At 60.2% G+C, this 55,699-nt stretch carries 55 protein-coding genes (1 of these 55 cut by a window edge); 24 read left to right on the top strand and 31 right to left on the bottom strand.

Annotated elements, in window-relative coordinates:
- Positions 1–85 precede the first annotated feature (85 nt).
- From xylB to HGP17_RS22160, 4 genes are all read right to left on the bottom strand, one after another.
- Complete coding sequence (xylB, locus tag HGP17_RS22175) at positions 86–1,543, bottom strand: xylulokinase (protein WP_168812624.1); 1,458 nt, start codon at positions 1,541–1,543, stop codon at positions 86–88.
- Positions 1,544–1,580: 37 nt separating this feature from the next.
- Positions 1,581–2,606, bottom strand: a complete 1,026-nt coding sequence (locus HGP17_RS22170; protein ID WP_168812623.1) for a LacI family DNA-binding transcriptional regulator — start codon at positions 2,604–2,606, stop codon at positions 1,581–1,583.
- Positions 2,607–2,755: 149 nt separating this feature from the next.
- On the bottom strand, positions 2,756–4,366 hold the full coding sequence (locus HGP17_RS22165) for a DHA2 family efflux MFS transporter permease subunit (RefSeq protein ID WP_168812622.1): 1,611 nt from the start codon (positions 4,364–4,366) through the stop codon (positions 2,756–2,758).
- Between the two features lie 24 nt (positions 4,367–4,390).
- Complete coding sequence (locus tag HGP17_RS22160) at positions 4,391–5,611, bottom strand: HlyD family secretion protein (RefSeq protein WP_168812621.1); 1,221 nt, start codon at positions 5,609–5,611, stop codon at positions 4,391–4,393.
- Positions 5,612–5,775: 164 nt separating this feature from the next.
- Between HGP17_RS22160 and HGP17_RS22155 the strand changes: the two genes are divergently transcribed.
- From HGP17_RS22155 to HGP17_RS22145, 3 genes are all read left to right on the top strand, one after another.
- Positions 5,776–6,456 (top strand): TetR/AcrR family transcriptional regulator, encoded by a 681-nt coding sequence (locus HGP17_RS22155; RefSeq protein WP_168812620.1) that lies wholly within the window; start codon positions 5,776–5,778, stop codon positions 6,454–6,456.
- Between the two features lie 116 nt (positions 6,457–6,572).
- Entirely contained in the window at positions 6,573–7,412 is an 840-nt protein-coding gene (locus HGP17_RS22150) for a GyrI-like domain-containing protein (protein WP_168812619.1), read from the top strand.
- Between the two features lie 228 nt (positions 7,413–7,640).
- The gene (locus HGP17_RS22145) at positions 7,641–8,384 is read left to right on the top strand and encodes a TerC family protein (RefSeq protein ID WP_168812618.1); all 744 of its coding nucleotides are present in this window, start codon (positions 7,641–7,643) and stop codon (positions 8,382–8,384) included.
- Between the two features lie 46 nt (positions 8,385–8,430).
- Here the strand turns inward: HGP17_RS22145 and HGP17_RS22140 are convergent, their stop codons facing one another.
- Positions 8,431–8,841 carry a hypothetical protein gene (locus HGP17_RS22140; RefSeq protein WP_168812617.1) on the bottom strand — a complete coding sequence of 137 codons (411 nt, stop codon included), beginning with the start codon at positions 8,839–8,841 and terminating at the stop codon, positions 8,431–8,433.
- A 362-nt stretch (positions 8,842–9,203) separates the two neighbouring features.
- Here HGP17_RS22140 and gltX point away from each other — a divergent pair, with 362 nt between their 5' ends.
- Genes gltX through HGP17_RS22125 form a run of 3 tightly spaced genes read left to right on the top strand, consistent with a single transcriptional unit; the run spans position 9,204 to position 12,495 of the window.
- The gene (gltX, locus tag HGP17_RS22135) at positions 9,204–10,661 is read left to right on the top strand and encodes a glutamate--tRNA ligase (protein WP_168812616.1); all 1,458 of its coding nucleotides are present in this window, start codon (positions 9,204–9,206) and stop codon (positions 10,659–10,661) included.
- Between the two features lie 15 nt (positions 10,662–10,676).
- A complete protein-coding gene (gene lysS / locus HGP17_RS22130; protein WP_168812615.1) occupies positions 10,677–12,173 on the top strand; it encodes a lysine--tRNA ligase in 1,497 nt (498 codons plus the stop codon).
- Positions 12,174–12,210: 37 nt separating this feature from the next.
- The gene (locus tag HGP17_RS22125) at positions 12,211–12,495 is read left to right on the top strand and encodes a hypothetical protein (protein ID WP_168812614.1); all 285 of its coding nucleotides are present in this window, start codon (positions 12,211–12,213) and stop codon (positions 12,493–12,495) included.
- Between the two features lie 39 nt (positions 12,496–12,534).
- Here the strand turns inward: HGP17_RS22125 and HGP17_RS22120 are convergent, their stop codons facing one another.
- Positions 12,535–13,371, bottom strand: coding sequence for a hypothetical protein (locus HGP17_RS22120; protein ID WP_168812613.1), 837 nt, complete (start codon positions 13,369–13,371; stop codon positions 12,535–12,537).
- A 194-nt stretch (positions 13,372–13,565) separates the two neighbouring features.
- Between HGP17_RS22120 and HGP17_RS22115 the strand changes: the two genes are divergently transcribed.
- Positions 13,566–14,474: a LysR family transcriptional regulator gene (locus tag HGP17_RS22115; protein ID WP_168812612.1), complete on the top strand. Its 909-nt coding sequence runs from the start codon at positions 13,566–13,568 to the stop codon at positions 14,472–14,474.
- A 41-nt stretch (positions 14,475–14,515) separates the two neighbouring features.
- Entirely contained in the window at positions 14,516–15,130 is a 615-nt protein-coding gene (locus tag HGP17_RS22110; RefSeq protein ID WP_168812611.1) for a 3'-5' exonuclease, read from the top strand.
- A 153-nt stretch (positions 15,131–15,283) separates the two neighbouring features.
- Here HGP17_RS22110 and HGP17_RS22105 read toward each other — a convergent pair whose 3' ends face one another.
- On the bottom strand, positions 15,284–15,925 hold the full coding sequence (locus HGP17_RS22105) for a dihydrofolate reductase family protein (RefSeq protein ID WP_168812610.1): 642 nt from the start codon (positions 15,923–15,925) through the stop codon (positions 15,284–15,286).
- A 405-nt stretch (positions 15,926–16,330) separates the two neighbouring features.
- Here HGP17_RS22105 and HGP17_RS22100 point away from each other — a divergent pair, with 405 nt between their 5' ends.
- The 6 genes from HGP17_RS22100 to HGP17_RS22075 all read left to right on the top strand — a co-directional run bounded on the left by HGP17_RS22100 (position 16,331) and on the right by HGP17_RS22075 (position 22,139).
- The gene (locus tag HGP17_RS22100; protein ID WP_168812609.1) at positions 16,331–17,491 is read left to right on the top strand and encodes an ABC transporter substrate-binding protein; all 1,161 of its coding nucleotides are present in this window, start codon (positions 16,331–16,333) and stop codon (positions 17,489–17,491) included.
- 142 nt (positions 17,492–17,633) lie between these two features.
- Positions 17,634–18,620, top strand: a complete 987-nt coding sequence (locus HGP17_RS22095; protein WP_168812608.1) for an ABC transporter ATP-binding protein — start codon at positions 17,634–17,636, stop codon at positions 18,618–18,620.
- The gene (locus HGP17_RS22090; protein ID WP_168812607.1) at positions 18,617–19,591 is read left to right on the top strand and encodes an ABC transporter permease; all 975 of its coding nucleotides are present in this window, start codon (positions 18,617–18,619) and stop codon (positions 19,589–19,591) included. Before HGP17_RS22095 ends, HGP17_RS22090 begins: the two co-directional genes overlap by 4 nt.
- Positions 19,581–20,396, top strand: a complete 816-nt coding sequence (locus HGP17_RS22085) for an ABC transporter permease (protein ID WP_168812606.1) — start codon at positions 19,581–19,583, stop codon at positions 20,394–20,396. Before HGP17_RS22090 ends, HGP17_RS22085 begins: the two co-directional genes overlap by 11 nt.
- A gap of 13 nt (positions 20,397–20,409) precedes the next feature.
- A complete protein-coding gene (locus HGP17_RS22080) occupies positions 20,410–21,837 on the top strand; it encodes a gamma-aminobutyraldehyde dehydrogenase (RefSeq protein WP_168812605.1) in 1,428 nt (475 codons plus the stop codon).
- A 128-nt stretch (positions 21,838–21,965) separates the two neighbouring features.
- Positions 21,966–22,139: a DUF1328 domain-containing protein gene (locus tag HGP17_RS22075; protein ID WP_168812604.1), complete on the top strand. Its 174-nt coding sequence runs from the start codon at positions 21,966–21,968 to the stop codon at positions 22,137–22,139.
- A 33-nt stretch (positions 22,140–22,172) separates the two neighbouring features.
- On the opposite strand, the gene HGP17_RS22070 is transcribed toward HGP17_RS22075, so the two are convergent.
- The 11 genes from HGP17_RS22070 to HGP17_RS22020 form a co-directional block, all read right to left on the bottom strand.
- Positions 22,173–22,847 (bottom strand): DUF1345 domain-containing protein, encoded by a 675-nt coding sequence (locus tag HGP17_RS22070; protein WP_168812603.1) that lies wholly within the window; start codon positions 22,845–22,847, stop codon positions 22,173–22,175.
- 108 nt (positions 22,848–22,955) lie between these two features.
- Entirely contained in the window at positions 22,956–23,687 is a 732-nt protein-coding gene (locus tag HGP17_RS22065; RefSeq protein ID WP_168812602.1) for an SDR family oxidoreductase, read from the bottom strand.
- Positions 23,688–23,790: 103 nt separating this feature from the next.
- A complete protein-coding gene (locus tag HGP17_RS22060; protein ID WP_348648982.1) occupies positions 23,791–24,924 on the bottom strand; it encodes an extracellular solute-binding protein in 1,134 nt (377 codons plus the stop codon).
- Complete coding sequence (locus HGP17_RS22055) at positions 24,921–25,382, bottom strand: MaoC/PaaZ C-terminal domain-containing protein (protein WP_168812600.1); 462 nt, start codon at positions 25,380–25,382, stop codon at positions 24,921–24,923. Before HGP17_RS22055 ends, HGP17_RS22060 begins: the two co-directional genes overlap by 4 nt.
- Positions 25,383–25,385: 3 nt before the next feature.
- Positions 25,386–26,465, bottom strand: coding sequence for a Gfo/Idh/MocA family oxidoreductase (locus HGP17_RS22050; protein ID WP_168812599.1), 1,080 nt, complete (start codon positions 26,463–26,465; stop codon positions 25,386–25,388).
- A complete protein-coding gene (locus HGP17_RS22045; protein WP_168812598.1) occupies positions 26,458–26,787 on the bottom strand; it encodes an L-rhamnose mutarotase in 330 nt (109 codons plus the stop codon). Before HGP17_RS22045 ends, HGP17_RS22050 begins: the two co-directional genes overlap by 8 nt.
- A 13-nt stretch (positions 26,788–26,800) precedes the next feature.
- Complete coding sequence (locus HGP17_RS22040) at positions 26,801–27,913, bottom strand: mandelate racemase/muconate lactonizing enzyme family protein (protein WP_168812597.1); 1,113 nt, start codon at positions 27,911–27,913, stop codon at positions 26,801–26,803.
- A gap of 12 nt (positions 27,914–27,925) precedes the next feature.
- Positions 27,926–29,023, bottom strand: a complete 1,098-nt coding sequence (gene ugpC, locus HGP17_RS22035; protein ID WP_168812596.1) for a sn-glycerol-3-phosphate ABC transporter ATP-binding protein UgpC — start codon at positions 29,021–29,023, stop codon at positions 27,926–27,928.
- 5 nt (positions 29,024–29,028) lie between these two features.
- Positions 29,029–29,895, bottom strand: a complete 867-nt coding sequence (locus HGP17_RS22030) for a carbohydrate ABC transporter permease (protein ID WP_168812595.1) — start codon at positions 29,893–29,895, stop codon at positions 29,029–29,031.
- 2 nt (positions 29,896–29,897) lie between these two features.
- Complete coding sequence (locus HGP17_RS22025; protein WP_168812594.1) at positions 29,898–30,791, bottom strand: sugar ABC transporter permease; 894 nt, start codon at positions 30,789–30,791, stop codon at positions 29,898–29,900.
- 187 nt (positions 30,792–30,978) lie between these two features.
- Positions 30,979–32,295 (bottom strand): extracellular solute-binding protein, encoded by a 1,317-nt coding sequence (locus tag HGP17_RS22020; protein WP_168812593.1) that lies wholly within the window; start codon positions 32,293–32,295, stop codon positions 30,979–30,981.
- A gap of 178 nt (positions 32,296–32,473) precedes the next feature.
- Between HGP17_RS22020 and HGP17_RS22015 the strand changes: the two genes are divergently transcribed.
- The 4 genes from HGP17_RS22015 (at position 32,474) to HGP17_RS22000 (ending at position 35,903) form a co-directional block, all read left to right on the top strand.
- Positions 32,474–33,265: an IclR family transcriptional regulator gene (locus HGP17_RS22015; RefSeq protein ID WP_168812592.1), complete on the top strand. Its 792-nt coding sequence runs from the start codon at positions 32,474–32,476 to the stop codon at positions 33,263–33,265.
- A 65-nt stretch (positions 33,266–33,330) separates the two neighbouring features.
- Positions 33,331–34,167: an amidohydrolase gene (locus HGP17_RS22010; RefSeq protein ID WP_168812591.1), complete on the top strand. Its 837-nt coding sequence runs from the start codon at positions 33,331–33,333 to the stop codon at positions 34,165–34,167.
- A 31-nt stretch (positions 34,168–34,198) separates the two neighbouring features.
- Positions 34,199–34,744, top strand: a complete 546-nt coding sequence (locus HGP17_RS22005) for a MaoC family dehydratase (RefSeq protein ID WP_168812590.1) — start codon at positions 34,199–34,201, stop codon at positions 34,742–34,744.
- Between the two features lies 1 nt (position 34,745).
- Positions 34,746–35,903, top strand: a complete 1,158-nt coding sequence (locus tag HGP17_RS22000) for a CaiB/BaiF CoA-transferase family protein (protein WP_168812589.1) — start codon at positions 34,746–34,748, stop codon at positions 35,901–35,903.
- Positions 35,904–36,039: 136 nt separating this feature from the next.
- Here HGP17_RS22000 and tal read toward each other — a convergent pair whose 3' ends face one another.
- Positions 36,040–37,005 (bottom strand): transaldolase, encoded by a 966-nt coding sequence (gene tal / locus HGP17_RS21995; protein WP_168812588.1) that lies wholly within the window; start codon positions 37,003–37,005, stop codon positions 36,040–36,042.
- A gap of 504 nt (positions 37,006–37,509) precedes the next feature.
- On the opposite strand from tal, the gene HGP17_RS21990 reads away from it, so the two are divergent.
- Positions 37,510–38,499, top strand: a complete 990-nt coding sequence (locus HGP17_RS21990) for a sugar-binding transcriptional regulator (protein WP_168812587.1) — start codon at positions 37,510–37,512, stop codon at positions 38,497–38,499.
- Positions 38,500–38,567: 68 nt separating this feature from the next.
- Here the strand turns inward: HGP17_RS21990 and HGP17_RS21985 are convergent, their stop codons facing one another.
- A complete protein-coding gene (locus tag HGP17_RS21985) occupies positions 38,568–39,440 on the bottom strand; it encodes a bifunctional helix-turn-helix domain-containing protein/methylated-DNA--[protein]-cysteine S-methyltransferase (protein ID WP_168812586.1) in 873 nt (290 codons plus the stop codon).
- Between the two features lie 110 nt (positions 39,441–39,550).
- Positions 39,551–40,054: a DUF2244 domain-containing protein gene (locus HGP17_RS21980; protein ID WP_168812585.1), complete on the bottom strand. Its 504-nt coding sequence runs from the start codon at positions 40,052–40,054 to the stop codon at positions 39,551–39,553.
- Between the two features lie 22 nt (positions 40,055–40,076).
- On the opposite strand from HGP17_RS21980, the gene nth reads away from it, so the two are divergent.
- The gene (gene nth / locus HGP17_RS21975) at positions 40,077–40,856 is read left to right on the top strand and encodes an endonuclease III (protein ID WP_205926082.1); all 780 of its coding nucleotides are present in this window, start codon (positions 40,077–40,079) and stop codon (positions 40,854–40,856) included.
- Here the strand turns inward: nth and HGP17_RS21970 are convergent.
- Entirely contained in the window at positions 40,853–41,575 is a 723-nt protein-coding gene (locus HGP17_RS21970) for a sulfate transporter family protein (RefSeq protein ID WP_168812584.1), read from the bottom strand. The genes nth and HGP17_RS21970 overlap by 4 nt on opposite strands.
- Before the next feature lie 253 nt (positions 41,576–41,828).
- On the opposite strand from HGP17_RS21970, the gene HGP17_RS21965 reads away from it, so the two are divergent.
- On the top strand, positions 41,829–42,680 hold the full coding sequence (locus HGP17_RS21965) for a MurR/RpiR family transcriptional regulator (RefSeq protein ID WP_246704172.1): 852 nt from the start codon (positions 41,829–41,831) through the stop codon (positions 42,678–42,680).
- Between the two features lie 9 nt (positions 42,681–42,689).
- Here the strand turns inward: HGP17_RS21965 and HGP17_RS21960 are convergent, their stop codons facing one another.
- The 9 genes from HGP17_RS21960 to HGP17_RS21920 all read right to left on the bottom strand — a co-directional run bounded on the left by HGP17_RS21960 (position 42,690) and on the right by HGP17_RS21920 (position 52,486).
- Complete coding sequence (locus tag HGP17_RS21960) at positions 42,690–44,273, bottom strand: FGGY-family carbohydrate kinase (protein ID WP_168812582.1); 1,584 nt, start codon at positions 44,271–44,273, stop codon at positions 42,690–42,692.
- Between the two features lie 20 nt (positions 44,274–44,293).
- Positions 44,294–44,968, bottom strand: a complete 675-nt coding sequence (locus HGP17_RS21955; protein ID WP_168812581.1) for an HAD family hydrolase — start codon at positions 44,966–44,968, stop codon at positions 44,294–44,296.
- A 97-nt stretch (positions 44,969–45,065) separates the two neighbouring features.
- Complete coding sequence (locus tag HGP17_RS21950) at positions 45,066–46,547, bottom strand: mannitol dehydrogenase family protein (protein ID WP_168812580.1); 1,482 nt, start codon at positions 46,545–46,547, stop codon at positions 45,066–45,068.
- A gap of 149 nt (positions 46,548–46,696) precedes the next feature.
- Positions 46,697–47,695, bottom strand: coding sequence for an ABC transporter ATP-binding protein (locus HGP17_RS21945; RefSeq protein WP_168812579.1), 999 nt, complete (start codon positions 47,693–47,695; stop codon positions 46,697–46,699).
- Positions 47,696–47,706: 11 nt separating this feature from the next.
- Positions 47,707–48,549 carry a carbohydrate ABC transporter permease gene (locus HGP17_RS21940; protein ID WP_168812578.1) on the bottom strand — a complete coding sequence of 281 codons (843 nt, stop codon included), beginning with the start codon at positions 48,547–48,549 and terminating at the stop codon, positions 47,707–47,709.
- 1 nt (position 48,550) lies between these two features.
- Positions 48,551–49,423, bottom strand: coding sequence for a sugar ABC transporter permease (locus tag HGP17_RS21935; RefSeq protein ID WP_168812577.1), 873 nt, complete (start codon positions 49,421–49,423; stop codon positions 48,551–48,553).
- A gap of 145 nt (positions 49,424–49,568) precedes the next feature.
- Positions 49,569–50,885, bottom strand: a complete 1,317-nt coding sequence (locus HGP17_RS21930; RefSeq protein WP_168812576.1) for a sugar ABC transporter substrate-binding protein — start codon at positions 50,883–50,885, stop codon at positions 49,569–49,571.
- Between the two features lie 147 nt (positions 50,886–51,032).
- Complete coding sequence (locus tag HGP17_RS21925; RefSeq protein ID WP_168812575.1) at positions 51,033–51,986, bottom strand: sugar-binding transcriptional regulator; 954 nt, start codon at positions 51,984–51,986, stop codon at positions 51,033–51,035.
- Positions 51,987–52,030: 44 nt separating this feature from the next.
- The gene (locus HGP17_RS21920; RefSeq protein ID WP_168812574.1) at positions 52,031–52,486 is read right to left on the bottom strand and encodes an RbsD/FucU family protein; all 456 of its coding nucleotides are present in this window, start codon (positions 52,484–52,486) and stop codon (positions 52,031–52,033) included.
- A gap of 223 nt (positions 52,487–52,709) precedes the next feature.
- On the opposite strand from HGP17_RS21920, the gene HGP17_RS21915 reads away from it, so the two are divergent.
- The 3 genes from HGP17_RS21915 to HGP17_RS21905 all read left to right on the top strand — a co-directional run.
- A complete protein-coding gene (locus HGP17_RS21915) occupies positions 52,710–53,369 on the top strand; it encodes a response regulator transcription factor (RefSeq protein WP_168812573.1) in 660 nt (219 codons plus the stop codon).
- Positions 53,366–54,718 carry an ATP-binding protein gene (locus tag HGP17_RS21910; protein ID WP_168812572.1) on the top strand — a complete coding sequence of 451 codons (1,353 nt, stop codon included), beginning with the start codon at positions 53,366–53,368 and terminating at the stop codon, positions 54,716–54,718. The genes HGP17_RS21915 and HGP17_RS21910 overlap by 4 nt, the downstream gene beginning before the upstream one ends.
- Positions 54,719–54,805: 87 nt before the next feature.
- Positions 54,806–55,699, top strand: the 5' portion of a protein-coding gene (locus HGP17_RS21905) for an ROK family protein (RefSeq protein ID WP_168812571.1). 33 nt of this gene lie beyond the right edge of the window; 894 of the gene's 927 nt are visible here — the first part of the coding sequence; its start codon is at positions 54,806–54,808; its stop codon lies beyond the right edge, outside the window.

Raw genomic sequence — 55,699 nt, 5'->3', positions numbered from 1 at the left:
CGGAGGTGCCTCTATCCCCTTCTCCCCGTCAAAACGGGGAGAAGGTGCCCGGCAGGGCGGATGAGGGGCCTGCACTCCTCCCGGTTTAATGTGCCGACAGCGGCTTGATTGCCGGGTAGACCGCCCGATAGCGCTTGTAGGCATCCGCATAGGCATCCGTCAGCGACGCCACGGGATCGATGGTGCCGGCCGTCTGCGGCGGGGTGCAGACTGCGACCGGGTCGGCGCCGGTGGCGGCAATCAGCCCGAGGCGAGCAGCCCCGAAGGCCGCGCCGAAATCGCCGTCCGCCGGCAGATCGACAGGCACGCCGAGCGCCGTCGCGATCGAGGCGAGCCAGTAGCGCGAGCGCGAGCCGCCGCCGATCGCCGTCACGCGCGCAATGTCGGTGCCGGCCGAGCGCAGCGCTTCCAGATTATCGCGAATGGCGAAGGAGACGCCTTCGAGCACCGCTTGCGTCAGCACAGCACGGCCGCTTTCATGGCCAAGACCGATAAAGGCGCCGCGGATCGTCGCGTCATTGTGCGGCGTGCGCTCGCCCGAAAGATAGGGAAGGAAGGTGACGCTCGTCGGCGCCTTCAGCGTATCGCCAAGCTCCGTGGTGAGTTCGGCGGCAGACTTGCCCGTCACATGCGAGTGCCAGTTGAGCGCGTCGGTCGCCGAGAGGATGACGCCCATCTGGTGCCAGGTGTTCGGCAGGGCGTGGCAGAAGGCATGCACAGCACTTTCCGGCTTTGGCAGATAGGAACCGTTGGCGGCAAAGAGCACGCCCGATGTGCCGAGCGAAACGAAGGCGGCGCCGTGGCTGACCGTGCCCATGCCGCAGGCCGAGGCCGCATTGTCCCCTGCCCCGCCGGCAACAACGACATCGCCGGCAATGCCCCATTTCGACGCCAGTTCGCCACGCAGCTTGCCGGCGGCTTCGGTGCCTTCGACCAGTGTCGGCATCTGCTTTTCATCGAGATTGGTCGCCGCCAGCAACTCGGAAGACCACTTGCGCTTGCCGGTATCGAGCCAGGACGTGCCGGCGGAGTCAGACATTTCCGACATGTGTTCGCCGGTCAGCCAGAGACGCAGATAGTCCTTCGGCAACAGCACCCAGCGCACTTTGGCGAAGACATCCGGCTCGTTCTTGGCGACCCATGCAAGCTTCGGCGCGGTAAAGCCCGGGAAGACGATGTTGCCGGTCAGAGCACGAAAGCGCGGGTCGGCGTCAAGCGCGGCAGCCTCATGATAGCTGCGCGTGTCGTTCCAGAGGATGCAGGGGCGCAGCACCTTGTCGTCGGCGTCGAGCAGCGTCGCGCCGTGCATCTGGCCGGACAGGCCGATGCCGCGCACGGCAGCCAGCTCCTTGGGATGCGCGGCCTTCAGCCCGGCCACGGCTTCTTCCGTCGCACGAACCCAATGCGCCGGATCCTGCTCCGACCAGCCGGGATGCGGGCGCGACACATCGAGATCGCCATGTGCCGAACCGATGATCTTCTGATTGCCGTCGATCAGCATCGCTTTGACGCCGGACGTTCCGAGATCGAGACCCAAATACATCAGATGTTACTCCCTATGCTCTGCCAAGTTTGAATGCTCAGGGCAGATTGTCCTTCAAAAATATGTCGAGACGTATGCGCTCCTGATCGGCGATAACGGCCTGACCATCGGCGGTTGCCTTCATCACCCGGACGGCGCTGCGCACCTCATGGCCTGCATCCTGGTTGAGGACGGCATCAATCGTGCCGTCCTGCAGCGCTGCGCGCGTATGCTGCGTCAACTCGTGCACGACGACAGTCAGTTCGCGCGTCGACCGGACCGCCTTCACGGCGGCGATCAATCCCCTGTTGCCGGCGCCGAGGCTATAGACACCGATAATATCCTGGCTTTCCGCAAGCGCCTCGGACACGAGCGATTGCGCAAGTTCCGGATCGTCGCGTCCCTCAAGGACGGGCAGCAATCGCAGCTTGGGAAACTCTTCCGCCATGACGGCCGAAAAGCCCTGCAGACGCTCGCGATGGTCACGCACCAGCATGGAGCCTGCGAGAATGGTGAGATCTCCCTGACGGCCGCCCAGGAAGCGCCCGAGCAAACGGGCGGCGGTGCGGCCGGCGGCGATATTGTCGATGCCGGCATAGTGATGCCGCGTGGAATCAGTGAGATCGGATACCAGCGTAACGACAGGGATGCGCTCGGAGACAAGGCGATCGACGGCAGCGCTCACCTCCGGCGCATCGGTCGCCACCAGAGCGACACCGGCGATGTCATGCCCCTGCAAAGTGTCCAGCGCCGCAGCCAGAGCCGGCACATCGAACGGCGGCACTTCGATAATGCGGATATCGGTGCGCTCTATGCCGGCGCGCAAGGTTGCCTGATGCACTTCAAAACGTAGCCCGTGCATGAAGGAGTTATCGCCGGTCGGCACGATGAAAACGAGAGGATAGACCCGGCCCTTGGCCAGATTGGCGGCGGCGACATCGCGGATATAGCCGATCTGCCGGATCGCGGCTTCCACCTTCTCGCGCGTCACCAGCCGAACGCCCGGCCGCTGGTTCAACACGCGGTCCACGGTGGCGAGACTGACGCCCGCAGCAGCGGCGATGTCATGCACGGTCGGTCTCATCAGCTCCTCCTGCCGACACCCTTTACCGCCATTTTTGATGTACGTAAATCAAAAATTTCCCGTGACCGGATTTTCCGGCCGCGACCACCAATAAAAAAGGCCCCTCACGAGGAGGGGCCATGCCTTGGGAGCATTTTTTGGAGAGGGCTTCAGTGGCCTCCGCCACCGCCGCCGCCCGCAGTCTTCGGCTTGCTCAGCATGAGAACGCCGAGAATCATCGCCAGGAAAAGGACGGTCAGCATCAGGAAAATATCCCCGAAGGACATGACGATAGCCTGCTGCGTCGCCATGTTGACCATCTGCCTCAGCGCGGCCTGCTGTCCATCGAGACCGGCGGCATTCATGCTCGCAGCCATGTTGTTCAACTGGTCGACGGCAATCTGGTTGCCCCAATGGATATTGTCGCGCAGATTGAAATAGTGCTGGTCCTGCCGGTTGGTCAGCAGCGTATTGATGATCGCAAGACCAACGGCGCCACCGAGATTACGCGTCAGATTGAACAGACCGGAGGCCCCGCGCATACGAGCGGGCGGCATGGTTCCAAGCGCGATATTGTTGATCGGCACCATGCAGAGCATTAATCCGAAACCGCGCAGGATCTGCGGGATCAGCAGTTCCCAGAAGTCCCAATCCACGGTCAGATGCATCATGATGTACGTGCCGGCCGAGAAGCTCGTAAAGCCGATGATCATCAGCAGCCGCAGGTCGATCTTGCTCGACAGAAAGCCGGCAAGCGGCGCCGTGAAGAACATAGTGAGGCCGGAAACGAACATCGTTTCGCCGATTTGCAGCGAATCGTAGCCACGAATACGCGCAAGATAGAGCGGATAGATGTAGGTCAGACCGTAAAGACCGATGCCCATGACGAATGAGAACATCGAGCCGAACGAGAAGTTCTTGTTGGTGAACGCCTTCAGATCGACCACCGGGAAATCCACCGTGAAGGCTCGATAGAAGAAGATCACCGCACCGATGGCCGAGGCAATGGCGCCGACAACGATGTAATTGTCGTTGAACCAGTCATTGGTATTGCCCTCTTCGAGCACATATTCCAGTGCGCCGAGGAAAACGCCCATCGAGATCAGGCCCCACCAGTCGAACTTCTTGAAAAGCGACAGTTCGGGCTTGTCGAAATCGATGAAATTCCACGTAACGATGGCGACGACGATACCAGGCGGAATGTTGACCAGGAACAGCCAGTGCCAGGAAAAGGCATTGGAGAGATAGCCGCCGACGGTCGGACCGATGGTCGGCGCAAGTGTGGCGATCAGGCCGATGATCGGCGAGACGACGTTGCGCTTGGACGGCGGAAAGATCGTGAATGCCGCCGCGAACACCGAGGGGATCATGCCGCCGCCGATAAAGCCCTGCAGGGCGCGGTAGATGATCATCTGGTCAATGTTGGTGGCGGTGGCGGCAAGCGCGCTCGCTGCGGTGAAGCCGGCGGCCGAGATCGCGAACAGGTAGCGCGTCGAGATGATGCGCGCCAAGGTTCCCGACAGCGGGATCATGATGACTTCGGCAATCAGATAGGCCGTCTGCACCCAGCCGATTTCATCCGAGCCGGCGCTGAGGCCCGCCTGGATTTCGCTGAGCGACGCCGAAACGATCTGAATGTCGAGGATCGACATGAACATGCCGAGCACCATCGCCAGAAAGGCGATGAGCTTCCTCGTGTCGATATGGTCTTCTACTGCCGGTGGCGCAGCAGGAGCGGCCCCGCGCGGAGGCGACCCTGCGGTAGTGCTGGCGGACGACATGGCGTCTCTCCCGAGCTTGATCGCTTACTTGGTCGGTGCCGTGCGGGTATCGACGTCGACAACGACGCTGAGGCCTGCCCGCAGACGACCGGTGTCAAGCGCATCCTGCGGCAATGCGATGCGCACTGGCACGCGCTGGATGATCTTGGTGAAGTTGCCGGTCGCGTTTTCCGGCGGCAGAAGCGAGAAGACCGAGCCGGAAGCCGGCGAGATCGACTCGACGGTGCCGACGATCGGGTGATCGCTATAGGCATCGACGTGAACATTGACCTTGGAACCGGGAACCAGATGCTGGATCTGCGTTTCCTTGAAATTGGCGTCGATATAGAGCTGGCGCGTCGGAACGATGGCCATCAGCTTCTGTCCAGGCGAAACGAGGTCGCCTTCCTGAACGGAGCGGTTGCCGACGATACCATCATAAGGTGCCTTGAGCACGGTGAAGGACAGGTCGCGCGCAGCCTTGTCTCGGGCAGCTTCCAAACCCTTGATCGTGCTTTCGGCCTGACGGCGCTGCGCCTGCAGGAGGTTGATATTGGCTTGCGCCGACGCGATTGCGGCATCACCGCCGACCAGGTTCGCCTTGGCTTGGTCGAGCGCGATGTTGGCGCTATCCAAGGCGGCCGTGGTGCCGACCGACTTGGCTTGCAGTTCAGCAGCGCGCGTCTGGGTGATCTGGGCGCCACGAACCGTGGCTTCCAAGGCAACCTTCTGGGCCTGCGACTGGGCAAGAGCGGCCTGGCCGGCAGCGATCTGAGCATCGATTGTATGGAGCGAAAGCTGTTCGGTATCGTACGAAGCCTGAGCCTGCTCCAACGCAAGCTTATAGTCGCCATCGTCGAGCGTGGCGAGGACGTCGCCGGCCTTGACCTGCTGGTTGGCAACCACATTCACCTTGGCAACATAGCCGGTGACCTTCGGCTGGATGGTGGCGATATCACCGCCGATATAGGCGTCGTCGGTCGAAACCATGAAGCGGCCGTTGGTCCACCAGTCATAGCCATACCAGCCGCCGGCGGCGAGAGCGATGACGACGATGATCGGGAGGGCCAGGCTGCGCCGCTTCTTCTCCGGCGACGGTGGGGCCGCGGGGGCCGGAGATGCGGGCGCAGCCTGGGCAGGAGCCGGAGTGCCGCGCGTTTCGGCAACAGGCGCATCGGCGGATGCCCCTGCTTCCGGAGCTTTCGCTTCGGCATCAGCGGGCTCATTCACGATGCGCGCTACATTGTTTCCATGACTTGACGACATTGCCCTACCACCGAAATTCTAGGTAAAATTAATCGAACCGAACGGTTCGGTTTAATTGACATAGAACCTTTTTCATTCCATATCAAGATACATCGAACTGAGCGGTTCGATTTATTTGGCGAATCTGTTTAAGATTCAGAAAAAATGATCGAGTGCAGGAGACGATGAAACACGAATCGCAGAATGCCGCAGTGCTGAACGCACCCGCGCCGAGTTCCGGTGGACGTTGGGCTGCAGGCGAGGATCCGGTCAAGCGCCAGCAGATTCTGGAAGGCGCCAAGCGCGTCTTCATGAAGATGGGCTTCGATGCGGCGAGCATGAACGACGTTACCCGCGAGGCGGGCGTCTCCAAGGGCACGCTGTATGTCTATTTCGCCAACAAGGAAGACTTGTTTGCGGCGATGATGGAGAGCGAGCGCACCCAATTGGTCGGATCGGCGCGCGCCGTACTGGAGGATGATGTCGATATCGCCTCCGCGCTTTGCGAATTCGGCAAGGTGTTTGCGAGCTACGTGACGTCGGACAAGGCGATCAATGCGGTACGCACCATCATCGGCGTCCGCGAGCGCATGCCCTCTCTCTGTCAGCGATTTTTCACGGGTCCCGACAATCTGAGAAGCGTGTTGCGCAGCTTCCTGGAGCGCAAGGCCGAGGCCGGCAGCATCGATATTCAGGATTTCGATTTGGCGGCGCGTCAGTTTCTCGAGATGGCCAGCGGCGGTTATTTCAAGGTGCGGCTCTTCGGCGATATGACCGAGCCACCGTCAAAGGAAGATATAGACTATGTGGTGCGTGGCGCCGTTCGTGTCTTCCTGGCCGCTTATAGCGCAAATCGCAAGGACTAGGTCGAACACGCCTTTCCTCTTGTCGATCTGCATGAAGTGTTCCAACTCCGCAATGGCGATCAAGCATCGCCGCCGCCGGACGCCTAAGACTGGTCCGGCAACCAGAGGAGCGGAACATGAGCGCGATCGGCAGGGCGATATGGTTCATCGAAAGCCATTTTGAATCCGACATCTCGCTGGACGAGATTGCCGAAACGGCCGGGCTGTCGCGCTATCACCTGTCGCGGGTCTTCGGATTGACGACGGGCCATTCGATCAGCGGCTATATCAGAAGCCGACGCCTCAGCGGCGCAGCTCTCGCACTGATCGGCGGAACCACTTCCATTCTCCAGGTTGCCCTCGATGCCGGCTACGGCTCGCACGAGGCTTTCACCCGTGCCTTCCGCGAACAATTCGGCCTGACGCCGGAAAGTCTGCGCAAACAAGGTCACGTTCGCAACCTTGCTCTACAGGAGCCGATCAGAATGGACGATACTCGCCTTCCCCAGCTCGAAGCTCCGCGCTTCGAGACTCGCCCCGCAATGCTGCTTGCAGGTCTTGCGGAAACCTACGCCTACGAGGCCACACAGGCGATCCCAGCCCTATGGCAGAAATTCAACCAGCATTTCGGCCATATCCCCGGTCAGATCGGCAATGTCGCCTATGGCGTCTGCACCCAGGCCGAGGAAGGCAGCGAAAGCTTCCACTATATGTCCTCGACCGAAGTGTCTGGCACCGACGATATGCCCGAGGGCTTTACGACCTTGAGGCTGCCGGCGCAGCGCTACGTGGTCTTCACGCATCGCGGCCACATTTCCGGCATTTCCGCCACCGTTCACCAGATCTTCGGTGAATGGCTGCCGCAATCCGGTCATCAGCATGGCGGCATTCTCGACATGATGGAGCGCTACGATGATCGCTTCGACCCACGCACCGGCATGGGCGTGACGGAAATCTGGATTCCGCTGAAAGCCTGAGGCCAGCGCTGTCGCACCGAATTGGAGCAACTCCAGGAAAAGTGCGTGGCGGTTTTCCGTCCGGAGTTGCGCGAGGCAAAAGATAGAGCGGTTCGGAGTTTCCGTGAAAACTTGAACCGCTCTGGCTGCGGCCTTGTACCTGCGGCGGCGCTCCTTACATTACCGGCATTCACGCATGCCGGGCTGGGGGTCAGCCTCGGCAACTGCTGATGTCGGGGGAAATCGCCAATGAATATTGTTGGACTGATACAGGATCCGAGCGCATGGGTCGCGCTCATCACACTGGTTGTCATGGAAGTCGTTCTCGGCATCGACAACCTCATCTTCATTTCGATCCTGACCAACAAGCTACCCGCCGAGCATCGTGACCGCGCCCGCAAGATCGGCATCGGTCTGGCGCTCGTCATGCGCCTGGCGCTGCTGGGCACGGTCGCCTGGATCGTCCAGCTGACGCAGCCGGTTTTCGAAGTCTTCGGCCAGGGCTTCTCCTGGAAAGACATGATCCTGATCGGCGGCGGCCTCTTCCTCGTCTGGAAGGCGACGAAGGAGATCCATCACAATGTCGACCCGCAGGAGCAGGGTGAGGATTTCATCGCCAAGTCGACAACCTCGACCTTCGCCTCGGCGATCGGCCAGATCCTGCTGCTCGACCTCGTTTTCTCCATCGACAGCATCATCACCGCCGTCGGCATGACGCCGCATCTGCCGATCATGTTCGTTGCCGTTATCGCTGCGGTGACGGTCATGCTGGTTGCGGCAAACCCGCTCGCCAATTTCATCGAGAAAAACCCGAGCATCGTCATGCTCGCGCTCGCCTTTCTCTTGATGATCGGAACGACGTTGATCGCCGAAGGCATGGGCGTGCATGTGCCCAAGGGCTACATCTATGCAGCGATGGCGTTCTCGGCGCTGGTGGAGGTGCTCAACATGCTGGCGAGAAATCGCCGCAAGAAGGCATCCAGCGGCCACTGATAGCGAAAGCCGCGCCTATGAACAGGCGCGGCTTTCATGACGTTGGTCAATCCTGAACGTGAATGTCGACCGACTGGCCGATGTCGCCATGTCCGTAGATGTCGACCTTGATCCAGACATTGCCGCGTACGATGAGGTTCCCGGCATCGTTGGCGATGTTGCCGCTTGCCAGCATGGCTTCAAGCTTCTGGCGGTTGGACGCCTGAGAGAAGAAGCTGTCGCCCTCGTCGCCACGGTCGCGGCGGCGATAGACGTGATAGTTGGCGCGGTCCTGGCGGATGATCTGCCAGGGTGCGGTCAGACGCTCGCCCTTAGAATTATAGAGATCGTCACTGCCGATGTAGGCGCGGTAGGATTCGATCAGGCGCGAGGAACTATCGCGCGTGATGGTCGATTGTGCCGCGGCCGCATCGAACATGGCGGCGGTCAATAAAAGGCTCAAAATCAATTTCTTCATTGTTTCCTCGCGGTGAACGATTGAAGACCTATTTCGCCACTGCCGCGAAAATTGCAAATCAAATTCGACGACCGGCTCGCTTTTATCCTCGTAGCCTTATGAAGAGTAAAGAGACGACATGAAATTGATAGATCGCGTCAAATCGATGCGCCGCAGGGCACGCAGCATTGCCGAAGCAGCCTGGCAACGCAGTTTCCCTTGACGGCATCCCTTGAATATGGCCTAAGGCCAGCCATACGGAAATCGTGGAATTGAAGCGGCAACGCGCCCTTTTCCGGCCGGTTTCCTGATCCAGATAGACATTTTCGGCTGGTCGGCGCTCATCCCGAGCGTAGCCCGGCCTTTTATGACGGGCAAACAAGATGACCACTTCAGGCGTTCGCGTCCGCATCGCACCCTCCCCCACCGGCGAGCCGCATGTCGGCACCGCTTACATCGCGCTGTTCAACTATCTCTTCGCCAAGAAAAACGGCGGCGAGTTCATCCTGCGCATCGAGGATACCGACGCGACCCGCTCCACCCCGGAATTCGAGACCAAGGTTCTCGATGCGCTGAAATGGTGCGGCCTCAAATGGTCCGAAGGTCCCGATGTCGGCGGCCCGTACGGCCCCTATCGCCAGAGCGACCGCAAGGACCTCTACAAGCCCTACGTCGAGCAGATCGTATCGGCCGGCCACGGCTTTCGCTGCTTCTGCACGCCCGAGCGCCTGGAAAAGATGCGCGAGGCGCAGCGCGCCGCCGGCCTGCCGCCGAAGTATGACGGCCACTGTTTGAACCTTTCGGCCGAGGAAGTGACGTCGCGCGTCGCTGCCGGCGAGCCGCATGTCGTGCGCATGAAGATCCCGACCGAAGGCTCGTGCAAGTTCCATGACGGCGTTTACGGCGATGTCGAAATCCCGTGGGATGCCGTCGACATGCAGGTCCTCCTGAAGGCAGACGGCATGCCGACCTATCACATGGCAAACGTCGTCGACGACCATCTGATGAAGATCACCCACGTCGCGCGCGGCGAAGAATGGCTGGCTTCGGTGCCGAAGCACATTCTGATCTATCAGTATCTCGGCTGGGAGCCGCCGGTGTTCATGCACCTGTCGCTGATGCGCAATGCCGACAAGTCGAAACTGTCGAAGCGCAAGAACCCGACCTCGATCTCTTATTACACGGCGCTCGGCTATATCCCCGAAGCGCTGATGAACTTCCTCGGCCTGTTCTTCATTCAGATCGCCGAAGGTGAAGAGCTGCTTGATATGGACGAGCTTGCCGCAAAGTTCGATCCAGAAAACCTGTCCAAGGCCGGCGCGATCTTCGATATTCAGAAGCTCGACTGGCTCAATGGTCGCTGGATCCGCGAGAAGCTCTCGGAAGAAGAGTTCCAGCAGCGCGTTCTGACCTGGGCCATGGAAAACAGCCGCCTGCAGGAAGGCCTGAAGCTGTCGCAGTCGCGCATCACCAAGCTCGGTGAACTGCCCGATCTCGCCGGCTTCCTGTTCAAGTCCGACCTCAACCTCGATGCTTCGGCGTTTGCGAAGATCAAGTCGACGCCGGAAGAGCTGCTGGAAATCCTGAACACCGTGCAGCCGGATCTCGAAAAGATCCTCGAATGGAATGTCGAGACGATCGAAGCCGAGCTGCGCGCCATCGCCGACCGCATGGGCAAGAAGCTGAAGGTCATCGTCGCCCCGCTTTTCGTCGCGGTATCGGGCTCCTCGCGCTCCCTGCCGCTTTTCGATAGCATGGCAATCCTCGGCCGTTCCGTCGTGCGTCAGCGGCTGAAACTGGCTGCCCAGACCGTTGCGACCCTCGTCGGCCCGAAGAACTGAACCGGACGTAAAACCATGAACGACAAGACCGAAACATCAGCCCTTTCCTCCGACGCGACGGAAGTTCGTGCGCAGAAGCTGAAGCTGCTGCGTGAGCAGATCGGCGACGTCTATCCAGCGCATTTCCACCGGACGCTCACCAATTCCGAGCTGGCTGCGAAATACGAAGGCCTGGAACCGGATACGGAAACGACAGACGTCGTGACCGTTGCCGGCCGCGTCTACTCCTCGCGCAACTCCGGCATGTTTATGGACATCCATGACGCCTCGGCCAAGATCCAGATCTTCAGCCACAAGGATGTGACCTCGGAAGAAGCGCGCTCCCTGCTGCCGATGATCGATATCGGCGATATCATTGGCGTCACCGGCGTCGTGCGCCGTACCAAGCGCGGCGAGCTGACGATCAATGCGCAGCAGATCACCATGCTGACCAAGTCGCTGCTGCCGATGCCGGAAAAGTGGCACGGCCTGTCCGATATCGAGCTGCGCTACCGTAAGCGTCACCTCGACATCATGACCAATGAGGAATCGAAGCTTCGCTTCCAGCAGCGCAGCCGCATCGTTTCCGGCATCCGCCGCTTCATGGAAAATGACGGCTTCATGGAAGTCGAAACGCCGATGCTGCATTCGGTCTATGGCGGCGCCACCGCCGAGCCGTTCAAGACGCATCACAACACGCTGAAGCTCGACATGTACCTGCGCATCGCGCCGGAACTGTTCCTGAAGCGCACGCTGGTTTCCGGCCTCACCGACAAGGTGTTCGAGATCAACCGCAACTTCCGCAACGAAGGCGTCTCCACCCGGCACAATCCAGAATTCACGATGATGGAATGTTACTGGGCCTACGCCGACTACGAGGACATCATGGACCTCGTCGAGCGCCTGTTCTCGACGCTCGCCATGTCGATCCACGGCAGCACTGAGTTTGCCTTTGGCGACAAGCAGATCTCCTTCAAGGGTCCGTTCCGCCGCGTGCCGATGCCTGACGCCGTCAAGGAAGCAACCGGCATCGATTTCCTCGCGATCAAGACCGACGAGGAAGCTCGCGCCGCCTCCAAGGCCGCCGGCTTTGCCGTCGAGAAGGACGCGACCTGGGGCGAGTGCCTTGCCTTCATCTTCGAAGAGAAGGTCGAGAGCACGCTGATCCAGCCCTCGCACGTCACGCATTTCCCGAAGGACATCTCGCCCTTCGCCAAGGAAGTGCCGGGCGAGCCGCGCCTCGTCGAGCGCTTCGAAACCTATTGCAATGCCTGGGAACTCGGCAACGCCTTCTCGGAACTCAACGATCCGGAAGAGCAGCGCGCCCGCATGGTCGAGCAGCTGGAGCAGGCGCATGCGCGTGGCGAAAAGCAGAAGGAACTCGACGAGGAATTCCTCGACGCGATCGATCAGGGCATGCCGCCGGCAGGCGGTCTCGGCATCGGTGTGGACCGCCTCATCATGCTTTTGACCAACTCGCCGTCGATCCGCGACATCATCCTCTTCCCGGCACGCCGCAACAAGGCGGACTGAGACAGCCCTCGCTCCCTAAACATATAAGGTGCGCACCATGACGGACAATGAGACATCAGCAACAGATGCCGACCGCGAACAGCAGCGGTTGGCCGATCTGGCCGAGATGGGCGACATCGATCTGTCGCAATACGCACCGGGAACGTTTGGCTGCCATGAGGCCATGCACACGGCGTCGGTCATGCTCGACATGACCGACGATCAGCTGCTGCTGCACCCGGCCATTCTGGCCAATCCCGAATTCTATCGTCTCGCCGGCGAAGTTCATGAAGCGCTGTTCGCGCTCTATCAGGCGATCGGCGAGAAGCATCTGGCTGACTAAGATGCCGTTCGTCGCCTGAAGGCGCCGCGTCGGTTCCGATCAGTTCGTAACCGGTGAGCGCCGATCGGCGGCGCCCGTCATTGTGGGGTCGAGACCTGGCGACGGGCTTTTGCTCTTGGGATTGTTGTCGGCGCCGATAAACTCGCCGTCCTCGTCGAACCCCGGCCGCACGTTGCCTGTTGATTTCGGCTCGACGGGATCCGGCTTGGTTTCATGCGCGGCCTCGTGCTTCGCCGATGCCCTTTCCTCTGCGGCGATCGCCGCTTTCATCTTGTCCTTTTTCGCGTCGCCGCCAGCGTCTGCCGCCAACGCATTGTCGCAATCCGTGAAATCCTTCAGCCCGGCGACGGCCGTGTCGATATCCTTCGGCAGCATCGTCACCTGCTCGCCGTAAAACAGGCCGGCATTGCTGGCTCCGCCATCGTAATAGCGCGCCGATAACGGCGCCTCGGCACTGCCGTCCGTCAGCTTTTCTGGATGCGGCACGTAGACGACGTCAGCCCCCAGCGCACGCCCGCGAATATCGGATCGCAACGTCGGTCCATTCTTGTCGAGAACCACAACCTGAACGAGATCGGGCTTCTGTTCCTGATAAACGGCCTTGGCGACGCGCAATGCCGTCTTGACCCGCGTCAAACCATCGGTCGGATCGGTGCGAATATATTTACGCACCCAGAAGCGGTTTTCCTTGCGAATGGTCACGAGATTGATGTCGGTACACTGCAGACCGTTCGGGGAAGCGGCCGCCATGCCAAGCAGTCTGTCCTTGCCAAAATAGAGCGCCAATACGCCGGAGCAGCCTACCAGAAAGGCCACTCCGCCGATAATGACGACAAGCTTCCGGGGCCTCCGGAAAATGTGCAGTAAGGCGCTCACGCCAACTGCTCCAGCATAGACCACTCCAAGGTGACAAAGATGATCAACCCTCACGTTAAGGAAGTGGCGTTTCGGAATACTTAAAGCAGAGGTGAAACTTAGGGCTGCCGCACCGTCTTTACCAAAAAAGGTCCGAACTTTCACAGTTGTGACAAGCGCTTGCTTTGTGCGCACCGGCCATGCTCTAACGAAGCATGGCCTTCACCTTGAGACAGCTGCAGTACTTTGTCGCCGTGGCGGAACAGGGCTCGGTGACCCGTGCCGCGCAAAACCTTTCCATCTCTCAATCCTCGGTCACGGAGGCCCTGAAAGAGCTGGAAAGCGACCTTGGCGTGGAGCTATTCGAGCGCCATCCGCGCGGTCTCTCCATCACCCATAACGGCCATCAGTTCCTGCGCCACGCGACAAAGATCCTGGCGACGGTTTCCGACGCGCGCACCAGCTTTTCCGGCAAGCAGAATGAGGCCGGCGGCACGCTGAACATCGGCGTGACATCGCTCGTCGCCGGCTATGTCCTATCCGATCTTCTGGCGCGCTATCGTCGCGCTTGCCCAGGTGTCGAAGTCAGCGCCATCGAGGATAATGGCGGCTATCTGGAACATCTTCTGGTTGGTGGTGAACTCGATGTCGCCGTCATGGTCATCTCCAATCTGCGCGACCGCATGGCCCTACAGGCAGAGATCCTGGAGACCTCTCCCTACCGCCTCTGGCTTCCAATGGGCCATCCGCTCGTCTCGGCCGATATCATCAGCGTCGCGGATATCACTCGCGAACCGCTGATCATGCTGACCATCGACGAAATCGAGGAAAATACCGGCAAGCTTTTGAGCGCGCTCGGCGCCCGCCCGCATGTCGCCTTCCGCACACGCTCGGTCGAAGCCGTGCGCAGTCTGGTCGCGACCGGCGCGGGTGTCGCGCTGCTGCCGGATCTTGTTTACCGTCCTTGGTCGCTGGAAGGCGACCGCATCGAAAGCCGTGACGTATCGGGATCGCTGCCGGTCGTGCAGGTCGGCATGGTCTGGCGCAAGGGATCGAGCCTGCCGCAGGCGGCCCGCGATTTCGTCGGCGTCGCCGAAAGCATGCGTTCAGGGCGGCAACGGTAGCATCGAGTTCTGCCGACACCAGGAGGATTGGAGGATCCGACATGAAGACCGCGATCATATTCGACTGCGAATTTCTTTGTCTCGAAGGCTCGCAACGCCGATTCTGGTGTGCGGCGCATGATCCCGATCCGGTGATCGCCGAGATCGGTGCGGTAAAGCTCCGGCTTGAAGGGGATTTCGCCATTCTCGACACCTATAAGGCCTATGTCCGCCCCATCGACAGATTTGGCAATCGATACGCGCTCGATCCCTTCTTCACCGATCTTACCGGCATCACCGAAGAAACCATCGAGACGAAAGGCGTCAGCTTGCAGGATGCGCTTGCCGGCGTCGACGGCTTCTCGGACGGCGCTCGCTTCTGGTCATGGGGCAAGGATGAGCTGAACATGGTGGCGATCAGTTGCTATATCGCCGGCATCCAGCCGCCAATTCCCGCTCACCGCTTCGACAACGCCGTCAAATTGCTGCTGGCCGCCGGAATGCCCATCGAGGATCTGGCGAAAACTCCAAGCAACAAGCTCGCCGATTATTATGGCGTCGACCATCCTCCCCTGCAGGGGCATGACGCACTCGACGATGCTCTTTCCCTATCCTACGCCCTGCAACATCTTATGAAGGCTGGGAAATTGCGGCCGGAAACATTCGATCGCCCATAGTGCTTTCCTCGAAAAAGCGTCGGTGACAGGCTCAATCAGTCAAGCGGCAGGCTTCCGCCTCCCGCTTGATGACAGCCATTCGCACGTGGCAGTGAAGAACCGGCGGCGACAGACAGGCGGATCGAGAGCGCCGTGGCCTGTCAATCGCCAACTCTACTTCGCCAGAACGATATGCGTTGCATGCTCCGTCGGAACATGCTCGATTGTCCGGTATCCCAGCGCATGAAGGTCGATGCCGGCGAAGAGCGGTTCTCCCTGGCCGAGAGCCGTCGGCACAAAAGCGAGGTGAATTTCATCGACGTGACCGGCCTTTATATATTGCCTCACGGTCTCGGCACCGCCACCGATCTTGATGTCCTTTGCGCCAGCTGCTTCGCGCGCCTTTTGCAGCGCCTCCTCAATGCCGCCGGTGATAAAATGAAATGTCGTTCCGCCGAGCATCTCGATTGGTGGTCTGGGGTAATGTGTCAGGATGAACGTCGGCGCGTGATAAGGGGGATTGTCGCCCCACCAGCCTTTCCATTGATCATCAGGCCATTCCCCACGAATGGGCCCGAACATGTTGCGGCCGAGAATGAAGGCACCGAAACCTTCCATCGCGCGTTGGCCGAACCGGTCATCCAGACCCGTTTCACCGTCGTCTTTTCCGATCATCTGGCGAAACGCCCGCGTGGGAAAAAACCATTGAAAGAGTTCCTCGCCCCGCAAGCCAAGCGGTCGATCCAAACTCTGGTCGATGCCTGCAGCGAAGCCATCAAGCGAAACGCCGAACCCAGCAACTTTTACCTTCGTCAATTGTACCTCCATATACGCCGGCATTAGAGATCGGAGAACCGCGCCGGCGCATTGCAGCTCACTCCATTCACGAGGACGATTGAGGCTATCCGGAGCCGACAATTTATTTTTGCTTTTTTACATTCCGCATGGATGGGGTGTACGTTCGAATAGAACACCAAGCATCTTGACGGCTGGCACCGATGCGGCTTTGTCTGGATTTAAGCCTCGGCAAAGTCTATTTTTCAAGCCAGCATCGCTAACGCGCTCCCACTGCAGACATATGGCGAGAACCACCGGAATCGGAATTTCCGATATCACCTTTCTGATAAATGAATTTGCGAATGCGGCGAAATCGCGTCACCTTTTCTTCCGGGAACAGGAAGCCAGCCACTGGCTCCACGATATCAAAACCGGGAGAGTCCGATGAAGCATCTGCTGAAATCATGCACCGCCGCACTCGCATGCCTTAGTTTCGCAACACAGGTCATTGCCGCCGAACCGTTGAAGACGCTCGGCAAGGGCGAAGGTGCGGTCAGCATCGTGGCCTGGGCCGGCTATATCGAGCGCGGCGAAAGCGACAAGAACTATGACTGGGTCACCGGTTTCGAAAAGGAAACAGGTTGCAAGGTCAGCGTCAAGACCGCCGCGACATCGGACGAAATGGTCGCGCTGATGAACGAAGGCGGCTTCGACCTCGTGACCGCCTCCGGTGACGCATCGCTTCGCCTCGTGGCCGGCAAGCGCGTCCAGCCGATCAATACAGACCTGATCCCGAGCTGGAAGAATCTCGACGACCGCCTGAAGAATGCGCCGTGGCACACGGTCAACGGCGTCCACTACGGCGTTCCCTATCTCTGGGGACCGAACGTCTTGATGTACAACACCGACGCCTTCAAGGGTCAGGCGCCGAAGAGCTGGAACGTCGTCTTCGAAGAGATGACGCTGCCTGACGGCAAGTCCAACAAGGGCCGCGTCCAGGCCTATGACGGCCCGATCTATATTGCCGATGCCGCCCTCTATCTCATGGCCCACAAGCCCGAACTCGGCATCAAGGATCCTTACGAGCTCAACGAAGATCAGTACAAGGCCGCTCTTGAGCTGCTGCGTGGCCAGCGCAAGCTGGTCAGCCGCTATTGGCACGACGCGATGATCCAGACCGACGATTTCAAGAACGAAGGCGTGGTCGCTTCCGGTTCCTGGCCGTTCCAGGTCAACCTCTTGCAATCCGACAAGCAGAAGATCGCCTCAACCTTCCCGGATGAGGGAACAACAGGCTGGGCCGATACCACCATGCTGCATGCCGACAGCGAACATCCAAACTGCGCGTACATGTGGATGGAACACTCGCTGCAAGCCAAGGTTCAGGGCGACGCCGCCGCCTGGTTCGGCGCCGTACCCTCCGTGCCCGCAGCCTGCAAGGGCAACGAGCTTCTCACCGACAGCGGTTGCGCCACCAATGGCTATGACCACTTCGACAAAATTCGCTTCTGGAAGACGCCTGTCGCCAAATGCACGAGCCAGAGCGAATGCGTGCCCTATCATCGCTGGGTCTCCGACTATATCGGCGTGATCGGCGGCAGATAGCCAACCCCATCGGCCTCCGCCGCTCCGCGAAAATGGAGCGGCGACCCGCCGGCAGTTGAAATGCCGGCGCCTGCCGCAGACCTGATTCCGATCCGGTCCGGCTGACCAATATCAAACATTCTGCTTATCCCTGGAGAAATCAATGAACGCCGTTCGTTTCCAGCAGGTGTCGCGCCATTTCGGCCAGGTCCGCGCTGTGGATCGTGTCGATCTGGAAATCGCACCTGGCGAATTCTTCGCCATGCTCGGTCCTTCCGGTTCCGGCAAGACCACCTGCCTCAGGCTGATCGCCGGCTTCGAGCAACCCACCGGCGGCCACATCGAAATCTTCGGCGAAACTGCCGAAGGCGTGCCGCCCTACCGGCGCAACGTCAACACGGTCTTCCAGGATTACGCGCTCTTTCCGCATCTCAATATCCTCGACAACGTCGCCTATGGACTGATGGTCAAAGGTGTCGGCAAGGCCGAGCGGCTGCGCGCCGCCGAACAGGCTCTGGAGCTGGTGAAGCTGCCGGGCTATGGCGCCCGCCGCCCCGGCCAGCTCTCCGGCGGCCAGCGCCAGCGCGTGGCGTTGGCCCGTGCGCTGGTCAACAAGCCAAAGGTGCTGCTGCTCGACGAACCGCTCGGGGCGCTCGACCTGAAACTGCGCGAGCAGATGCAGGAGGAATTGAAGAGCCTGCAGCGCGCGCTCGGCATTACCTTCGTCTTCGTCACCCACGATCAGGGCGAGGCCCTGTCCATGGCCGATCGCGTCGCCGTCTTCAACGATGGCCGCATCGTGCAGCAGGGCACGCCACACGATATCTATCAGCGGCCAAAGACACGCTTCGTTGCCGATTTCGTCGGCTCCTCCAATGTCATCGCTCCTGAAGTCATGTCGTTGCTCGGCGGCGAGCGCCGTTGGGCAAGCCTGCGTCCCGAAGCGATCCGCGTGACCGATGAAAGCGGCGTGACGGCGACGGTCAAGGCAACGAGCTTCCTCGGCGCGGCCACCCGCCTTTCGGTCGAGGCAAATGGCGCGCGCCTGCATGTGACCATACCCGCCGGCCAGCAAGCCCCGGACGCCGGCGCTTCCGTCCGGCTCGCCTGGCTGCCGGCTGATGTCCATTACATGGACGACGCCGCATGAACGCCGCCGCCTTTCCCACGCCATCGAGCCAAGCGCCGGCCTCGATCCTGCCGCGCCGCAGCGGGTTCTTCGGCCGCCTGTCCGATCTTTTCTGGCGTCGGCCGAAACTGCTGCTGTTTCTGATGTTGACGCCGCCGCTGCTCTGGCTCGGCATCATCTACATCGGCTCGCTGATCGCGCTTTTGCTGCAGAGCTTCTTTTCGATCGACGACTTTTCGGGACTGGTGAACTACGAATTCACCCTGTCGACCTATGCGCAGTTGCTGAACAGCACCAACTTCGACATCATCGTGCGCACGGTGGTCATGGCCGCGCTCGTTACACTCGCCTCCGCCTTCGTCGCCTTCCCCATCGCCTATTATGCGGCTCGCTATGCCCAGGGCAAATGGAAGGCGCTGTTCTACCTTGGCGTCATGCTGCCGCTCTGGTCGAGCTATCTGGTCAAGATCTATGCTTGGAAGCTGATCCTCGCCAAGGAAGGCATCCTTACCTGGGTCTTCGACAAGCTGCATCTCGGCTGGCTGCTCGACGGCGTGCTTGCCCTGCCCGTCATCGGCGGTAACTCGCTTTCGGTCAGCTACATCGGCACCTTTCTGGTCTTCGTCTATGTCTGGCTGCCCTATATGATCCTGCCGACGCAGGCCGCTCTCGAGCGTGTGCCGGCGAATTTGCTCGAAGCCTCATCCGATCTCGGCGCGACGCCGAACCAGACCTTCCGCACCGTTCTGCTGCCACTCGCCCTGCCCGGGATCGTCGCCGGCTCGATCTTCACCTTCTCGCTGACATTGGGCGATTACATCATCCCGCAGATCATCGGGTCCTCGCGCCTGTTCATCGGCCAAGCCGTCTATACGCAACAGGGAACGGCCGGCAACGTGCCGCTGGCCGCCGCCTTCTCCGTCGTTCCGATCGTCATCATGGCCATCTACCTCTGGATCGCCAAAAAGCAGGGAGCTTTCGATGCGCTCTGATCGTGGCCAACGCGCCTCCTTCCCTATGAAGATCGCCGCCGCCGGCGGCCTGCTCTTCCTTCATCTGCCGATCCTGCTGATCTTCGTCTATGCCTTCACGACGGAGGAAAAGAGCTATCAGTGGCCGCCGCCGGGCTTCACCCTGCAATGGTTCGGCATCGCCTGGAACAGGCCGGATGTCTGGTCGGCGCTGGGGTTGTCGGTTCAGGTCGCGACCGTCGCCACGATCATCGCACTGGTGCTCGGCACGCTCTGCGCCGCCGCCGTCAGCCAGACGAAATTCTTCGGACGCGAGGCCGTGTCGCTGCTCGTCATCCTGCCGATCGCGCTGCCCGGCATCATCACCGGCATTGCGCTTCGCTCCGCCTTCAGCCTGTTCGACATACCGTTTTCGGTGTGGACGATCGTTCTCGGCCATGCAACCTTCTGCGTGGTGGTTGTCTACAATAATGCCGTCGCCCGTTTCCGCCGTACATCCGGCTCGCTCATCGAGGCATCGATGGATCTCGGCGCCGATGGCTTTCAGACCTTTCGCCATGTTGTCCTGCCGAATATCGGCACGGCGCTGCTGGCCGGCGGCATGCTCGCCTTCGCGCTATCCTTCGACGAAGTCATCGTCACCACCTTCACCGGCGGCCAACAGATGACGCTGCCGATCTGGATGCTGGAGGAACTCATCCGCCCACGCCAGCGACCCGTGACCAACGTCGTCGCCATGGTCGTCGTGCTTGTCACTTTCCTGCCGATCCTGGCAGCCTACTATCTTACCCGCGATGGCGATCAGATCGCCGGCGGCGGCAAATGAAAGGGGAATAATCATGGATACCCAGATGCTGATCGGCTCCCGCTTCGAGGCCGGCACGGAAACGGAAGAGCATGTGCTCAACCCGAAGACCGGCGAAAAGGTGCTCGACCTGCCGGAGGCCTCGCTCGGCCAGATCGATGCCGCCGTCGACGCTGCGGAAAAGGCCTTCACGAGCTGGTCGCAGACCACCCCCGGCCAGCGCTCGGCCTATCTCCTCAAGATCGCCGACGCCATCGAGCGCGATGCCGAAGGCTTCGCGGCGCTCGAGGCGCTGAACTGCGGCAAGCCGATCAATGCGGTACTCAACGACGAAATCCCCGCGATCGTCGATTGCTACCGCTTCTTTGCCGGTGCGGTGCGCAACCTGCACGGCCCGGTCGCCGGTGAGTATCTGCCTGGCCACACTTCGATGGTCCGCCGTGACCCGATCGGCATCGTCGGTTCCATCGCGCCCTGGAACTATCCGCTGATGATGATGGCCTGGAAGCTGGCTCCGGCCATTGCCGGCGGCAACACCGTCGTCTTCAAGCCCTCCGAACAAACGCCGCTGACGGCGTTGAAGATGGCGAAGCTTTTGGCCGATATCCTGCCGGAAGGCGTCGTCAACGTCATCCTCGGCCGTGGCGAGAGTGTCGGCAATGCATTGATCAACCACCCAAAGATCGGCATGGTCTCCATCACAGGCGATGTCGCGACCGGCAAGAAGGTCCTGCAGGCCGCAGCCAAGACTGTCAAGCGCACGCATCTCGAACTCGGCGGCAAGGCCCCCGTCATCATCTTCGACGATGCCGATATCGACGCCGTCGTGTCCGGCATCCGCACCTTCGGCTATTACAATGCCGGCCAGGACTGCACCGCCGCCTGCCGCATCTACGCCGACGCCAAGGTCTACGACAATTTCGTCGCTGACCTCACCTCGGCCGTATCAAGCATCAAGTTCAACCTCGCCGACGATACCGAGAACGAAATCGGCCCGCTGATCTCCAAGCGCCAGCGCGACCGCGTCGAGAGCTTCGTCACCCGCGCCGCCGAACACAAGCACATGGAGATCACCACAGGCGGCAAGATCTCCGGCGAGCGCGGCTTCTTCTATGCGCCGACCATCGTCGCCGGCGCCACGCAGGACGACGAGATCGTTCGCCGCGAAGTCTTTGGCCCGGTCGTCTCAGTCACACGTTTCACCAACCCCGACGATGCCGTCACCTGGGCCAATGACAGCGACTACGGCCTTGCCTCCTCGGTATGGACCAAGGATATCAGCCGCGGCATGCAGACGGCTGCCCGCCTGCAATATGGCTGCACCTGGATCAATACCCATTTCATGCTGGTCAACGAAATGCCGCATGGCGGCCTGAAGCAATCCGGCTACGGCAAGGATATGTCAGTCTACGCGATTGAGGACTATACGGCCGTGCGGCATGTGATGATCAATCACGGGTGAGCCGCAGCCAGAACGGATACTGATAGCGATCCCGCCCCAGTGGCGGGATCTTCGTTAATCGAAACGGCTTCGGAACAATTTCCCTTCTCCCGCGTCTTTAAGGAATACAACGCAGAGGAGACTGGCAAATGCTGAAATGGGCTATCATTTTCTTTGTAATTTCGTTGATCAGCGGCTTCTTCGGCTTTTCCGGTGTGTCAGCCGCGACCGCAACCATCGCGCGCGTCCTCTTCGCCATCTTCCTGATCATATTCCTGGTGTTCCTGGTCCTGGCAGTGATGGCCGGAAACGCCGTCGTCTGACGATTTCACACGCGATTGCTTCAGGGGCGGGCCTTAGATCAGGCTCGCCCCGACGTTTATGGCGAGCGCCAGGATCGTGGTGTTGAACAGGAACGACAGAATGGCGTGCAGCAATGCGAGCTTGCGCATCGATACGGTGGAAATGCCGATATCGGCAGTTTGCGCCGCAACGCCGATCGTGAACGAGAAATAAAGAAAATCCCAATAGATTGGCTCTTCCACGGGCTCGGCAAACTTCAGCCCCTCTCCCTTGCGGGAAGCGGCATAATACCGATGCGCATAGTGGATGGTGAAGAGCGTGTGCAGAAATGCCCATGAGATCAGGATCGTCACGATCGCCATCATCACGCGGAAAAACGCGACCGACGGCGGTGCATCCTTCACACCGATGAGATCAAGGACGATGCCGCCGACGCTGGCAATGGCCGCCCCGATCGACAGGATCAGCAGCAGAACATCCGAGAAATCGAGATCGGCCGAGCGTTTGCGAATGCGCTGCGCATCGGCGCTGAGCATGCGGTAGAGACTATAGCCGATATAGACGATGGCCGTCGTATCCCAGGCAATCAACAGATTGCCGGCGTTGAAATCCCGCGACGTCAAAAGCACGAAGACGGCGATGCCGGCCAGAATGGAAATCAGGATCACATGATGCTTACGCCACAACACGAGACCTCTGGAACGATGCACCACCCCGTTATTGCTCATGCGCCGCTCTCCCGACCGAAAATCGTCTTGCAGACCCGATTCGCCGATCAGAGTGACAAATAAAAAGAGGCCCCGCAATATGGGAGCCTCATGCATGAAAAAGGTGCCTCAGCAGACCCAGCCGCCGTCGATGACGTGGGTTTGGCCCGTGGTGAAGCCGGCCTCGTCACCTGCGAGGTAGGTCACGAGTGCGGCAATCTCTTCTGCGGTCGCGATGCGACCCATTGGCTGGCGGGCAATGAAGTCCTTCATGGCCTTGTCGTAGTCCCCGGTCGCACGCAGCCGCTCATGCAGCGACGGGCTGTCGACCGTGCCGGGGCAAATCGCGTTGGCGCGGATGCCCTTGGCCACGAAATCGGCGGCAATCGCCTTGGTCAATCCGATGACGGCAGCCTTCGATGAGCAATAGGCAAAGCGGTTCGGCACGCCTTTCACGCTGGAGGCGACCGAGGACATGTTGACGATCGAGCCCTTACCCTTTTCCAGCATGCCCGGCAGGAAGGTCCGGCAAGTCGTGTACATCGCCTTGGCATTGAGATTGAAGGAGAAATCCCAATCCTTTTCCTCGCAGTCCAGGATCGTACCGGCATGCACGAAGCCGGCGCAATTGAAGAGCACGTCGACCGGGCCGACCTCGTCGGAGAACGCCTTGACCGCAGCGCCGTCGAGCACGTTCAACACATGCTTGCTGGCGCCTTCCAGCGTCGAGAGCGTCTGCTCGTTGATATCGGTGGCGTAGACATGCGCGCCAAGCGAAATGAAGCGCTCTGCGGACGCCCGGCCGATGCCCTGTCCTGCCGCCGTGATGACAACCTTCTTGCCTTCCAGCCCGTGACCCATAATTTCGATCCTTTCTTCGGAACTACGACCCTATCCGTTCCGGCCACATGGCCGGCAGCACGCATAAGATCATGCAATAACAATCAGTTGGCTCAACCGCCCGTTAAGCTTCGAAGGACTGCGCGAAGCGGCGATTCAGCATGTCGATAAGAACTGTATGCTGCGTGCCCGTTCGCAGTCCATCGCTAATCGCCTCGGATGCGTCGCTTTGAAATGCCATGTAGCCGTCGTGCCGTGGCCGCACATAGGCGCCCTCGAGCGTTGCGCGCGTGTTGCGGTAGAAATCGAGTGCTGGCGTGTTGACCGCATCGCTGACCCACGCATCTGCGTGGCCCGGCTGCCCGTTCCCACTCGCATAGATGCCGGCCTGAACGGCCCCGCTCGCGATCCAGCGTACAAAGGCTTTCGCCTCTTCCGGAGCCTGCGTGCGCGCCGACACGGCAATGCCCGTTCCGCCGAGCGCCGAACCGTCCGGTGGGCGGTTATCGATCACAGGCATGTCCGCAAAGGCAATCCGCGCCGGCCTGAAGCCCACGAAGGAATAGTTGACGTAACCATAGATGAAAGGCGACGCGACATAGGGGCTGTCGGCCTGCGCCATCAGGTCAAGCACGGCGATCGGATCCATCTCGTAGCAGCTGGCATCCATTCCCGAGACGAGCCGCGCCATCCAGTCGAGCACCGCTTCGCCATCAGCCTTGGCGATGAAATCCGGGCCTTCGACGCTGCAGGGGGTGCCGAGATGTGCCGCCAGCGAGATGAAGGTCATCAGCGAATGTGGCGGCCGCATCGGCAGGATCGCCTTGCCTTCCTGGGCAAGCGTGACGAACTCAGCGAGTTCCTTGATCGGCGCGCTCAGGCGGTCGGGCCTGTGGGCCTGCACCTGTGTCGCGGCGTCGAGCGGAAATGCCCATTGGCGGCCCTGCCAGTTGTAGCTCGGATAGGACTGACCGACGGTTCCGGCTGCGATCGCGGCGATTTCCTGCGCATGCGAGGGATCGTCGAGCGGCAACAGGCAGTCTTCACGCGTGATCTGGCCGACATGCGGGTGATCGATGACGATGAGATCGTATTGCGCGGCAAGCTCTTCGACCGGAAAAGTCTCGAAATCCTGCAGCGACCGCTTTTCCCAGCTGATCTCGACGCCGGTCTTTTCCCGCCATTGCTTCGAGCAGGCGATCATCGGATCGTAGCCGCGCGGATGCGACCAGGTCATTCCCTTGAGCTTCACCATCACGCCTTCTCCGCACCGGCCTTGCGCTCGACAATCAGGATATGATCCGCCGCGAGCACAACCTCATCGCGCTGGTTCAGCACCTCACAGCGCTCGACAACACGACCCGCCGTCGGCCGCTTCGGATCATCCTCTTTCGCCGAAACGGTGACGCGCGTGCGGATCGTATCGCCGATATGCACCGGGCGGACGAAACGGAGTCGATCGTAACCATAGGAAAAAGCGACGGGATTGATCAGCGAGGCCGTGAGCCCGACGCCGATCGCAAAGATCATCGTGCCATGCGCGATACGCTGGCCGCCTGGCAAGGTCTTGGCGAATTCCGCGTCCATGTGATGCGGAAAGAAATCGCCGGTATGGCCGGCATGGACAACGAAATCCGTTTCGGTAATCGTCCGTCCCGTGGTCACTCTGACATGACCGAGTTCGTAGTCTTCGAAATAGATCGTTTGCTCTGCCATTCCTCAAGCCTTTGGAAGTTCTGCGATCGACGTCGCCGGTGTGGCGCTCGACTGATAAGCGGCCTCGACAAGGGCCATCGTCTGCCAGGCATCCTCACCGGAGCCGATCAACTCATGATCCTCGCCGGATGCGAAGCGCTGCAGGTTGGCCATGCGGTTGACGAAGGCGTCCGGGAACCAGGCACCCTCAAGCTTCACCTCGACCCAATCGCTGCCACCCTCGGGACGGATCCAAAGCTCATCCGGTTCGCCACTGGGATAGTCGAGATTGACGCCGAGCTTGATGTAGGCAGCGCCCTTGGTGCCGGCGATGCGAAACTCGCAGGCCTGGAACTTGCGGCCGAAATCATGGTCGTGATTGACCGAGAGCACGCAGCGGACCTTGTCGCCATAATCGAGGATCGCCGCCGTCCGCGTCTGCGCGACGTCGTGGTTGGGGTGCCCAATGGTCTTGGCATGCACACCTAGCGGATTGCCGAGCAGGCCACGAATGAAATCGAGATAGTGGATCGAGTGCATGGCGATCTCGATCCGCGGCAGGCCTTTCAGGAAGGGCCACAGACCCCAGGGCGTGGCAAGCGCCAGCCATGCATCGAAATCGACGACATCCCCGAGATAGCCCTTGATCACGGCATCGTAGAGCGCCAGCATCATTGGCGCGAAGCGGAGCTGAAAATTGACCGCCGCCTTGATGTCACGCTCGCGGCAGACCCGCAGAATTTCGGAGGCGCCTGTGAGGTCGCTGCCCATGGGTTTCTGGATCAGCACGAAGGAGCCGCGCGGCAACTTCGACAGGATTTTGGCATGCGCCGCCGGCGGCGTCGCTAGATCGAAAATAGCACCTTCTATGGCAAGCGCTTCGGCCTCGGAGGCGAATGCACGAATGCCCCATTGAGCAGCAAGTGCCGTCGCTTTCTCGGCATCCGGATCGTAGAGACCCGCGACCGGAAAGCCGCCTTGCCTGTAAGCCGGCAGATGCGCGTCACCGACAATGCTACCGGCGCCGAAGATCACGATCGGACGCGGCGTTGACGGCTTCGGCCACCATTGGCGGAGAGATTTGGGGTCGAAAGCCTCACCCATGATGAAAAACCTCCTCCATCATGGCCCACCACTCGCCTTCCTTGCGGGTTTCGAGCGGCTTCTGGCAGGGCATGCAAACGGACCACCATTCCTGGTTCTTCGGGCTGGCTGCCATCTTGCGCATATCGGCCTCGAAATCCGTGCCGACATATTCCCAATAGCCGAAGAGCAGATTCTCCGGCTCTTTCAGGAAGATCGAATAGTTTGTGACGTTGCATTCAGAGATTAGCGCCAGGATCTCGGGCCAGACGGCTGCGTGAAGCGCCTTGTATTGCGCGATCTTGGCCGGCTCCAGGCCGATCACCATACCCATCCGCTGCATGGTCCGTTCCTCCTCAGGCGTGGATTTCGCGCGTGAATTCGCCGATCGAGCGCGCCTTGACGGCGTCCCAATCCCAGGCGATGCCGATACCGGGCTCGGAAGGCGCCAACGCCTTGCCGTCCACGATCTCCATGCCCTTCATCGTGAGGTCGTCGAGCTGCGGGATGTATTCGACGTATTTGCCGTTCGGCACGGCGCAGGTGAGGCTGACATGCAGCTCCATCAGGAAGTGCGGGCAGACCGGTATATCGAAGGCCTCGGCAGCATGCGCCACCTTCAGCCACGGCGTAATGCCGCCGATGCGGGCAACATCCACCTGCACGATCGAGCACGCACCCTTCTGCATATACTCGCGGAAATGCCGGATCGAATACATGGATTCGCCAACCGCGATCGGCGTCGGCGTCGACCGGGTCAATCGGATATGGGCGTCGAGATCATCAGCCGGCAGCGGCTCCTCGATCCAGGCAAGGTCAAGCTCCTTCAGCCGCGCCGCCCGACGGATTGCCTCGTCGACGGTGAAGCCCTGATTGCAGTCGGTCATGATCTCGAAGCCGGAACCAAGCGCCAGACGCATCGCCGCCAGTCGGTCGTAATCTTCCGAACCATGCGGCTTGCCGATCTTCACCTTCGAGCCGGAGAAACCCTTGGCCTTCGCCTGCAGGGCGTCCTCGACCAAGGCTTCCTTCTCGATATGCAGCCAGCCGCCTTCGGTCGTGTAGAGCGGGCAGCGATCCTTGGCGCCGCCGGCAAGCTTCCAGAGCGGCAGGTTCTGCTTCTTGGCGCGCAGGTCCCAAAGTGCTGTATCGACGGCCGCAAGCGCCAGTGCCGTGATGGCGCCGATGGTCGTGGCGTGGGTCGCAAACTCCATTTTATGCCAGATGGCTTCGATGCAATCGGCATCCTCACCGATCAAAAGCGGCACCAGATGGTCGCAGAGCAACCGCATGACGGAAGAACCGCCGGTGCCGATCGTATAGCTGTAGCCGGTGCCGACAGCCCCGTCGCTATCGGTGATGGTGACGATCGGCGTCTCCTGGCTGACGAAGCTCTGGATCGCATCCGTCCGCTTCACCTTCGGCGGCAGGTCGACCATCCGCAATTCAATTTTCTCGATACGTGCCATGGGAGCTATTCCTTAGATTGCCAGGCTCTTGCCGGTTTCGACGGAGAAGAGGTGTGCCTGACTAAGGTCGAAGCTCATCTTCAGCTGTTCGCCGCTCTTCAGCGCGCGCGGATTGAGCATGCGCGTCACCCATTCGCGGCCGGCAAACTCGATGAAGACCAGCGTTTCGTTGCCGAGCGGTTCGGTGATGGCGACGGGCAGGGTCAGCTCGTAGACGGCGGATTCCGCGCCTGAGTGCAGACCGTGACCGGTCGGGAAGATATCGTCCGGTCTGAGGCCGAACGCGACATTCTCACCTTCCTTGACCTTGCCTGCAAACTGGCTCGGCAGCGGCAGACGGTCGCCATTCGTGAAGACCAGCTCGCCCGCTTTCAGCGTCGCCTCTTCGATGTTCATCGGAGGTGATCCGATGAAGCCGGCAACGAAGCGCGTGGCAGGCCGCTTGAACACTTCGTCCGGTGTGCCGACCTGCTCGATATAACCGTCGCGCATGATGACGATGCGGTCGGCCAGCGTCATGGCTTCGACCTGGTCGTGTGTGACATAGACGACCGTCGACTGCACCTTGGCATGCAGCTTCTTGATCTCGGTACGCATCTGTGTGCGCAGCTTGGCGTCGAGATTCGACAGCGGCTCGTCGAACAGGAAGACCTCCGGCTGGCGCACGATGGCGCGGCCCATGGCGACGCGCTGACGCTGACCACCGGAGAGTTGCGCCGGTCGGCGATCCATCAGAGCCTCGAGGCTCAGAATGGCGGCTGCTTCATTGACGCGCTTGTCGATTTCCGCCTGCGGTTGCTTGGCGATCTTCAGGGAGAACCCCATGTTCTCGCGCACCGTCATATGCGGATAGAGCGCGTAGGACTGGAACACCATGGAAATGTTGCGATCGCGCGGCGGCAGGTCGTTGACGACGGTATCGCCGATCTCGATCGTTCCGCCGGAGACTTCCTCCAGACCGGCGATCATACGCAGCGTCGTCGACTTGCCACAGCCGGACGGGCCAACGAGCGCGATGAACTCCTTGTCCGCGATGTCGAGATCGATCCCGTGGACGATTTCCAGCGCGCCGTAGCGCTTGACGAGTTTTTTAAGGGAAACCTGAGCCATTGAGATCAACCTTTGACCGCACCGAATGTCAGACCGGACACCAGATGCTTCTGAATGATGAAAGTAAGAGCGAGCGCCGGAATGATCATCACGACTGCAAGCGCGCACATGCCGCGCCAGTCGATGGTGAATTCGGCCGTATAGTCGAGCAGGCCCACGGGCAGCGTCTTGGAATTGACGGAGCGCGTCAGCTGCGAAGCCAGGGCGTACTCGTTCCAGCAGGTGAGGAAGGCGAAGATGCCGGCAGATGCGATGCCGGGGCCGGCAAGCGGAAATTCCACCTGCCAGAAAGCTTGCCAGCGCGTGCAGCCGTCGATCTGCGCGGCTTCGGCGAGATCCTTCGGCACCTGCCGGAAGAAGCCGTCGATCAGCCAGATCGTGAAAGGCACGTTCAGCGCGACATAGGTGAGGATCAGGCCGAAATGCGTGTCGATGATCCCAATCCGCGCATAGACCATGAAGAGCGGCAGTGAGAGGGCAACCCCGGGCACGGAGCGCGTCAACATCAGGCCGAGGAAGACGGCCGATTTGCCGCGGAACCGGAAGCGGGCGAAGGCATAGCCGCCGGACATGCCGATGACGAGCGCAATCGCGGTCGAGGTGATGGAGATAATCAGCGAATTGCGGAAATAATCCCATACCGGGATACCACCCTGCCCCATACCGCTGAACATCGAGCGATAGGCTTCGAATGAAAGCTCATGCGGGATCCAGACCGCTGGCTTCGCCATGATTTCCACGGTCGGACGCAACGAGCTGATGATGATCCAGAAGCCGGGCAGGCAGATGATGAGCATCGCGAGGAAAAGACCGACAAGATAGGCGATGTTCCAGAGGCGACGATGCAGACGTTGTTGAGCGTTGCGATCCATGATTACCACTCCGCTCCGATCTGGGTGCGGGCAAGCGCCAGCTTACGGAAGAAATAGACTGTGAAGGCGATCGACAGGAAGATCGAGACATAGGCCATGGCATTGGCAAGCCCCATCTGCGCATCGGCATAGGCGGTACGTCCGACGAGCGTCCAGATCAGCTCCGTGCGGCGAGCCGGGCCGCCATCCGTCATGATCTTGACGATGTCGTAAGCGCGGGCAACGTCGAGCGAGCGGATCGTCATCGCAATGAAGGCGAAGGGCATCAGGAATGGCCAGGTGACGTAACGGAAGGTCTGCCAGCTGGTGCAGCCATCGACCTTTGCAGCTTCGACCGGCTCCTGCGGCATGGCGAGCAGGCCGGCAAGAATGAGGATCGCGAACACAGATGTCGACGACCAGACTTCAGCGATGACGATGGAGAGCAGCGCCAGATTGCCGTCGATGAGCCACGGTATGGCATCATTGGTAATGCCCAGCGATTGCAGCGCATTGTTGATGATACCGACATTGTCGTTGAACATGAATTTGAACTGGAAGCCGACGAGCACGGGCGAGAACATCATCGGAAACATCATAAGGGTACGTAGGATGCGCTTGCCGTGCGTCGCCTTGTTGACGAGGATGGCCAATCCCAAACCGAGCAGCATTTCCAGATTGAGCGCGATCGTCAAAAGCACCACGGTGCGCACGAAAGCAGCCAGGAACACCGGATCGGTCAGGATGCGGGTGTAGTTGCGGAAGCCGATGAAGGTGAAGAGCGTTGCCGGCCGCGTCAGGCGAAACGGCGTGAAGCTGGAATAGAAGGAAAGAAGCAGCGGAAACAGAACCACGGCCACAAGGACGATGATCGCCGGAAGAAGAAGCAGGACCGGTGGAGATATTCTTTTAGGCATGGTTTGCACCTGTCGGCATTCCTCGGCAGCGTGGCCCGGACTGCGTGGAATGAATTGCTTGGGACCGAGAAGCCGGCAGCAAACCGGCTGAAAAGACCGGCGCCTTGCGCCAATCGAAAGTCATTCTCGACGTTGGTTTGCTGGACCTCCCGCGCACCGAAAACGCGCGGGAGGTCGATTGCAGCGCTTAGAGCGAGCCGGCGTCCTTCAGGACATCGGTCGCCTTCTGGGCAGCGGCGTCGAGCGCTTCCTTGGAGCTCTTGTCGCCAAGAATGGCGGCCTGAAGCTCAGGATAGACGACGTTGGAAATCTCGATCCACTGCGGCGTGCGCGGAACCGGGAAAGCGTACTTCATGGCTTCCTGGAAGGTGCTCAGGACTTCCTTCTTGTAAGGGTCGGAAGCAGCCTGCTGGATATCCCAATCCCAGACAGCCTTGCGGGTCGGCAACGTGCCGTTGGCAGCCTCAAGCTTCTGCGAGTCGTCATTCGTCAGGAACAGCACGAGCGAAGCGGCGGCATCCTTGTGAGCGCAGGACTCGGTGACCGAGAAGCCGTGGTGACCGGACCAGCCGGTGTGCTTGCCGGACGAGCCGACAGGCTGCACGACGACGCCGACATTGCCGGCAACCTTCGAGGACTTCGGATCGTTGAAGTAGGTCGCCCAGCCCGGCCAGTCGAGATCGAGCGCGATGGAGCCCGATGCGAAACCTGCGCCGAGATCGTCCCAAAGATAGTTGGTCACGCCTGCGGGAACAGCCTTGGCCTTGTACATGTTCACGAACCAGTCGAGCGCGCGCACGCCGGCTTCGGAGTTGAAGGCAGGCTTGCCGTCCTTGTCGAGATATTCGCCGCCTTCGGCGACCAGCATTTCATAGAAGCGACCGTTGATGGCCTCTTCCTTGCCGGGGAACTGCGTGCCGAAGAAGTTCGGCGGATTGGCGAAGAAGATCGATTGGTCGGACACTTCCTTCCAGGTCTTCGGCGGCGCCAGATCGTAGCCGTACTTGGCCTTGAAGGCCGTCTTCTTGGCTTCGTCGTTATAGAGGCTCTTCTGATAATAGAGCGCCGAGACGTCGAACTGGGCGCGCGGCAGCATGATCAGACGGCCATCGATCGTCGATGCCTGAATGGTCGACTCGACATACTTGTCGATCTCATCCTTGGGCAGAAGCTTGGAAAGATCGGTATAGAGATCGGGGTATTGAGGCGCGAAAGACGAATGGTTCGAGCCGACGCACCAGGAGATGCTGCCCGAGGCCATGTCCGACTTGATTTCCTTGTCGAGCTCGAAGTGGTTCTTCTTGGAGAGAATGTTGACCTTGGCGCCCGTCTCCTTCTCCCACTCGGCAATGCGCGCATAAAGCGGCTCATATTGCTGACCGCCGATGAGCTTGGCGTCGATCGTCACGCCCGGAAACTTGCCCGGCTGATCGGCGGCAAAGACCGAAGTGCTCGCAAGCAATGCCATCATGCCGGCAGCAACACCGGCCCTCCAATTCCTCATCGAACTTCCTCCCTTGAGATCGGACCCCTTGCCCGATTGCCCTCTAGACCCAAATATGGATCAATGATTTATAAGTAAACATCTTATTCATTGGCCGTCAAGCCGTGTTCGCGCGCTTGTAAAATGCCTTCATTCATATATGAATGACGATTCATGTTCTTCGCCCGGGGGATCGCAGATGAGTATAGAAGACGACAGTGACCGCTATCGCGCGCCGGCCCTCGACAAGGGTCTGGACATATTGGAATTGCTGGCAACGATCGACGGCGGCCTGACACAGGCGGAAATCGCCAAGGCGCTCAACAAGAGCCCCAACGAATTCTACCGCATGCTCGATCGCCTCGTTCGGCGCGGCTATGTGCAGCGGCAGGATGGCGATCGCTTCTATCTGACGCTCAAGCTGTTCGGCCTTGCGCATTATCATGCGCCGGTTCGCCGCCTTGTCTCCTTCGCCACGCCGCTGATGCGCGAATTCTCCAACCGTGCCGAGCAGGCCTGCCATCTGGCGATCTACGACCGAGGCTCGGTCGTCGTCATCGCCCAGCAGGATTCGCCGACCTACTGGGGCATCTCGATCCGCGTCGGCGCTCAGATCAATCTCTACAATACCGGCTCTGGCCACATTCTTCTGGCATTCAAGGACGAGAAGCAGCGCCAGATGATGATCAACGAGCAGAGGCGACAGGAGCAGGATGCCGAGGAGCCGCCGGCCGATCTCGACGAGAAGCTCTCGGCAATTCGCGACAAGGGCTTCGAGACCATGAACAGCCTGCAGACGAGTGGCGTGCACAATATTTCCGCCCCGGTGTTGGCGATGGACGGCAATGCGCTTGCAGCGCTGACCTGCCCCTATATCGAACCCGTGAACCCGAAGGCACCGACCCGCGAACAGGTCGTTGAATATGTGCTGGAGGCCGCAAAACAGATCTCCGAAACGGTGGCCGGCACGGTCGACAAAGCCGAGCTATAATTTTTATTTGAATAAACTATTCTTCTGTGAGTATATGTTGAGCAAGCAGGTATGGGAGGAACACCATGCTTTTCGACAGCCACTTGCACATCGTCGACCGAAAAAAACTCGCCTATCCATGGCTTGGAGACGCGGCTGCGCTCAATCGCGACAGCCTCTATGAGGACTATGCGCGCGAAGCCAAACGCCTTGGCATTACCGACACACTTCACATGGAAGTCGATGTCGCCGAGGACGATATCGAGCGGGAGACCGACTACGTCAAAGGCCTGAACCGCGAGCCCGGCAGCCTGCTGCGTGGCGCCATCGCCGCCTGCCGTCCAGAAAGTGAGAGCTTCCCCGCCTATCTCGAACGCGTCCTTGCCGATCCCTTCGTGAAAGGCTTCCGTCGCGTGCTGCATGTCGTGCCTGACGATGTGTCCGAAGGTGCGCTCTTTCGCGAAAACCTGAAACGGCTTGCCGATACGAAGCTCACCTTCGATCTCTGTGTTCTCCCGCATCAGACTTCCAAGGCGATCGCGCTGGCCGACCTCAACCCGAATGTCCGCTTCGTCCTGGATCATTGCGGCGTGCCCGCCGTAAAGGATGGATTGGGCGAAAGCTGGTCGGCAGGGATCAAGGAAATTGCCAAGCGGCCGAACGTCACCGTGAAGATTTCCGGCGTCGTCGCCTATGCAGACGCGGAAAGCTGGACGCCGGAAACGCTCCGCCCCTTCGTCGAGCACTGCATCGCGAGCTTCGGCTGGGATCGCGTCATCTGGGGTAGCGATTGGCCAGTCTGCACGCTCGGCGGCAATCTCTCCACATGGGTCGCAGCAACCCACGCGCTGATGCAAGGCGTAAGCGATGACGAACGCAATCGGCTCTATCATCTGAATGCCAAGCGCCTCTGGTCTCTCTGAGACAAGGCGCGTTTCCACCGAAAGAACTGCCATGACTGCGACTGTCGGCATATCCAGTACTCATCCGAAAACCATGCCGGCCGACCACGCCGAAATTCCCGTCTGGAACGCGGAAAACTGGTTCTACGAGGATTTCGAGATCGGCCACAAGATTCGTTCGCTGCGCCGAACGATCTCCGAAGGTGAGTCCCAGCAATTCAATGCCCTGGTGCTCGACATGCACCCTTATGTCAGCGATCAGATCTTTGCCGAAACCGACGGCCTGTTCGGCAAGCGGCTGGTTGCCGGCGCCTTCGTGTTTTCGGCCGGCCTCGGGCTTGTCGCCACCAATTGCGTCAACGCCTTTTCCTATGGCTATGACAAGCTGCGCTTCATCAAGCCGACCTTCATCGGCGACACCATCTACACGATCCGCACCAATCTGGATAAGCAGCCGAAATATGCCGAACTCGGCCTGATCCGCTCGTCTTACGAAGTCTTCAAGGGTGAAGGCGAGCTGGTGCTCTATTGCGAGCATATCCAGACCGTACGCTACAAGAACGGCCGGCCGGCGGACGCGCCGCCGTTGAAAGTCTGACATGACCAAAAACGACGAAGAAGGCCTGCTCTCCGGCATCACCGTGCTGGATATGAGCCAATTTCTGGCCGGCCCGATGGCGGCGCTCAGGCTCGGCGATCTCGGCGCGCGCGTCATCAAGATCGAGCGGCCAGATGGCGGCGATCTGTGCCGCCGGCTCTATCTCAGCGACACCGAAATCGGCGGCGACTCCACGCTCTTTCACGCCATCAATCGCGGCAAGGAGAGCTTTGCCGTCAACATGAAAGATGAGAGCGACCTTCAGGAACTGCGCGCGCTGATCGCCAAGGCCGACGTCGTCATCCAGAATTTTCGCCCCGGCGTCATCGAACGGCTCGGCCTCGACTACGCTTCGGTCGCAGCGATCAATCCGCGTATCGTCTACGGCAGCATCACTGGATACGGCCCCGATAACGAATGGCGGCACTTCCCCGGGCAGGATCTGTTGGCCCAGGCCCGCTCCGGTGCCATGTGGCTCAATGGCGAGGCGAATGATGGGCCCGTCCCCTTCGGGCTTGCCGTCGCCGATATGCTGGCCGGCAACCTCCTGGTCCAGGCAATCCTCGCTGGCCTCGTGCGACGCGGCGTGACCGGGCGCGGCGTGCATGTGGAAACGAGCCTGCTGGAGGCGATGGTCGATTTCCAGTTCGAGGTGCTGACAACACACCTGAACGATGGCGGTCGCCTGCCGCAGAAATCCGCCGTGCGCAATGCCCACGCCTATCTCGCCGCCCCCTACGGCGTCTATAGCTGCGCCGATGGCTGGCTGGCGATCGCGATGATGCCGCTTGCAAAGCTCGCCCCGCTGCTCGATCTGCCCGCTCTTGCCGACTATACGCCGGATGATGCTTTCCAGCGCCGAGATGAGATCAAGACCATGATCGCGAGCCGTCTGCAGGAAAAGACGGCGCAGCAATGGCTCGCCATCCTGGAACCAGCCGATATCTGGGCTGCGGAAGTGCTCGACTGGCCGAAGCTGCTGCAAACCACTGCCTTCCGCCAACTAGATATGCTGCAGACGGTGACCCGCTACGACGGCACCTCCGTGCGCACCACCGCAAGCCCGATCCGTGTGAACGGCGTCAGAGCCAAGAATGGATTGGCGGCGCCGACGATCGGTGGGCAATCGGAGAAGGTCAGGGCGGAGTTTCTTCGGTAGATCATCGCGCGCCTCGCATCCGCTCAGCAGGCGCGGCAAGCTCAAAGTCCCGACACTACCTCCAAAACAAAAAAGGGCGCCGCATCCCTGCGACACCCTCTAAAATCTTAGCTCCCCGAAGAGAGCCAATCTCACATCAAGCCGCAGCGAGCTGCAGTTCCTTGCTGACCATGGCGCGCAGCGTGCCGAGGTCCTTTGCGAAAGCGCGGATGCCTTCGGAGAGCTTTTCGGTTGCCATCGCGTCTTCGTTCATCATCCAGCGGAAGGTCTTTTCGTCGACGGCGATCTTTTCGACCGAGCCCTTGCTTTCCGGCGAGAGCTTGCGCTCCAGCTTGCCTTCGTCCTTGGCAAGCTCGTCAAGCAGGTTCGGGCTGATGGTCAAGCGGTCGCAGCCGGCAAGTGCTTCGATTTCGCCGGTGTTGCGGAAGGAAGCGCCCATGACGATCGTCTTGATGTCGTTGGCCTTGTAGTAGTGGTAGATGTCGCGGACGGAAACGACGCCCGGATCTTCCTCAGCGGTGTAATCCTTGCCGGTCGACTTCTTGTACCAGTCGAGGATGCGGCCGACGAACGGCGAAATCAGGAATGCCTTGGCATCGGCGCAAGCAATCGCCTGAGCCTTGCTGAAGAGCAGCGTCAGGTTGCAGTCGATGCCTTCCTTCTGCAGCACTTCGGCGGCACGGATGCCTTCCCAGGTCGAAGCAAGCTTGATCAGGATGCGGTCACGCTCGATGCCGCGCTCCTTGTAGGACGCGATGATGGCGCGGGCCTTGGCGAGAGAAGCTTCGGTATTGAAAGACAGGTCGGCATCGACTTCGGTCGAAACACGGCCGGGAACGAGGCCCGAGAGCGCTGCGCCGACGGAAATGGCGAGACGATCGGCAACGGCAGCGGTGACAGCTTCGGAGGCGCCGCCCTGCTTCTTGCCCCATGCAACGGCTTCCTTGATCGCATCGGCGAACATCGGCGTGCCGAGCGCCTTCAGCACGATAGTCGGGTTGGTGGTGCAATCCACCGGCTTCAGGCGTGCGACAGCCTCGATATCGCCGGTGTCGGCGACGACCGTGGTCATGGCGCGGAGTTGGTCAAGTTTGGAAGTCATAACAGGTATCCTTGTTGAATGAGGCCCATTTGGATGCGGAGATGTCGGGGCGGCACATCCCGTCCGGTCTATGGACGGCTTGGAGGCATCAGGCGGAACACGCCTTTCCTTCTCCTATGTGTCGGTAACGGGATAAAAAGCGCTAAAGTTCCATTTCCGGTGAACGGCCGAGCGGTGAACAAACAACCCTCCGAGAACGAGCTTTTCACCGGCATCGGGCGCCCTATATGGCTCCCTGTCCGGCCTGGCACTTGTTCGGAGCAACACTCGCACATTGTCCTCCTCGATTGGACAAGACCGAATTCCTCAGCACCGACTATCACCAATCTCGCAACGAAAAGTCAAGGACATTTGTGCAATTCAATTGACATAAGTTTCATGTCATAGAATATCGGCAGCGAAAGAGCCGATCTCGCCTGCTCCTGTCATCCGCCATTCCTAATCTCGCATCTTAGGCGGATCATGACGTTAAACGGCGCATGCGACAATCATGCCGGAGGACCTGTGGCCAAACTGAGACGCGGAACCCATACCGCCTATTCGGAGACCTCCTCCCTGAGGCTTCGTGCCGCATGGCTCTACTACAATCAGGGCCTCACACAGAAGGATGTGGCCGAACAGCTCGGCATCAGCCGCACGACGGTCATCCGCCTGCTGGACGAGGCCATGCGCCGCAGCGAAGTGCAGATCTGGATCACCGAGGGCATCGACGATTGCGTGGAGTTGGCCATCAAGCTCGAGCGTACCTTCGGGCTCGACGAAGCGATCGTCGTGCCTGAACCCGCCGGCAGCGATGTCAATGCGCAGGCAAAGAGCGTGGGACTGGCCCTCGGCCAGTTCCTGACGGAAGCCATTCCCGATAATTACACGATCGGCGTCGGCTGGGGCCGAACGATGACGGCTTCACTTGCAAGCTTCCGCCCGACCCGCCGCGACAATTGCAAGGTGGTGTCTCTCCTTGGCGGCATCGTCGCCGTGCATCAGACCAACCCGATCGACTATACGTGGCGCCTGGCGAGCCAACTCGGCGCGGAATGCTATATGTTCCTCGCGCCGTTGCTGGTCGATTCCGTCGAAACCAAGCGCAATCTCATCGAAAAATGCGGGCTTGAGGCTATTTACAGGCTGGCTGAAAATCTGGATCTCGCCATCGTCAGCTGCGGCGACATCGGCCCGCAATCGACCTCGCTGTCCGAAGGTTTCATCTCGAAGCGCGAACTGGAGGAGCTGATTGAAATGGGCTGTGTCTGCGACACCATGTTCAACTTCCTCGACGCCGAGGGCAACTCCGTTGATCACCCGATCAACAAGCGCGTCATGTCGGTCGATCTCGATACGCTGAAAAAAGCAAAGCACATCGTGATCTCTTCCGGCGGCGCCCATCGCGCCCAGGCGATCAGCGCCACCATCAAGCGCATCGGCTGCAATACGCTGATTACGGATGAGAGCGCCGCCAAGGCGCTGTTGAAGATGGCTATGGCGAAGGCGGCCTGACGCACATCGCGTAAAGTCGCGAAGCTACAGCCTCAGAAGCGGGCCTGAGGGATTGCACGCTTTACCTGTCATGCGTCTCCCGATTCCCATCCCAGCATCGCCCGTTTGCGCGTCAGCCCCCAGTGATAACCCGTGAGCTGACCATTCTTGCCGAGCGCACGATGGCAAGGCACGACGAAGGAGATCGGGTTGCGGCCGACAGCTGCACCCACGGCCCGCATCGCCGTCGGCTGACCGATATCCCTAGCAATGTCGGAATAGGTCACCGCGCGGCCCATGGGGATCTTCAAAAGGCTTTCCCAGACGCGAAGCTGAAAATCCGAACCGATCATCACCACCCGCAATGGCTGGTCACTCGTCCAGTTCGAACGTTCGAAGATACGGGCAGCATAAGGCGCCGTCGCATGCGGATCCTCGATGAACTGGGCATTTGGCCAGCGGCACGTCATATCGGCCAGACAGGCCTTTTCATTGCCGGAATCGCTGAAGGCAAGGCCGGCAAGACCGCGGTCCGTGACCATGATCAGCGCAAGGCCGAAGGGCGAGATGTGGAAAGCATAGCGCATGACCAAACCGCTCCCCTTCGCCTTCCATTCGCCCGGCGACATCGCCTCGTGCGTGACGAACAAATCGTGCAACCGGCTCGGGCCGGAAAGGCCCACTTCGAAAGAGGTCTCCAGGAGCGGCAGATCCTCCTTGCGCAGGAGCCGCTTGGCATGATCGAGCGTCACGGCCTGCAAGAACGCCTTGGGTGAGAGACCGGCCCAACGGGTGAACGTCTTCTGCAGCTGGGTCGGGGACTGCCCGAGCCGATCGGCGAGAGTCTCGAGCGACGGCTGGTCGCGATATTCCTCGGTGATGAGCTCGATGATCTCCCGCACGGTCTCGTAATCCTGACCTCCCGGGGTGATGTCTTTCTTCAGCTCTGCAATCGCATTCATAATCTTTCTCCTTAGAAAGGAGAAAACCACGACGGGAGCATGAAAACCACCCGTTTCTTGCGCAAGCGATATGCTTGCGAAAATGTGATGCGATGCGTGTGAGGCCCTGATTATATCCGCTGCGTGACGCTTGCCAGCGCGCGCTTGAAAGCCTTGGCAAAGCTCTCGCGATCTTCCGGATTGAGGAAGGAGCCGACCTCGGTGTCGTGACTTCTGTCGCGCACATGCATGGAGACGACCCCGACCTCGCGGTGGCGACGAACGAGGAAGCGTGTCCAGAACGGATTAAAGTCATGCTCGACCATGCGCCCATTCGGAGCAAACTTCCGAATGGAGACATTGGTGCGCGACACGGTGACTTCTTCGCGCACACGGCCTGACCGATAGTTCAGCCAGAAGGCGCCATAAAGCAGCAAGAAATCAGCACCGAAGAAAACGCCGATCGGCCAGGCGCCGCGCGTGACAAACAGAACGCTGTAAAAGAAGCAAAAGCCGCCCGCCAAAGCGAGCATGACCCTGAACCCCTTTCGCGGCAGCGAGCGATGGGGAAACAATTCGGCTGCGAAGACAGGCCTGTTGCCGTCTGCTGCCGTATCGGCGTTGCGTTCCGTCATAGGACTTGAGTATAGGTCGTTCATGGCAAATCCCAAGATCAAATCCAGCGCCCAAACCGCGAAAAAGTCAAATGCGACCGCACGCCGCAAGCCGGCGGCCAAGAGCCTCTATTCCAAGGCAGATCTGGAAGAGATTTTCCGTCGCTTTTCCATCCAGCGGCCGGAGCCGAAGGGCGAGCTCGAACACGTCAATCCGTTCACGCTGGTCGTCGCAGTCGCGCTATCGGCGCAGGCGACGGATGCCGGCGTCAACAAGGCGACACGCGCCCTCTTCGCCGTAGCCGATACGCCGCAGAAAATGCTCGATCTCGGCGAGGAGCGCATCCGGGAATACATCAAGACCATCGGCCTCTACCGCAACAAGGCGAAGAACGTCATGGCATTATCGGAAAAGCTGATCACCGATTTCGGCGGCGAAGTGCCGCGAACGCGGGAAGAGCTGGTGACGCTTCCAGGCGTTGGCCGCAAAACCGCGAATGTCGTGCTCTCCATGGCATTCGGCCAGGCGACCATGGCCGTCGATACCCACATCTTCCGCATCGCCAACCGCCTGCTGCTCGCCCCGGGCAAGACGCCGGACGAAGTCGAGCATCGGCTGATGCAGATCATTCCGGATCATTATCTCTACCACGCGCATCATTGGCTGATCCTGCACGGGCGCTATTGTTGCAAGGCGCGCAAGCCCGAGTGCGAGCGCTGCGTCATCGCCGACATCTGTCGCTCGCCGGAAAAGACCTGGGACATTCCCGCTCCCCTCGTCGAACTTCCGGCGCAGAACATCGGCACGCAGACGGTCGGCTAAAACTGACGGAGGCGCAGGTTCGCCTCCTTGTACGAAATCAGCTTATGCAGATGCACCATCATGCTGGCGGCAAAGAGCGGCGTGAGCAGGTTGAGCAACGGGATGGCCAGAAAGGCCGCGATCACCAGACCGGCCAGAAACACCGTCAAAGCGTTCTTGACCCGAAACTGCCGCGCATCATCAGGCGAGCGGAAACGCATGGCGGCGAATTCGAAGAATTCACGGCCGAGCAGGTAGCCGTTCACCAGAAAGAAGGCGATCAGGCTGACGCCGGGAATAAACAGCAGAAAAAGCGCGACGATATTACCGATGACGACAACGCCGAGAAACCGCAGCGAGCTCTTCATCGCCACCCCAAACGGCATGGCCTTGCCGGGCGGATCGGACGGATAGTCGCGTTTTTCCACTACCTCGGCGACATCGTCGAGAAAGAAGCCGGCAATCAAGGCGGTTACCGGCGAGATCAACAGCGCCATTGCCAACGCCAGCGCGATGCCGGCGAAAATTGCCAGAAACAGCGTCAGCCAACCCGTCCAATCCGAGGTGGCCGACATGAAGCTTTCGGCCCACGGCAGCACGAAGGCATTGAAAATGCCGCTCAGGATGAACCAAAGCACGACAAGCGCCACGACCGTCAGGCCGAGGACTTTCCAGAACACCCTGCGCGCTTCCGGCGCAAAGAGATTCTCGAAGGCAAGACGCGCGGCAAGGACAATCATTCGGTCAGGCTCTCCTGTTGTTCGTCGAAGAGCTAGGGAGCGATCGCGGGGATATCAATATCCTTTATGATATGCGAGTATGCTCAATTAAAAAAATGTATCGTTGTAATAAAGTTTAAGCTAATATATTTTATAGGCCATATTAAGAACAACAACCAAAACAACATCGGCGGCCCTGCGAAATACGTGTGCGCGATTGTTCCAGCAACCAATGCAACCGAACATGAAAAAGACCGTCAGTGAGGGGGAAAATTTGGAAGATCTCACCCAGAAACTTAGGGAATATATCAAGGTTGGTACGCCAGCCGAGCGTCGAATTGCAAAGTATTTCTCAGAACATATGAATGAACTGCCTTTCGAAACCGCGTCCTCCGTTGCCGACAGGTTGGAGTTGAGCCCTATGACGGTGGGACGGTTCCTGCGATCGCTCGGTTATCACGGTCTCGATGGCATCAAAGTCCACCTGAAGGAGAATGTCGCGCCCGTTACGCTGCAGTTGCCGAGCGTACTCGAGCAACTTCAGAAAGATGCCGGCGAAAGCCGCCCGCTGGCCGCCCAGATCGTTGAGCAGGTCGAGATGCTGCAGCACATCTACAACCTCGCCAGCCAGCCGCAATGGCGTGACGCGGTTGCGAATATTCTATCGGCCAGGAATGTCTACATCGCTGCAGACCCGAGCCTTGCGGCGCTCGGCCGCCACTTTTACGAACGGCTGACGATGGCCCGCGACCATGTGCTTTTCCTTGATGGCGCCAATGGCAGCTATGTCGAATTGCTAGGCCCCGGCTCGGAGGAAAGCCTGCTTGTGATCATCGACTCGCCACGTTTCGTCGCATCTCGGCTGCTGGCGCGCTCCGCCCGTCGTGCCGGCCACAAGGTTCTTCTGGCAACAGGGCAATTTACGGAGTGGGCGCATGAGTTCGCCAACATCACACTCTCCTTGCCGCCTCAGCGCGCCAATGGTCGTGATTGCCTGGCGAGCATGATGTCGTTGCTGGAGCTGATTGCCATGGCCGTTGCGCAGGCCGCCGGCGAAACCGCGGAAAACAGAATGCGCCGCATCGAGGAGCTGCAGGCGACATTCGCGCATGCGCCGCTCAGATAGGCGTGCACGCTATTCCATGGCGTCCAGCTCAGCCCGATGGCGGTACATCGCCAGAAAGCGCCGGTAGTCGCGATCGTAAAGCGCTTTCTTGCTGCGATCGGGCTGCCGCTCATGACCGCCGGAATACATCGCCGCTCCGGCCGCGCCGAGGTTTTCGTGGAGACCGCACGAAACCGATGCCGCGATTGCGGTGCCCAGAAGCACCGTCTCGTTCATCTTCGGGATGACGACCTTGCAGCCGGTAACGTCGGAGTAAAGCTCCATGAGCACCGAGTTCTTCACATGGCCGCCTGCGACATGGAGCGTATCCGGCGCATAGCCATATTCCTGCATCCGCTCCAGGATATGGCGGATACCGAGCGCGATCCCGACGCTGGTGCGCCAGTAGAGCCGGCAAAGTCCATCGAAGGATGCATCGAGCGTCATGCCGCTGATCACACCGAGTGCATGCGGGTCGGCAAGCGGAGAGCGATTGCCGTGGAAATCCGGCAGGACATGGATACGACCGCCGAGAAACTCGCCCTCCGCAAGGCGTAGCTCGGAAATACGCCTGACGATGCGATCATGCAGCGCGGCCGTTGGCGGACCGCCGGCGGCGTGCATGCTGACGATGTGATCCAGCAGCGCACCGGTCGCAGACTGCCCGGCCTCGGCCAGCCACATATCGGGGAAAACCGCCTCGTAATAAGGCCCCCACATTCCGGTGCTGCGCTTGCGTTCGCGCGAAAAGGAGACGACGCAGCTCGAGGTTCCGGCAATCAGGGCAAGCTGATGTTCGAGGGTGCCTGCATCGCCGCCGTGGGCGGCAAGGGCGCCAAGCGCGCCGGCATAGGCATCGATCATGCCGGCGCCGACATGGCAATCGCGATCGAGCCCCAGCGCTTCGGCGGCCGCAGCCGTCAGCGTGCCGATGCTCTTGCCGACGGGCACGCTCTCCTCGGGCAAGGCGCCACGTTCCTGTAGATCGCCAAGGCCGATCACGTTCAGGAAATCAGCCTGCCAACCCGGCTGACGATGCGCCAGATAGTTCCATTTGGCCACCAGCGTCGAGCGCGAGCGCGCAAGCGAGCCTGTCGCCTTCCAGGTCATGAAGTCGGCAAGATCGAAGAAATAGCCGGCCTGCGCCCAGCTTTCGGGAAGGTTCTCCTTCAGCCACATCAGCTTCGGCATTTCCATTTCCGGCGACATGAAGTCGCCGGAATAGTCGAGAACCTCGTGCTGCGTCGCGGTACAGTAATCCGCCTCGGCAAGGGCGCGGTGATCGAGCCAGACGATGGTATCGAAACGGCGCTCGCCACCCGTCGAAACGGTCAGCTGCCGCCCCTCCCGGTCACGTACGACAAGCGAACAGGTGGCATCGAAACCGATCGCGCCGATAGCAGATACATCGACGCCGGATGTCTTTACCGCCGCGCGAACGGCAGTGCAGACCGCAGCCCATATATCTTCGGAATCATGCTCGGCGTGGTTCTCACGCGGGCGATTCATCTGGATCGAATGTTCGCTTTTTGCCAGCAGTGAGCCGCCCGCCGTGAAGACACCGGCGCGTGCGCTGCCTGTGCCGATATCGACCGCCACCACGTGATCACGCATGCAAAAGAGGTCCCGAACGCTTATCTCTTGTTGCGGACAAGTTGTATCAATTCCGGCATCGCGTCAAACACGACTTCGGGCGAAAGCTGCTCCAGTTCAGCACGATAGCTGGGAGAGTGGGCATGAGAGCCGCCGGTAAAGGCAAACACCGTCATGCCGGCCGCACGCGCGGCCATGATGCCTGCCGGGCTGTCCTCGACAACGATACAGTCAGCCGGTACGGCGCCCATCTGCTCGGCGGCATAGAGAAAAAGATCGGGCGCGGGCTTGCCCCGCTTGACCATGGTGGCACTGAAAATATTCGGCTCCAGCTTATCGAGGATGCCGGTCACGCCGAGTGAAAGCCGGATACGCTCCAACTGGCTCGATGAGGCGACGCAGCGCGGAAGCTGAAGCGCATCCAGCGTAGCGGCAATGCCATCGATCGGCTTCAGCTCATGCTTGAAGCGTTCGTAGAGATCGTTGCGGATACGGTCGAGAAACGCCTGGTCGATGAAGACATCGAATTCCGTCTGCATGGTATCGACGAGCGTTGCGAGGCTCTTGCCGAGGAAGCGGCTATAGACGTCCTCCTCGCTCATTTCCACGCCGAAGTCGTGCATGGCCCGGATCAGCACGCTCACGGACAGCGGTTCGCTATCCACAAGCACACCGTCGCAATCGAAGATCACGAGCCCCTTCTGCGCATCGGTCATCTCATATCCAACCTGAAATCTGTTGCTGGCTTGCCTGCGAAACACCGGCATGACAATGGAAAACGGCCGGAGCAGGAGAACTCCGACCGTTTGAAAATCATTCCGCGAGTTTGTTGTCCAAGTATAGCTGGAGGGTGACGCGGGTACCCTTTTCCCACAGCGTTTTCAGTGCGTGCGCGAAGCGCTTGCGGAAGAGATCCGACTTGGCGACGTCGCCGAAGATGTCTTCGAATACCAGGAAGGCATTCGGATCGTCCTTCGCCTTGAGAGCGGCTTCGTGCAGCCGGTCGGCGCTGGCATCGTTGAAGACGATGTCCTTGCCGCTGTCGCTCTTGCCTGCGAAGTAGCGGCACCAGAGCGCCGAGACCAGCGACAGGCCGATGATATCCTCGTTGCGGCTCAGCCGGTCCGCCGTGGACGGCAGGATGAACTTCGGCTGACGATTGGAGCCGTCCTGCGCCAGGCGCGGAATGGTATCGGCGATCTTCGGATTGGCGAAGCGGTGCTCGATCAGCTTGAAGTAGTCTGCAAGCACCGTGTTCGGCACCGGCGGGATGACAGGGATGATCTCGTCGTTTTCGAGCTTGGCGAGAAAGGCGCGGATCAGCGGCTCTTCCATGGCTTCGTGCACGAAATGGATGTCAAGAAGCGCCGCCGGATAGGCGATCGCCGCATGGCCGCCGTTGAGGATGCGGATCTTCATGTGCTCGTAAGGCGTCACATCGGGCACGAAGGTCACACCGACCTTTTCCAGTGCCGGGCGACCGGCGGGGAAATTGTCTTCCAGCACCCATTGCTTGAATTCTTCGCAATAGACCGGCCAGTTGTCTTCGATATCGAAGGCTTCCTTCAGCAGGTCGATCTCGCGCGCGCCGGTTGCCGGCGTGATGCGGTCGACCATGCCGTTCGGGAAGGCAACGTTCGCGGCGATCCAGTCAGCAAAGGCCGGATCGGAAAGACGGGCCGTACCGACGACGGCAGCTTTGGTGACGCCGCCATTGTGCGGAATGTTATCGCAGGACATGACGGTGAAGGGCTGCAGGCCGGCCGCGCGACGTGCCTTCAGGCCAGCCACGATGAGGCCGAACACGGTCTTCGGCTCGTCCGCATTCTGACCGTCGGCTGCGATCGCAGGATGGGCCGGGTTGAACTTGCCGGACGCGTCGATGAAATATCCGCCCTCGGTGATCGTCATCGAGACGATGCGGATGGAGGGATCCGCCAGCTTGGCGATGATCGTCTTGGCGTCGCCGACCGGCAGGATGCCGACCATCGGCGCGGTGACGCGCGCAGCGGTGCGATTGTTGTCCTGCTCGACGACCGTCGTCAGAAAATCCTGAGCGGCCAGCTTGTCGCGCATCGCGGCATCGGAAGGCAGCACACCGGCGCCCATGATGGCCCAGTCGTGATCCTCACCGGCATTGAACAGATCGTCGAGATAAATTGCCTGATGGGCGCGATGGAAATTGCCGACACCGAAATGCACGATGCCCGCCGAAAGGGATTTCGGATCGTAAGCAGGAATAGCCGCCTTTGCAGCCGCCTCCTGAAGGGTTGCGAGCGATAATTTGCACGTCATGTCTCTGGTCCTTCTGGAAAGGTCTCTGACTCCGGGCGACTGGGAAGGCCACTCCGGGCTGGTATGCTTCCCGACCCGCCCTCTTTACCGAGGCGGACCGGGATCTGTGCAGTTGCCGCGCGCGACAGGCGCACGGCCTCGGCTATGGCTCAGATCGCCAGGCCTTCGGCGTTGAACCGGTGGATGTGCGCCTTGTCGGGCGTCAGGTAGACGGTATCGCCGGCCCGGGCGGGGAAGTCACCGGAGCCGCGTGCCGTCACTGTGCCGATCCCGTCGACGTCGATATGTAGGAAGGTGTCGGAGCCGAGATGTTCGGCAACGATGACCTTGCCCTGCCAGTCGCCCGCGGTGGTCGACAGCAGCGTATGCTCGGGCCGCACGCCGATCGTGTCGCCGCCAAGGCTCTGCGCGTAGGCGCCCTTGACGAAGTTCATCTTCGGCGAACCGATAAAACCGGCAACAAAGAGGTTGCGCGGGCTGCGGTAGAGCTCCAGCGGCGAGCCGACCTGCTCGATATTCCCGCGATTAAGCACCACGATCTTGTCGGCCATGGTCATGGCTTCGACCTGGTCGTGCGTTACGTAGATCATCGTCGTCTTGAGCTGCTGGTGCAGCTCGCTGATTTCGAGGCGCATGTTGACGCGAAGCGCGGCGTCGAGGTTCGACAACGGCTCATCGAAGAGAAACGCTTCCGGCTGGCGCACGATCGCGCGGCCGATCGCAACACGCTGACGCTGACCGCCAGACAGCTGGCGCGGCTTGCGCTCCAGATAGTCGGTGAGGTTCAGGACGCGCGCGGCGTCCGCAACCTTCTTGTCGATCTCGGCCTGCGGCATGTTCGCCATCTTCAGCGGGAAGGCGATGTTCTTGCGCACGCTCATATGCGGATAAAGCGCATAGGACTGGAACACCATGGCAAGGCCACGTTCGGATGGCTTCAGATTGGTGCCATCCTTGCCATCGATCAGGATCTGGCCGCCGGAGACGTCTTCGAGACCGGCGATCAGACGGAGCAACGTGGACTTGCCACAGCCCGACGGGCCGACGAACACCACGAACTCGCCATTGTTGATTTCGAGGTCGATGGAAGGGATGACCTTGGCTTCGCCAAAGACCTTAGAAACCTTCTTAAGGACAATGCTACCCATGTTTCTCTTCCTTACTTAACCGCGCCGAAGGTGAGGCCGCGAACGAGTTGCTTTTGGCTAAACCAGCCGAGGATCAGGATCGGAGCGATTGCCATGGTCGATGCCGCCGAAAGCTTGGCATAGAACAGGCCCTCCGGGCTGGAATAGGACGCGATGAAGGTGCTCAGCGGCGCCGCATCGACAGCGGAGAGGTTGAGCGTCCAGAAGGCCTCGTTCCAGGCGAGGATGATGTTGAGCAACATCGTCGAGGCAAGGCCGGGGATCGCCATCGGCGTCAGAACGTAGATGATTTCCTTGGCGAGCGTCGCACCGTCCATACGGGCGGCCTCGAGGATCTCACCGGGAATTTCCTTGAAGTAGGTATAGAGCATCCAGACGATGATCGGCAGGTTGATGAGCATCAGGACGACGACCATGCCCAGCCGGCTGGCGAACTGGTTGTTCAGAAGGCCGAAGCTCTGGAACAGCAGATAGATCGGGATGAAGGCGCCGACCGGCGGCATCATCTTCGTCGACAGCATCCACATCAGGACGTCCTTGGTCCGCTTGGTCGGCGAGAATGCCATGGCCCAGGCGGCCGGAACGGCGACGATCAATCCGAGGATCGTCGAACCGAAGGCGATGATCACCGAGTTGCCGAAATGGAGGAAGTAGTCCGAGCGCGACTGCACCTCGAAATAGTTCTCCAGCGTCCAGTGGAAGAAGAGGAACTGCGGCGGCGAGGCGATCGCATCGCCTTCCGTCTTGAAGCTCGTCAGAACCGTCCAGAGGATCGGGAAGAAGATGAGCAGAGCGATGATCCAGGCGATCACCGACACGAACACCTTGCGTTGCGTGCTGACTTGGCGTGCCATCTTAAGCCTCCAGATTCTTGCCGACCGCGCGCATCAGGAAGATCGCGACGATATTGGCGAGGATGACTGCGATGATACCGCCCGCCGATGCGCCGCCGACATCCTGAGACAGGACGATCTGCGAATAGACCAGATAGGTGAGATTGGTCGTCGCCGTGCCGGGACCGCCATTGGTGGTCACGAGTATTTCGGCGAAGGCGGAAAGCAGGAAGATCGTCTCGATCAGGATCACAACGGTGATGGCGCGCGCCAAGTGCGGCAGGATGATGTAGATGAACTTCGAAATCGGTCCTGCGCCGTCCATCTCGGCGGCTTCCTTCTGCTCTTCGTCCAACGACTGCAAGGCCGTCAGCAGGATGAGCGTCGCGAAAGGCAGCCACTGCCATGCAACGATGATGATGATGGAGAACAGCGGAACCGTCTCCAGCCAGGTCAGCGGATCGAGCCCGAACAATCGAAACAGATGCGCCAGAAGCCCGTTCACCGGGTTCATGAACATGTGCTTCCAGATGAGGGCGGCGACCGTCGGCATCACGAAGAAGGGCGCAAGCACCAGCATGCGCACGATGCCCTGGCCGAAGATCGGCTGATCAAGAAGGAGTGCCAGCAAAATGCCGCCGACCACGGTGATCACCAGCGCACCGCCGACGAGCAGCAGCGTCACGATCAGTGAGCTCAGGAAAGCGGGATCGCTGATGAAATATTCGTAGTTCAGCCAGCCGATGAAGTCGTTGGCGCCGGGGGATAGCAGATTGTAATTCAGCGTCGAGAAATAGATCGTCATCACGAGCGGGACGATCATCCACGCGAAAAGCAGGAGAACCGAAGGCGCCATCATGATGCGCGCGGCGGAACGGGTGTGCAACGTTGCCATGGCAAGTACCAACCTATCTTTTAAGCGGAAGGGGTGGCCGCGGACCGGCTGAAACAAAAGGGCCGCCAAGGGCAATTCGGGCGCTCGGCGGCCTAGTGGAAAGCAGCGCTCGAGAGGGTCGCTGCTTTCCTCAGTTTCAAAGGCCTTACTTCGGGTAGCCGGCCTTCTTCATTTCGCGGGTGGTCAGCTGCTGCGAAGCCTTGAGAGCCTGATCCACGGAGATCTGACCGGCAAGAGCTGCGGAGAACTGCTGACCGACAGCGGTGCCGATACCCTGGAATTCAGGGATAGCGACGAACTGGACGCCGACATACGGAACCGGCTTGACGGTCGGATGGGTCGGATCAGCCGAGTTGATCGAGTCGAGGGTCATCTTCGCGAAAGGCGCTGCCTTCTGGTAGTCCGCATTCGCATAGAGCGAGGTACGGGTGCCGGGAGGTGCATTCAGCCAGCCTTCCTTCTGAGCGACAAGGTTGGTGTATTCCTTGCTGGTTGCCCAGGCGATGAACTTCTCGGCAGCTTCGGTCTTCTTCGAAGAAGCCGGGATGGCGAGGTTCCATGCCCACAGCCAGTTGCCGCGCTTGCCAAGGCCCTTATCCGGAGCCAGTGCGAAGCCGACCTTGTCGGCAACCTTCGACTGCTTCGGATCGGATACGAAGGAAGCAGCAACCGTCGCGTCGATCCACATGCCGCACTTGCCGGTCTGGAACAGCGAGAGGTTTTCGTTGAAGCCGTTGGACGAAGCGCCCGGAGGGCCGGCGTCCTTCATCAGCTTGACGTAGAAGCTCAGCGTGTCCTTCCATTCCGGCTGGTCGAACTGCGCATTCCACTTTTCATCGAACCAACGGGCGCCGAACGAGTTCGACATCGCCGTCAGGAAGGCCATGTTTTCGCCCCAGCCGGCCTTGCCGCGAAGGCAGATGCCGTAGACTTCATGGTCCTTGTCGGTGATCTTGCGGGCTGCATCGGCGATGAAGTCCCAGGTCGGGGCGTCCGGCATCTTGAGGCCGGCCTTCTCGAACAGGTCCTTGCGATACATGACCATCGAGCTTTCGCCGTAGAACGGCGCTGCATAGAGCTTGCCGTCGGTGGTCAGACCGCTGCGAATGGCCGGGAGAAGGTCATCCACATCATAGTCCTTGTCGGCGGAAAGCTTGTCGAGCGAAGCAAGCCAGCCGAGCTTGCTCCAGATCGGCACTTCGTAGGTGCCGATCGTCAGCACGTCGTACTGGCCGGCCTTGGTAGCGATGTCAGTCGTAACCTTCTGGCGCAATACGTTTTCTTCAAGCGTGACCCACTGCAGGTCAATACCGGGGTTCTTGGCTTTGAAATCGTCCGTAAGCTTCTGCATACGAACCATGTCGCCATTGTTGACCGTCGCAATCGTGAGAGTTTCAGCGGACGCCAAGCCGGCAAACATCAGGGCCGAGCAGGCGCCCAGCAGTAAAGTTTTCAATTTCATATCTTCCTCCCAGAAGACCAAAAGATGAGCATTCGCTTTGCTCATGGGCAATTACTCATCGCTTGCGACAAAATGTCAATGCGGATTCGATGCTGCATTGCCGAGCAAGCAACCTATCTCTTTGTTTTCTGGGATTAAATTTTTTGCTCAGGGCTTGAGCAAAAATTCGGCAACCGCCTCATCGGTGATCAAACCGTTGATTTGGCGACCAACAACGGCCGCCTTGATCGCCTCGAACTTGCGTTTTCCCTTGGCGATTCCAATCACCGAACAGGTGTCGCGCGAGGGTACGGGAGCGCTTGCAACGCGCTCGTTGACGTCATCAGGCATCAACTTGCCGGCGCCGTCAAAGACCCAGCCGCAAATTTCGCCGGCCGCGCCGCGCTTCATCAGCGCCAGCATTTCATCCTTCTCGAGGAAGCCGTCCAAACAGAGAGGCGCCTCCACGCCCATCTCGCCGACACCGACAAACGTCACATCGGCCTGGGCACTGATATCGAGCGTGGAGCGCACCAGCGCCTGTGCATGCAGCAGCTCGCGCTCTTCGGCCGACGAGACGAGCACCGGCAGCGGCATTGGAAAATGTCGCGCCTTGATGACATCGGCCATGCTGAAAATGACGTTGTAATAGGCGGCCGAACCGTCGGGGCCGATATTGCCCGTCAGCGACACGACACGATGCTGGAGACATTCGATCGCCGGCAGCTGATCAACCGCGGCTTTCAGCGTGCGGCCCGTTCCGATCGCCAACACGATCGGCTCGCTGCGCCGCAGCCAGCGCTCGATTTCGGCCGCACCGGCCTCGGCGATACCAACAGTGGAAGACGCGCCATCGGCGTCGCTCGGCACCACGTCGACATGCTGCAGGCCGTATTTCTCGCGCAGTGCAGCGGCATATTCGAGACAGGCGGCAATTGGATGGTCCAGCCGCACCTTGATCAATCGTTCGGCGACGGCGAGCGACACCAGCCGCTGCGCCGACTGACGCGAGATCCCCATGGCGATCGCGATCTCGTCCTGCGTCCGGCCTGCGACATAGTATAGCCAGCCGGCTCGCGCCGCGTCATCAAGCCGCCCTTGGGAATCCAGCTTCTTCGCCATCGCATTCCTTTATCGAAACAGCGCCGTTCTCGCAGAGTATCGGATCACTCAGTCTCTGGCGGGATGACGCCCTTGGTCAAGGTGAAACAACCATAGAAGCGGCGCTCGCCCGTCTGGATGACGCAGTAAGCGTCCTTTGCACGCTCGTAGAAGGCATAGCGCTCGACCGCCGTCAGCGGCCAGTGTTTGCCTTCAGCCTTGTCGATGGCGGCCTGTACCTCAGCCTGGACCTGCGGCACCTCATCTGGCGCGCCGACGACTTCCATGCGTGTCGCGGCATCGTCGATGAAGGTATCGAGCGGCATCAGCGACAAGATGGCGGCGACGGCATCGGCAGCCGAGACGTTGTCGATACGCAGGAGTTCGCCCAGCACGGTATGGCTCGCAATGGTCTCGGCGGGAAAATTCGTGTCGACGACGACAAGCATGTCTCCGTGCCCCATCGACTTCAACGCATAGAGCACGTCTGCATTCAACAGCGGCGAAATTCCCTTGAGCATGACGAGCAACCTCCAATGACCGAACAGCGGCGTCCTGCAGCCGCTTCGCTTTCCGCGCAAAGAAGTAACCATGGCGTTCAGCTCTGTCCATAGGCTCCGGGAACGTTTTCGGCAAACAAACGCGGGGTTAGATATGGATATCGCCTCGGCTTATTTCGGCCGTTATTGACCCCATAGCTTCATCGGCATTAACTGAAGGGCGATCAACGGTTGAGGGTCACAGGTGCGAATTCTGCTGGTGGAAGATGACGATACGATCGGCAGCGCCGTTCGCGACCATATTGCGGCAGGACCACATGCTGTCGACTGGGTCAGAAATCTGACGGATGCGGATGAAGTCACCAATGCCGTGAACTATGGCCTCATACTGCTCGATCTGCAGCTTCCCGACGGAGTCGGCATCGATTTCCTCAAGCGGCTGCGCCGCAGGCAGGACGAAACCCCTGTTATCATTCTGACCGCGCGCGACCAGATTTCCGATCGCATCGAAGGGTTGAACAGCGGCGCTGACGACTATCTCGTCAAGCCTTTCAATCTCGGCGAACTGACGGCCCGCATCCTGGCGGTCGCCCGGCGCTATACGGGCAGCCCGCAGCCGACCATTCGTTTTGCCGATCTCGAGATCGACCAGCCACAACGTCGCGTCCGCCTCGAGGGCAAGGATGTGGTTCTGACGGGGCGTGAGTGGGCCGTCCTCGATCTGCTGGTGGCGAGACCCGGCGCCATCGTCTCCAAGGACAAGATCGAAGAAGCGCTCTACGCTTTCGGTTCGGAGATCGAGAGCAACACGGTCGAAGTCTATGTCAGTCGCCTGCGCAAGAAGATCGGCAAGGATCGCATTCGAACGGCTCGTGGCGTCGGCTATTGCCTGGGTGATCGATGAGCGAGCGCAAGGAGCCAAGCCGCGCCAGCATCACACGGCGGCTGATCACGGCGTTGACGGGAACGGTCGTCGTCTTCTGGCTGATTGCCGTCGGTATCGGCGTCTATGTCGTCAACAAGGAACTTTCCGAAACCTTCGACGGCGCGTTGCAGGAAACCGCCGAACGGCTGATGCCGCTGGTGCTGGACGATCTCGCCAATCGCGACCACTCGGGTGATCCGCAGAGCCTGGAAGAACTGAACAAGGGGCTGAACCGCGAATATCTGACCTATCAGGTGCTCGACGCGAACGGTAAGGTCATCCTACATTCCCACGATGCCCCGGCAATCGCCTATGACGTGCCGCTGAAGATCGGCTTCCACAATACGCCGAAATACCGCATCTACACGGAATCATCGGCTGACGGCACGATCTTCCTGCATGTTGCCGATGCCTTCAAAAACCGTCGCGAAGCATCACGAGAGAGCGGCGTCGCGCTGCTCTGGCCCCTGCTGGCGCTCATTCCCGCCAGCATCGTCGCGATCGGCATCGTCGTCGGGCGCTCGCTGTTGCCGATCGACCGCCTGCGTTCGCAGATCGCCACCAAGGACAGCGGCAACATGGCGCCGCTCGAAAGCGAAACGCTGCCGCGCGAATTGCAGCCGATCGCCCGCTCGGTCAACCTGCTTCTCGACCGTTTGCGTCTGGCGCTTGAAGCCGAACGTGAGTTTACCGCCAACAGTGCCCACGAACTGCGCACGCCGATCGCAGGCGCGCTCGCCCAGACCCAGCGTCTGATCGCCGAATTGCCGCCGGGACCACTTAGCGAACGCGCCGGACGCGTCGAAACATCGCTTTCCAATCTCGGCCGGCTCGCGGAGAAACTTCTGCAGCTCTCCCGGGCCCAGGCGGGTATCGGCGCGAGCGAAAAGCCGATCGATCTGGTCTCGGTCATCGAAACGGTGATCGGCGATTACGACCGCGACACCGACACGGCCGGTCGAGTCCTGCTCGAGAATGGCGCCCAACAAAAATTGATCCGCAATTTCGATATCGATGCTTTTGCGATCGTCATGCGCAATTTGATCGAGAACGCCTTGATCCACGGCCCTGCCGATGATGAGGTGACCGTCAGCGTCGATGACCGCACCGTCCGCGTCATCAACGCGGGGCCTGTGCTCTCGGCAACTGAGCTCGCGGGACTGAAAAAGCGCTTCTGGCGTGGCAAGACGACGGCTTCGGGTTCGGGACTGGGGCTTTCGATCGTCGAGCGGATCGTCACGCAGATCGGCGGTCATCTCGATCTTCTTTCGCCGGCAACCGGCAGAACCGACGGTTTCGAAGCCAGGATCACCCTACCCTCGGTTTGACGGCCAGTCAGTCCGGTGCCAATTGATCTTGCAAAGACCCGCAAAGGGTGCGAGCAAGTCCGGCATGTCTCCTACAGGTTATTGTTCATGATCGTTTCCTTCGACATCGGCGGCAGCGCCATCAAAGGCGGCATCGCCCGCTCCATGACGGATATCGTGCCGCTTGGCCGACGCCCGACGCCCAAGCACGACTTCGCCGCATTCGTGGCTGTCCTGCGAGATGTCATTGCCGAAGCAGGTGAAAAGCCGGATTGCCTGTCCTTCTCCATCGCCGGCGTCGTCGATCCCGACACTCAGGCTCTGACCTGCGCCAACATACCCTGCATCCACGGTCGTCGGCTTGCCGCCGAGCTTGAAGCCGAACTCGGCTATCCCGTGTTGATTGCCAATGATGCCGATTGCTTCGCCATGGCCGAAGCCATGTCCGGCGCGGGCCGCGGCCATCGCATCGTCTTCGGCGCCATTCTCGGCACCGGCGTCGGCGGCGGTCTCGTTGCAGACGGTCGCCTCGTCAACGCTGCCGGCGGATTTGCCGGAGAATGGGGCCACGGACCGATCATCGCCTCCTTCGCCGGCAATCCGCCAGTCGCCATTCCTGCCTATCGCTGTGGCTGCGGCCAGAAGGGCTGCGTGGACACCGTCGGCGGCGCCCGTGGCCTCGAACGCCTTCACCAGACCCTGCATGGCCTGGAGCTTTCCAGCGAACAGATCATCGGCCAGTGGCTTGCTGGTGACGAGCGCGCCGAGCGAACGATCGAGGTCATGGTCGATCTCGTCGCATCGCCGCTGGCGCTCACCATCAACATCACAGGCGCGACCATCGTTCCCGTCGGCGGCGGCCTTTCCAACGTCGAACCGCTGCTGGCGCGGCTGGATGAGGCGGTGCGCGCCCGCATCCTGCGCCAGTTCGGCCGGCCCCTCGTGGTGCCAAGCCAATGCAAGCTCGAGCCGGGCCTCATCGGCGCCGCACTGCTGGGGCTG

The organism is Rhizobium sp. P38BS-XIX (assembly GCF_012641435.1).
Classification (GTDB): domain Bacteria; phylum Pseudomonadota; class Alphaproteobacteria; order Rhizobiales; family Rhizobiaceae; genus Rhizobium.
Note: the sequence above shows the minus strand (reverse complement) of the source record. Positions and strands in the feature narration are given on the sequence as shown.

What these genes read in the sequence shown, in the direction of transcription:
- HGP17_RS22140 (WP_168812617.1), bottom strand. Translation starts at nt 8,841, where the DNA reads ATGAAGAAATTGATTTTGAGCCTTTTATTGACCGCCGCCATGTTCGAT.
- HGP17_RS22010 (WP_168812591.1), top strand. Translation starts at nt 33,331, where the DNA reads ATGCTTTTCGACAGCCACTTGCACATCGTCGACCGAAAAAAACTCGCC.
- HGP17_RS21955 (WP_168812581.1), bottom strand. Translation starts at nt 44,968, where the DNA reads ATGACCGATGCGCAGAAGGGGCTCGTGATCTTCGATTGCGACGGTGTG.
- HGP17_RS21930 (WP_168812576.1), bottom strand. Translation starts at nt 50,885, where the DNA reads ATGAAATTGAAAACTTTACTGCTGGGCGCCTGCTCGGCCCTGATGTTT.
- HGP17_RS22100 (WP_168812609.1), top strand. Translation starts at nt 16,331, where the DNA reads ATGAAGCATCTGCTGAAATCATGCACCGCCGCACTCGCATGCCTTAGT.
- HGP17_RS21925 (WP_168812575.1), bottom strand. Translation starts at nt 51,986, where the DNA reads ATGGCGAAGAAGCTGGATTCCCAAGGGCGGCTTGATGACGCGGCGCGA.
- HGP17_RS22070 (WP_168812603.1), bottom strand. Translation starts at nt 22,847, where the DNA reads ATGAGCAATAACGGGGTGGTGCATCGTTCCAGAGGTCTCGTGTTGTGG.
- lysS (WP_168812615.1), top strand. Translation starts at nt 10,677, where the DNA reads ATGAACGACAAGACCGAAACATCAGCCCTTTCCTCCGACGCGACGGAA.
- HGP17_RS22085 (WP_168812606.1), top strand. Translation starts at nt 19,581, where the DNA reads ATGCGCTCTGATCGTGGCCAACGCGCCTCCTTCCCTATGAAGATCGCC.
- HGP17_RS22090 (WP_168812607.1), top strand. Translation starts at nt 18,617, where the DNA reads ATGAACGCCGCCGCCTTTCCCACGCCATCGAGCCAAGCGCCGGCCTCG.
- HGP17_RS22015 (WP_168812592.1), top strand. Translation starts at nt 32,474, where the DNA reads ATGAGTATAGAAGACGACAGTGACCGCTATCGCGCGCCGGCCCTCGAC.
- tal (WP_168812588.1), bottom strand. Translation starts at nt 37,005, where the DNA reads ATGACTTCCAAACTTGACCAACTCCGCGCCATGACCACGGTCGTCGCC.
- HGP17_RS22125 (WP_168812614.1), top strand. Translation starts at nt 12,211, where the DNA reads ATGACGGACAATGAGACATCAGCAACAGATGCCGACCGCGAACAGCAG.
- HGP17_RS22045 (WP_168812598.1), bottom strand. Translation starts at nt 26,787, where the DNA reads ATGCAGCGGATGGGTATGGTGATCGGCCTGGAGCCGGCCAAGATCGCG.
- HGP17_RS21920 (WP_168812574.1), bottom strand. Translation starts at nt 52,486, where the DNA reads ATGCTCAAGGGAATTTCGCCGCTGTTGAATGCAGACGTGCTCTATGCG.
- HGP17_RS22145 (WP_168812618.1), top strand. Translation starts at nt 7,641, where the DNA reads ATGAATATTGTTGGACTGATACAGGATCCGAGCGCATGGGTCGCGCTC.
- HGP17_RS22075 (WP_168812604.1), top strand. Translation starts at nt 21,966, where the DNA reads ATGCTGAAATGGGCTATCATTTTCTTTGTAATTTCGTTGATCAGCGGC.
- xylB (WP_168812624.1), bottom strand. Translation starts at nt 1,543, where the DNA reads ATGTATTTGGGTCTCGATCTCGGAACGTCCGGCGTCAAAGCGATGCTG.
- HGP17_RS22155 (WP_168812620.1), top strand. Translation starts at nt 5,776, where the DNA reads ATGAAACACGAATCGCAGAATGCCGCAGTGCTGAACGCACCCGCGCCG.
- gltX (WP_168812616.1), top strand. Translation starts at nt 9,204, where the DNA reads ATGACCACTTCAGGCGTTCGCGTCCGCATCGCACCCTCCCCCACCGGC.
- HGP17_RS22030 (WP_168812595.1), bottom strand. Translation starts at nt 29,895, where the DNA reads ATGGATCGCAACGCTCAACAACGTCTGCATCGTCGCCTCTGGAACATC.
- HGP17_RS21935 (WP_168812577.1), bottom strand. Translation starts at nt 49,423, where the DNA reads ATGGCAACGTTGCACACCCGTTCCGCCGCGCGCATCATGATGGCGCCT.
- HGP17_RS22000 (WP_168812589.1), top strand. Translation starts at nt 34,746, where the DNA reads ATGACCAAAAACGACGAAGAAGGCCTGCTCTCCGGCATCACCGTGCTG.
- HGP17_RS21945 (WP_168812579.1), bottom strand. Translation starts at nt 47,695, where the DNA reads ATGGGTAGCATTGTCCTTAAGAAGGTTTCTAAGGTCTTTGGCGAAGCC.
- HGP17_RS22080 (WP_168812605.1), top strand. Translation starts at nt 20,410, where the DNA reads ATGGATACCCAGATGCTGATCGGCTCCCGCTTCGAGGCCGGCACGGAA.
- HGP17_RS22005 (WP_168812590.1), top strand. Translation starts at nt 34,199, where the DNA reads ATGACTGCGACTGTCGGCATATCCAGTACTCATCCGAAAACCATGCCG.
- HGP17_RS21910 (WP_168812572.1), top strand. Translation starts at nt 53,366, where the DNA reads ATGAGCGAGCGCAAGGAGCCAAGCCGCGCCAGCATCACACGGCGGCTG.
- HGP17_RS22115 (WP_168812612.1), top strand. Translation starts at nt 13,566, where the DNA reads ATGGCCTTCACCTTGAGACAGCTGCAGTACTTTGTCGCCGTGGCGGAA.
- HGP17_RS22095 (WP_168812608.1), top strand. Translation starts at nt 17,634, where the DNA reads ATGAACGCCGTTCGTTTCCAGCAGGTGTCGCGCCATTTCGGCCAGGTC.
- HGP17_RS21960 (WP_168812582.1), bottom strand. Translation starts at nt 44,273, where the DNA reads ATGCGTGATCACGTGGTGGCGGTCGATATCGGCACAGGCAGCGCACGC.
- HGP17_RS22150 (WP_168812619.1), top strand. Translation starts at nt 6,573, where the DNA reads ATGAGCGCGATCGGCAGGGCGATATGGTTCATCGAAAGCCATTTTGAA.
- HGP17_RS22065 (WP_168812602.1), bottom strand. Translation starts at nt 23,687, where the DNA reads ATGGGTCACGGGCTGGAAGGCAAGAAGGTTGTCATCACGGCGGCAGGA.
- HGP17_RS21985 (WP_168812586.1), bottom strand. Translation starts at nt 39,440, where the DNA reads ATGAATGCGATTGCAGAGCTGAAGAAAGACATCACCCCGGGAGGTCAG.
- HGP17_RS21970 (WP_168812584.1), bottom strand. Translation starts at nt 41,575, where the DNA reads ATGATTGTCCTTGCCGCGCGTCTTGCCTTCGAGAATCTCTTTGCGCCG.
- HGP17_RS21940 (WP_168812578.1), bottom strand. Translation starts at nt 48,549, where the DNA reads ATGGCACGCCAAGTCAGCACGCAACGCAAGGTGTTCGTGTCGGTGATC.
- HGP17_RS21950 (WP_168812580.1), bottom strand. Translation starts at nt 46,547, where the DNA reads ATGACGTGCAAATTATCGCTCGCAACCCTTCAGGAGGCGGCTGCAAAG.
- HGP17_RS22165 (WP_168812622.1), bottom strand. Translation starts at nt 4,366, where the DNA reads ATGTCGTCCGCCAGCACTACCGCAGGGTCGCCTCCGCGCGGGGCCGCT.
- HGP17_RS22040 (WP_168812597.1), bottom strand. Translation starts at nt 27,913, where the DNA reads ATGGCACGTATCGAGAAAATTGAATTGCGGATGGTCGACCTGCCGCCG.
- HGP17_RS22110 (WP_168812611.1), top strand. Translation starts at nt 14,516, where the DNA reads ATGAAGACCGCGATCATATTCGACTGCGAATTTCTTTGTCTCGAAGGC.
- HGP17_RS22050 (WP_168812599.1), bottom strand. Translation starts at nt 26,465, where the DNA reads ATGGGTGAGGCTTTCGACCCCAAATCTCTCCGCCAATGGTGGCCGAAG.
- HGP17_RS21980 (WP_168812585.1), bottom strand. Translation starts at nt 40,054, where the DNA reads ATGACGGAACGCAACGCCGATACGGCAGCAGACGGCAACAGGCCTGTC.
- ugpC (WP_168812596.1), bottom strand. Translation starts at nt 29,023, where the DNA reads ATGGCTCAGGTTTCCCTTAAAAAACTCGTCAAGCGCTACGGCGCGCTG.
- HGP17_RS22055 (WP_168812600.1), bottom strand. Translation starts at nt 25,382, where the DNA reads ATGGCAGAGCAAACGATCTATTTCGAAGACTACGAACTCGGTCATGTC.
- HGP17_RS22025 (WP_168812594.1), bottom strand. Translation starts at nt 30,791, where the DNA reads ATGCCTAAAAGAATATCTCCACCGGTCCTGCTTCTTCTTCCGGCGATC.
- HGP17_RS22020 (WP_168812593.1), bottom strand. Translation starts at nt 32,295, where the DNA reads ATGAGGAATTGGAGGGCCGGTGTTGCTGCCGGCATGATGGCATTGCTT.
- HGP17_RS22170 (WP_168812623.1), bottom strand. Translation starts at nt 2,606, where the DNA reads ATGAGACCGACCGTGCATGACATCGCCGCTGCTGCGGGCGTCAGTCTC.
- HGP17_RS22160 (WP_168812621.1), bottom strand. Translation starts at nt 5,611, where the DNA reads ATGTCGTCAAGTCATGGAAACAATGTAGCGCGCATCGTGAATGAGCCC.
- nth (WP_205926082.1), top strand. Translation starts at nt 40,077, where the DNA reads ATGGCAAATCCCAAGATCAAATCCAGCGCCCAAACCGCGAAAAAGTCA.